This window comes from Rhizobium sp. 57MFTsu3.2 (assembly GCF_012932765.1).
Lineage (GTDB): Bacteria > Pseudomonadota > Alphaproteobacteria > Rhizobiales > Rhizobiaceae > Rhizobium > Rhizobium altiplani.
Map to the genome: position 1 here is coordinate 169,078 of NZ_JDWI01000003.1, position 57,671 is coordinate 226,748.

Here is a 57,671-nt window from a genome sequence, read left to right on the forward strand (position 1 = left end):
GGGAACATCACGACGGATGTATTGCTGGTAGGGAATGCTGCCGTATGGCAGGAAGGCGTTGGAGAAACCTGTCAGCGCCTCGAATTCGACATTGGCGGTCATGCCGCCAAACTCCGGCGAGAAGACATAGCCGGACTGCTCTGCACGGATCGTCGGCATAGGATCTGGCGACAGGCTCAGCGTCTTCAGGCGGGTCGGATCCCAGAATGACTCGCTCATCAGCATGATCACGTCAGGCTTTTCGCGTGGTCCGTTGAGGTAGCCGTAGTTGCGGCCGGGGATGGCGTCGAGCGCCTCTGTACCGAAGCCGACAGGCGCTGCCACGTCTGCCATCGGAATGTTGAAGATGAAGGCGAGGATGAAGCCGTTGCTCCGGTAGTTTTCCTTCTGGTCCCACATCATCGGAACCACCTGCAGGCGGTCACGGATGAAGGAATACTGGGAATAGTCCATCAAGGACCCGAAAGCCGCGATAACGGGCAGGCCGACGCAAAGCCGGCGGACGCGAGAGGCCCTTGGGAGCTTCGGGAAGTTGCGCCAGGCGAAGCGCCAGAAGATGACAATCGCGGTAGCGGAAAGGACAATGCCGACAAGCATTGCAACGGCCGTCCAGGGGCGGTCGCGCACCATCACAGGGAGCAGTTCCATGATCTGCCGCCCGAAAAGGACGTCCGATGGATAAAGCGGGTCCGAAAGGTAGTGCTGCTTCTGGTTGGATACGATGGCGGGGACGATCACAAGCGGAAGAACGATCAGCGCCGAAATGAACCGCCGGCCCAGGACTGCATCGAGCGACAGCATCAGGACAGTCAACATCACAACCGTCGTCATCCCCGGACGCACAGGCGATGTCAGGAATTCGCGGACGTCGGCCAACCCATCGCGGGCAATGATCTCGACAGTGGCGGTGGCAAGGAGCGCAAGCAGGGCACAAAAAGCAACGCTGAGTGCGGTGCGTAGGGCGGGCGACCGAGCGCTTCCCCCGAAATCGGTGGAAAGCGACGCAAAACGCGCTGCCGCTGCAGACCTCATTACCAACGCGATCAACTGGAAAACTCCGACGTCATAAAAGCTTCGTCGAACTGTCACATCTTCGTCATGAACGCTAGATGAACCGCTAGGTTTCCCGCATTTGTGATCGGTGGATAAAACGCCCATCACGCAGGAGCTACCTCCAGAGCAGATTCTCGGTCAGGCGCATTTGCTTGTGCTGAGTGGCGAGCCGTCGTAGGTCTGGCGGATTCGATGCTCAGGAGGATTCAGATTGCGCAGTTCCGTTGAGATCTACAACATCAGGACAGGCGAGGCGCGCGTCGTCTGGCAAACCACGCAACTCGTTGAGGCGCCGAACTTTTCGCCGGATGGGACCTATCTACTGTTGAACGGCGACGGACTCCTCTACCGTCTCGCACTTGATGGTTCGAGCAAGGTCGGCAAGGTCGATACCGGCTTTGCGACGACCTGCAACAACGACCACGGCATTTCGCCCGATGGCCGCCAGATCGTCATCTCCGACAAAACCGAATTCGGGAAGTCGACGATTTATGTGCTGCCGGCCGAAGGTGGTACGCCGCGGCTGGTGACGCAAAATCGGCCATCCTATTGGCACGGCTGGTCGCCCGACGGGAAGCAACTCGCCTATTGTGGCATCCGCAACGATTTGTTCGATATCTACACGATCTCCGTTGACGGCGGCGAAGAAAAGCGGCTGACCCACGGCGAGGGGCGCAATGACGGGCCGGACTATTCCGCCGACGGTCAATGGATCTACTTCAATTCTAGCCGCACCGGCCTCATGCAAATCTGGCGAATCCATCCCGATGGGACCGGTCTCGAGCAGGTCACCAGTGACAACTATGGGAACTGGTTTGCCCATCCGTCGCCCAACAACGACAAGGTTCTGATCCTTTCTTACGATCCTGATGTGTTCGACCATCCACGCGATCTCGATGTTCGCCTGCGGCTGATGGACATGGATGGCGCAAACCTGACGACGCTCTTCGATCTCTTCGGCGGGCAGGGAACGATCAACGTGCCCAACTGGTCGCCGTCAGGTGATGAGTTCGCCTATGTGCGCTACTTTCCCGTCTCGGATTAAGGGATTGCGTCGGCCAGGGTTTATAGGCATAGACGCGTCCGTCGGGTGCCCGTCGCAGGCGGGAGAATCGGGAATTCGGTGAAAGACCGAAACGTGCCCAACGCTGTAAGGCTGACGGCTGCCGCAAAGAGCCACTGGTCCAGTACCGGGAAGGCGCGGCAGTCGGATGACGCCAAGTCAGAAGACCGGCCCGACATCATAGACTGACCCGCGTGGACTGCGGGCGGTTGTGTTGTTGGGGATTGACGATGCGACCAGACCACTCAGGCTCCCTGTCGGGAGCCGCAGCCTTTTCGAACGAGGAACGCGACGCCGTCTACAGGGCGATTTCGACGCGACGCGACGTGCGTTCCGAGTTTCTCCCGGATGCCATACCGGACGACGTCGTCAAAAGGCTTCTGACGGCCGCGCATCACGCGCCGTCCGTTGGGTTCATGCAGCCCTGGAATTTTATCCTGGTGCGCGATGACAAGGTGAAGGAGGCCGCGTGGCAGGCCTTCAATCGCGCCAACCGCGAGGCCGGCGAGATGTTCGAAGGCGGGCGGCAACAGCTCTATCGCTCGCTGAAGCTTGAGGGCATCCGAACCGCACCGCTCAGCATCTGCGTGACCTGCGATCCGGACCGCTGCGGCGATGTCGTTCTTGGCAGGACGCACAATCGGCGGATGGATTCCTACTCCACGGTCTGCGCCGTGCAGAATCTGTGGCTCGCCGCCCGCGCCGAAGGCGTGGGGGTCGGCTGGGTGAGTATCTTTCACGAGTCCGATATCAAGGACATCCTCGGTGTTCCTGATCGGGTCGAGATCGTTGCCTGGCTCTGCGTCGGCTATGTCGACCGGTTCTATGACCAGCCGGAACTCGCCGTCAAAGGATGGCGCCAGCGATTGCTGCTGGAGGAACTGGTGTTTACGGATCGCTGGGACAATCCAGCGGACTGAGGGCGGCTATTGCTGCTGCGGCTGAGGGCCCGGCTTTGCCGGATGCTTGAGGTCGATTGTGCCTTGGTCGCCGGCCAAGAACTGCGGACCGATCTGGCGCACCTTGTTGGTCGCCGGATCATATGGCCTGTCCGGCACCTGAGGCTGCGGTGCAGCCGGGGCGGCGACCTTGCTCGCTGGCTCGGGCTTCTTGGTTTCGATCGTGGTGATCGATCCTTGTTGCGGCGGTTCGCTGATCGATTGGCTTTTTCGCATCCGCTCATAGTAGGCGTTGAGGTCGCAGCTGCAGGATGATTTTTCGCCGGGTTTGCGGTTCTTGTAGGCGAAAGCGTTCGGCATTGCGCTGTAAGGAGCGCCCGTCGCCGCCGATATCATCTGTGAAGTCTCAGTGCTGGAGACGTCATGATAAAAGAGCTCGGTGTCGATGCCGGGACACATCTTCGAGCAGGTGTCGGCATCGCGGGCGAAGTCCTGCGAGGTTGCATTCGAGCTTAACGGAAAAAAGCCACCGTCGCAGGTGCGCACACAGACGGTATTGAGATGAGAGGGCGTCGACATGCCGGGGAGACCGTATCGGCGCTGGCCGGGATCGCCACCCGGCGGTACGAAGGTGTCGTTTCGCAGCGCCTGATCTTCAATGCTTGGAGGCGGTGCATATCCATCGCCGCTGTCGGCGGGCCACTGTTCCTCGTTGCAGCCATTGTCATCGAGCGCCGCAAGAAGCTCGTTTCGCGTGCGGACATCCTCGCTTTGGCCACGCAGCTCGTCGCGCCGCTGCTGCAGATAACGGATGTTGTCGACCATTTTGCTCTCCGCGCGCTCAAGCTCCCCGCAATAGCCGTCATCGTCGCCGATCACGACCATGCTGCCGCTTGTGCAGCCGTTCTGACGGAGATCGCTACGGACTTTGCGAAGCTCAAGGTTCTGTTCGGCGATGGCGCTGGCGAATTTGCGCACCTCGGGTGTGCTGCCGATGATTTGCGGCAGATCCGCAAGGCGGGCACGCAGGTCTCCGCAGATCGCCGGCACCTGGGCATGGGCCGGGCCGATCAACACAAGTGCGGATGCGAATGACAGAATCCAGCGGTTCAAGGCATCGTCCCATCGGTGAGCAGGTCGTAAGGCGCGGCGTCCCGCCGCGCCTCCATTGCTAGCCCGTTTGTCTTAACAGGCTGCAGTCGGAATCTTAGCGCATTTTCTCGATCGGCCGCAAATCACGCCGGCTGTGAAGCCTCGACGACGGCGAGGGCAGCCATGTTGACGACACCGCGGGAGGTCACCGAGGGCGCCAGGATGTGCGCCGGCAGCGCAGCGCCCAGCAGGATCGGCCCTACATGCAAGCCGTCGATCATCGATTTCACGACGCCGAGGGTGATATTCGCCGAATCCAGGTTCGGGAAGACCAGCAGGTTCGCTTCGTCATGCAGGGTCGTGTCGGGCATGACGCGCTTGCGCAGGGCGTCGGAGATCGCGCTCTCGCCATGCATCTCGCCGTCGACTTCAAGCTCCGGGGCTGCTTCGCGAACGAGCTTGAGAGCAGCACGCATCTTCGTCGCGCTCTCGGATTCACGCGAGCCGAAATTCGAGTGGGAAACGAGGGCCACGCGCGGCGTAATGCCGAAGCGCTTGATTTCCTCGGCGGCGAGAACCGCGGACTCGGCGATTTCTTCCGCAGTCGGATTGAAGGTGACGTAGGTGTCCGTGAAGAACGTGGCTCCGCGCTGCGAGATCAGCAGGCTGAGTGCCGAGAAGTCGCAGACGTCATGCCGCTTGCCGATGATCTGGCGAACGTCGCGCAGATGCTTCTCGTAACGGCCTTCCAGGCCGCAGATCAGAGCGTCGGCTTCGCCGCGCTTCAGCGCCAGCGCGCCGATGACGGTCGTGTTGGTACGAACGATCGTGCGGGCGGCCTCCGGAATGACGCCGCGACGCCCGACCAGCGAGAAGTAGAGATCGACATATTCGCGGAAGCGCGGATCGTCTTCCGGGTTGATGACGTCGAAATCCGAAAGCGGGCGGATGCGCAGGCCGTAGCGCTGGAGGCGCGTTTCGATGACCTGCGGGCGGCCGATCAGGATCGGTTCGGCAATGCCTTCTTCCAGCAGCACCTGCGCGGCGCGCAGCACGCGTTCATCCTCACCTTCCGAGAAGATGACCCTCTTGCGCTCGGCATTCTTCGCCGCAGCAAAGATCGGTTTCATGATGAAGCCGGAACGGAAGACGAAACGGTTGAGCTGGTCGAGATAGGCGTCGAAATCTGTGATCGGACGCAAGGCGACACCGCTTTCGGCGGCAGCCCTCGCGACCGCCGGGGCGATCCGCAGGATCAGGCGCGGGTCGAAGGGCGAAGGGATCAGGTAGTTCGGGCCGAAGACCGGCGTTTCACCCGAATAGGCGCGGGCGGCGACGTCGGACGGCTCCTCGCGCGCAAGTGCCGCGATGGCGCGCACGGCAGCCATCTTCATTTCTTCGTTGATGGTGACCGCGCCGCAATCCAAAGCACCCCGGAAGATGTAGGGGAAGCAAAGAACATTGTTCACCTGGTTCGGGAAGTCGGAGCGACCGGTGCAGATCATTGCATCGGGGCGGGCAGCGCGGGCGAGATCGGGCATGATCTCCGGCGTCGGATTGGCGAGCGCCATGATCAGCGGGTTTTCGGCCATCTGCGCCAGCAGTTCCGGCTTCAGCACGCCGGCGGCAGACAAGCCAAGGAATACGTCGGCGCCACCGATGTTTTCCGCAAGCGTGCGCGTGTCGCTCTTTTGGGAGTAGACGCTCTTCCACTCGTCCATCAACTCTGTACGGCCTTCGTAGACCAGGCCTTCGATGTCGTGGACCCAGATATTCTCGCGTTTGGCGCCCAGCGTGACGAGGAGGTTGAGGCAGGCGAGGGCAGCGGCACCCGCGCCCGAAGCGACGATCTTGACCTCGTCGATCTTCTTGTTGGCCAGTTCCAGGCCATTGAGGATCGCCGCAGCGACGATGATGGCCGTGCCATGCTGGTCGTCATGGAAAACCGGGATCTTCATGGTCTCGCGGAGACGGCGCTCGATCTCGAAACATTCCGGCGCCTTGATGTCCTCGAGATTGATGCCGCCGAAGGTCGGCTCGAGCGAAGCGACGGTCGAGACCATCTGATCGACACTCGTTGCATCGACCTCGATATCGAAGACATCGATGTTGGCAAACTTCTTGAAGAGGACGGCCTTACCCTCCATGACCGGCTTTGATGCCAGCGGACCGATATTGCCGAGGCCGAGAACGGCCGTACCGTTGGAAATGACCGCTACGAGATTTGCGCGCGAGGTATAGTCGGCGGCCGTCTCGGGATTGTCGCGGATGGCGAGACAGGGTGCTGCGACGCCGGGGGAATAGGCCAGCGCCAGGTCGCGCTGGTTGCCGAGCGGCTTGATTGCCTGGATTTCAAGCTTGCCCGGACGCGGATAGCGATGGAAGTAGAGCGCTTGCTCGTCGAGGCTTCCACCTGCCAAATTCTTTTCCGTCTTGGACTTTTCGTGATGATCCATCATCGCCTCCGGCTGCCGCATGCTGTCTTTGAACTGCCTTCAATACATTAAACGGGATGGTCGAACAGTCGGAATTTCCGTTCGAAATGCGAAAACAGCGCAAATCTGCCGTGACGGGAGCGCAGGTCTGTAGAGACCGGGAAAATCGGGCGTGACAACCGGATGTCATCTTCCTGAAACACGACTCTGGTTTTGGAAGGTCAGGTGAACCATGGGACACGAGCAGGATGCTTGTGAGGGACAATATGGATACGCGGCACTTCCGTACGCTTTTCATTTCCGATGTGCATCTCGGCTCCAAGGCCGCGAAGGTGGACTTCCTGTTGGATTTTCTCAAGCATCACGAGGCCGATACCATCGTCCTCGTCGGCGATATCATCGATGGCTGGCGACTGAAGCGCAGCTGGTACTGGCCGCAGGATTGCAACGACGTGGTCCAGAAGCTGCTGCGCAAGGCGCGCAAGGGCACGCGGGTGGTTTATATCCCCGGCAATCACGACGAATTCCTTCGTGACTTTCCAGGCACCCATTTCGGTGGCATCGAGGTTGCCGAGCGCATCATGCACGAAGCGGCCGACGGCAAGAAGTACCTCGTGCTGCATGGCGACGAGTTCGACGTCGTGGTGCGCAACGCCCGCCTGCTCGCCTATCTCGGCGACTGGGCATACGACATGGCGATCATAATCAATATTGGCCTAGCAGCAATCCGTCGCCGGATGGGGATGCCGTACTGGTCGTTTTCCGCATGGGCCAAGCTTCAGGTGAAGCATGCAGTCAACTTCATAGGCGAGTTCCAGCGCGTCGTTGCCGACGAAGCCCGTAAGCACGGTGCGGACGGCGTGATTTGTGGCCACATTCATCACGCTGTCATGGAAGACATGGACGGGATCCGTTACATCAACACTGGAGACTGGGTCGAAAGCTGTACGGCGATCGCCGAGCATCAAGACGGCGCCTTTGAATTGATCGAATGGCGTTCCATGAGCGGTACGCAGGCGGTCCCGATGGCGATCGGGCATCGCGAAAAGGACGTCGCCCCGCAAGCCGCTTAGGCGCAATCTCCCAAGCCAGCAATTCAATGCATCAGTTTAGCCCGTTGTGTCTTTGCGACAGGCCCTATTTATTTTTTTAAACGTTTCAATCGGGCAATTTCTTGCCATAGTCGCCCTTAGGTTGACGTGATAGGCAGCGTTCAGTTTCCTGCAGGTCCACCTAATGATTCCCGCTCAAAACCCTCAGACAGGCGAGGGCGCCCCGCCGCGCTTTCGGCTTCTCAGTGCCCTGTCTTACTGCGCGCCCCTGCTCGTCAATGGCGTTGTGTTGCCCTTCTTTCCGATGTGGCTTGCACAGCACGAATTCAACGACCACGAGATCGGCGTCATCCTCGCGGTGCCGATGGTCGTGCGCGTGCTCGTCGCCCCGATCGTGGCGATGTATGCCGACCGGATGAGGGAGCGAGCGGATGTGCTGCTGTTTTCCGGAGTCCTGTCGCTGCTGACAGCCATCGCGCTCTACTGGACGAACACATTCTGGCCGGTGCTGATCGTCTACACGATCCAGGGAGCGACCTTTGCCTGTTATGTCCCGGTTGTCGAATCGATCGTGATCTCCGGAGTGCGGCGCTGGGGTCTGGATTACGGCTCCATGCGGGTATGGGGGTCGGTAGCGTTCATCGTCTCCACTCTGATCGGCGGGCAGCTGATCGGGCATTGGGGTGGCGAGATGGTGTTGCCGGTCATGACCTTTGGCTTTGTTATGACTGTTGTGATGGCTATCTATTGTCCCCGGATCGGCCCGACGCGCAGGCGCGGGATACCTGTCGATATCTCGGCTGCAACGGGGAGTTCTCTGCGCCAGCCCCATTTGTTGGCGTTGCTGATCGGGGTCGCAATCCAGCAGTCGAGCCACGCGGTGCTGCAGGCCTTCGCATCCCTCTACTGGCGAGAACTCGGCTTTTCCGGCACCGAGATCGCCGTTTTGTGGAGTGCTGGCGTTGCGGCCGAAGTGACCGTCTTCTTTCTTTCCCGCCGGCTGAACCGCCGGTTCAGCGCCTGGACGCTAATCCGGTTCGGGGCGGCGGTCAGCGTGTGTCGCTGGATTCTGTTCCCGATGCATTGGGGGTTCTGGGGCTTCTTCCTGCTTCAGTGCATGCATTCCTGCACCTATGCGTTCGTGCATACGGGCGTGCAGACACGTATCGTCGCCTCGGTGCAGGAGACGCAGGAATCGTCGGCGCAGGGCGCGTATTTCTTCTACAACGGCATGTTCATGGGGCTGATGACCATCGCCTCCGGTTACATCTACGCTTGGCTCGGCCTCGCAAGCTACTACGTGATGGCACTCGTCGCCCTGACCGGTCTCGGGCTGGTTATCGCGGCTTACTATCTTCAGCCCCAGAGCGTCGTTTCCGGCGGGAAAACGAGAGAGGCCGTATAACGCAGTCCCGGTTCGCGGTCGCGAGCAAGCAGCAGCGGTCCATCGAGGTCGACGAACTCGGCGTCCTGGGCCAGCAGCACGGCTGGCGCCATTGCCAGCGACGTGCCGACCATGCAGCCGACCATGATCTTGAAATCAAGGCGTTGCGCCTCTTTCTTCATCACAAGCGCCTCCGTGAGGCCACCCGTTTTGTCGAGCTTGATATTGATCGCGTCGTAGCGGTCGCGAAGGCTGGCGAGGTCCCCGGTATGGTGGACGCTTTCATCCGCGCAAACGAGGACGGGACGACGGATCTCCGCCAGAAATTCATCCTTGCCGGCCGGCAGCGGCTGTTCGACCAAGGCGACGCCCATCTCGGCAGCGATGCACAGATGATGCTCAAGCGTTTCGTCAGGCCAGCCCTCATTGGCATCGAGGATGATCGCCGCATTGGGCGCTGCCTCGCGAACCGCGCGGATACGGCTTTCGTCATCGCCGGTGCCGACCTTGACCTTCAGGAGGGCCCGATCGGCGTTTGCGCGCGCCTGTGCAGCCATGACGTCAGGTTCGCCGAGCGAGATCGTGAAGGCGGTCGTCAGCGGCTGCGGCTGCGCCAGGCCAAGCGCCATGATCACGGTTTCGCCCGAACTCTTGGCTTCCAGATCCCAGAGGGCGCAGTCAACGACATTGCGCGCGGCGCCGGGAGGCATAGCTCGCTGAAGTTCCTTTCGCGTCAGGCCGGCTTCAATCAACGGCTTTGCCGCTTCGATCTGTGCTGCCACGCTTTCCATGGTCTCGCCATAACGGCGATAGGGAACGCATTCGCCTCGGCCGGCAAACCCGTTTTCCCGGATTATGCAGAGGATCACGTCTGCCGACGTTTTGGCGCCGCGCGAGATCGAGAATGTGCCCGCTATGGGGAAGGAATCCGTCTGAATTTGAAGTGACCGTGGCATATTTGCAATCCTGCGCGCATGGAAATTTGGTGCGGCTTGGGTATATTGATCCGAAGCGGCGAACCGTTAGTTCGCGAGTCGGCAATGTCGCCGTAAGCCTTGAAAGACACAAGCGTTTTGAAGTCCGAAACCCGTAACGCCGCCTCACTGCATGTGGACGACCAGAGCCATGGCGCGGGTCAGTTCGTTCATATCGAAGGGAACTGGCGAAGCGCCAACCTGCATCTCGTTTTGCGTGACTTCGACAAGCTTACCGCCGGCCGAAGCGGCGAGGTGACACTCGACCTATCAGGCGTGACCGATATCGACACTGCGGGCGTCTGGCTGCTCTGCCGGCTGAAGAAGCAGGTGGAAGGCGCCGGTGGGACCGTGCGCTTCGAAGGCAGTAACACCCATATCGACGAGATGATCGCGGAGTTTTCCGAGGAACCGCCGCAGCCCGAGCAGGAGCCGCAGCCAAGCGCAAGCTGGCCGGAGCGGATCTTCGCACCGATCGGCAAGATCACCTCCGAGCTCTGGAACAACCTCGCGGCCGCGATGTATATCCTCGGCTCCGCTGTCCGCGGCGCGCAAATGAAATTCGGGCGAGGCAGCGGCGTATCGCCGGCGTCGATCGTCAACCAGATCGACCACATGGGCGTGCGCGCGGTGCCGATCATATTGCTGATGTCGTTTCTGATTGGTGCGATCATCGCGCAGCAGGGCGCCTTTCAGCTCCGCTATTTTGGCGCCGAAGTCTTCGTCGTCGATCTCGTCGGTATCCTGCAGCTTCGCGAAATCGGTGTGCTTCTCACCGCCATCATGATTGCCGGCCGCTCGGGCAGCGCCATCACGGCTGAAATCGGCTCGATGAAGATGCGCGAGGAAGTGGACGCATTGAAGGTCATGGGGCTCAATCCCGTGGGCGTGCTGATTTTCCCGCGCCTAGTTGCCCTTACGGTGGCGCTGCCGCTGTTGACGGTCATCGCGAACTTTGCCTCGCTCGCCGGCGCAGCCGTGGTCGCCTGGGCCTATTCCGGCATCACCTTCGCCAACTTCGTCTCCCGCCTGCATGAGGCGATCACGCTGTCGACGGTGCTGTCCGGGATGATCAAGGCGCCGTTCATGGCGCTGGTTATCGGTATCGTTGCGGCGGTCGAGGGCTTAAAGGTAGGCGGCAGCGCCGAGTCGCTTGGCCAGCACGTGACCGCGGCGGTAGTGAAGGCGATCTTTGTCGTTATCCTCATGGACGGGCTTTTTGCCATGTTCTATGCGGCCATCAATTTCTAAGGATTGTACGTGGACGGGCAGCATACAGAGACCGGAAACAACGAGGGGCGAGATGTCGTGCTATCAGCGCGCGGCGTGACCGTCGCTTTCGGGTCGAAGGTTGTTCTCGACCATCTGGATCTGGATATCTATCGCGGCGAAATTCTCGGTTTTGTCGGAGCGTCGGGAACGGGCAAGTCGGTCTTGATGCGGACGGTGCTTCGGTTGCTGCCGCGGCGCTCTGGAACGATCAAGATTCTCGGTCAGGACTTCGATGAGTTGGACGAGCCGCAGCGCAACGCGCTCGACATGCGGCTCGGTGTGCTGTTCCAGCAGGGGGCGCTGTTTTCGTCGCTGACCGTCCGGGAGAACATCCAGGTTCCAATGCGCGAGTATCTGGACCTGCCCCAGTCGCTGATGGACGAACTCGCGCAGCTCAAGATCCGCCTCGTCGGGCTTGCGGCTGATGCCGCCGACAAATACCCGTCGGAGCTTTCGGGCGGCATGATCAAGCGTGCTGCGCTGGCACGCGCGCTTGCGCTCGATCCGGAATTGGTCTTCCTTGACGAGCCAACGTCGGGCCTCGACCCGATCGGTGCCGCGGAGTTCGACGAGCTCATCGCAAGGCTCAGGGACACCCTCGGCCTGACCGTCTACATGGTCACGCACGACCTCGACAGTCTCTTCTCGGTCTGTGACCGGATTGCGGTGCTTGGCAAGAAGCGGGTATTGGTCGAGGGAACGATCGACGACATGCTGGCCTGCGACGATCCTTGGGTTCAGGCTTATTTCAAGGGCAAGCGGGCGCGTTCGGTCGTGCCGCAGCGTGGCCACGCAGGCAAGGACAGCCTGGCGCAAGATAGCCGCGGGAAGTGAGCGGATACGATGGAAACAAAAGCGAACTACACGATTGTCGGCTTTTTCACGGTGCTCGTTATCGCGGCGGCGTTCGGTTTCGTTTACTGGATGGCGGAATATGGGCGCGGTGGGCCGATGGCCGAACTGATCGTCCGGATTCCCGGCTCCGCGAACGGCTTGAGCGTCGGCTCGCCGGTGCGGTTCAACGGCATTCAGGTCGGTTCGGTCAAGTCGCTGTCCATCGATGCCGACGATCCCAGTTTCTCACTGGCGTTCACCGAGGTGCGGGTCGACGCGCCTATCTATCCCTCGACGAAAGCCATCCTTGAAATCCAGGGTCTGACGGGTGCTGCCTATATCGAACTTTCGGGCGGGAGGATCGGCGAAAAGAACATCCTTCAACAGTCCCTCGAGACCGGAAAGCGAGCGGTCATCGTCGCGGATCAGTCGAGTGTCACGAACCTTCTGGCGACGGCAGACAAGATTCTTGACAGAGCGAACGATGCTGTCGGGCAGATTCAGGGCTTTGTGACGGATGCACGCGGGCCGCTGACGAAGACATTGCAGAATGCCGAGACCTTCTCCGATGCACTGGCCAAGAACTCAGGCAACATCGACTCGTTCCTGCAGAGTGTCGGCCAACTCTCCGAGACCGTGCGTAAGGTCTCGGGTCGTGTCGACTCGACGCTGGAAGCGGTCGAGGCCCTCGTGAAGGCCGTCGACGCGAAGAAGATCGACACCATTCTCAGCAATGCCGAGAAAGTCAGCCGCGACGTCGCCGATGCTTCGGGAAACTTCAAGGGAGCGATCCAGAAGTTCCAGGAAACGGCGACTACGTACAACGACCTCGGCAAGAAGGCGCAGGCGACGCTCGATCGAGTAGATACGTTGGTCGCGCAGATCGACCCGGCGAAGGTCAAGGGATCCGTCGACGATATCTCGCAGGCGACAAAGGACGCACGCACCGCAGTCGCTTCGATCAAGGACGTCGCGAACACTGTTTCGGCTCGGCAGAAGGACATCGACCAGACGATCCAGAATGTTTCGCAGATGGCCAACAAGCTGAACGCGGCCTCCACACGTGTCGACGGCATTCTGATCAAGCTGGACGCGCTGCTCGGTACGGACAATACGCAGTCGCTGTTTGCGCAGGCGCGTGACACGCTCACCTCATTCAAGAAGGTCGCCGACAATCTGAATTCGCGCATCGGTCCTATTGCGGACAACTTGCAGAAATTTTCCAGCGGTGGGCTGCGCGATGTGCAGTCGCTCATCAACGACACGCGCTCCACCGTGCAAAACCTCAACGATGCGATCGGCAATTTTGACCGCAATCCGCAGCGGCTGATCTTCGGTGGGGATACCGTAAAGCAATATGACGGCCGGACGCGGCGTTAATAGGGATATTAGGGGAGCGCATATGGCCGTATCGGATCTGTTGCAGCGTCGTTCGTGGCTATCGACGACCGCGATTACGCTGCCGCTATTGGCGGGTCTGGCAGGCTGTGGGACGGCTGCCAGGAACGACACCTACGACCTCTCCGCGTCGGTGACTGGCAGTGGGCCGGCGGCCAGGGGCCGGCAGATCCTGGTGCAGCAGCCAACTGCGTTGCGGGCGATCGACAGCGAACAGATCGTCATTCGGGTGGCGCCGTCGCAGATACAGTACCTTTCCAAGGCGCAATGGGGCGACAAGCTGCCGCGCATGGTCCAGGCAAAGCTCGTCGAAGCCTACGAGAACTCAGGCAAGCTCGGCGGCGTCGGCGTGCCCGGGCAGGGACTGGCGATCGACTATCAGCTCGTGACCGATATCCGCGCTTTCGAGATCGACACGACCGGTGGCAGCCACGCGGTCGTCGAGATTTCGGCCAAGATCGTGAACGACCGGAATGGCACCGTGAGAACCCAGAAAGTGTTCAGACAAGCGGTGCCGGCCAATGGGTCCAACGACGGTCTTGTGAAGGGTCTCGATCGCGCGTTCGCGAGCGTGACGGCTGAGATCGTGAACTGGACCCTCCAGTCGATCTGATAGAGGGCGCCGGCAATGCACCACAAGGTGCCTGCTGGCGCGTGCCGGCCTAGCGCGATGGCGTAACACGATCCACCGTCCACGACCCGACCCGACCTTTCGCAGAGAGCGACGTCAGGACAATCGCCCGAGATGAAAATGGCCGCCTCTTGGGCGGCCATTTCATTTGTTCCTTGAGTGTGGCTTAGCCCAGTCGCCCTGCGGCGTGAGCAAGCATCGTATAGACCTTGCCGGTATCCGAGGTCAGATAGGACTGCGTGATCGTCTTGTCGCGATCGCCGCGGGAAACATCAGAAAGGAGCTTCTCGAAATCGGCGATATAACGATCGACGGCGGTGCGGAACTCCGGCTCGCGATCATACTTGCGCTTGATCTCGTCGAAGGTCTGCTGGCCCTTCAGCGTGTAGAGGCGGCGCGTAAAGACGTCCCGTTCGCCACGCTGGTAACGACGCCACAGATCGACCGAAGCGTCATGATCGATTGCACGCGCGATATCTACCGAAAGCGAGTTCAGCGACTCGACGACGTGGCGCGGATTGCGGCTATCGGCCGTGCGGGCAGGTGCCGCCGCGGCAGCCTCGGCGCGTGGGGCTGGTTGCCGTGCTGGAGCTTCCTCGGCGGTCTCATCGCGCGATGCACCACGCAGGAGGTCGCTGATCCAGCCGCCGCTTGCCGGGGGAGCGGCAACGGGGGCGCGCTGCGGCGTTGCGGCTGCATGCGTCAGGGAGCCACGCAGACCGAGGTTCTCGATCGGCGAGGGTGTTGTTGCCGGAGCCGGGGCGGGGGCTGCGGGAGGGGTGGGCTGGGGCGCCTGCTGGGTAACGGCCGGCTGAGCCGGGCGTGGCGCAGGCTGAGGCTGAGGAATGGCCCGCGGCGCAGGCTCGGAGATCTCCAGTTGCTGCGTCGAGCGGCCAACGATGTGCGAGATGTCCTGCAAAGCCTTGATCTGCTCGGCAACGGCGCGGCGCATGGCAGCAGCGCTTTCCTTGGCCTCTTCCGGAAGATCGAATGCACCGCGTTTCAATTCGCTGCGGGTCATGTCGAGTTCCTTGCGGATATCGCCGGCCGAGCGGCGGATCTCCTCGGTGGCGCCGGAGAAGCGGGATACTGCCTCCTCGACTGCCTCGCGAAGCGACTCGCGCATGGTCTGGGCAGCGCCGTCGGATGCACGACCTGCCTCGCCCAGCATACGCTCGACTTCCGACAGGGAGGCCGTCAGGCCGCCACGCAAGCGGCTGGAAAGCTCGCTGGAGCGACGTTCGGCGTTGCCGAAGGCGCCGTCGATTGTGGCATTTGCGTCTTCGCCGGCCTTGACGATCGCAGCGCGCATCGTTGAGGCGGCTTCCTCAGCCCGCTTTTCGGTTTCGGAAAGAACGCGGCCGATGTCGGAGAACGAGGATTGCACGCTTTCGCGCAGCGTTCCGCTGACCTGGTTGGAGCGCTGTTCGGCGCGGTCGAATGCGGATTCGACCATGCCGCCCAGGGCACGCATCGTCCGTTCGATTTCCTCGGAGCGCTGGACGAGTCCCACGGAAAGGTTCTGGAGGGCGCTTTCGCGATCCTCGAGCGTTGACACGAGGTTGGATTGAGCGGCTGCCAGCAGGCCGGATGCCTGGCTGAGCACCTTGGAGTGTTCGTCGAACCGGCCGATGATACCGCCGACCTGGGCAAGCGTCTGGCCCGAAATGTCCGAGAGGCGGTCGACCTTGCCTTCGAGCAGGCGCGTCGAGGCAGACACCATTTCGGCGGCCTTCTGGGCAGACTCGGTGAAGCGCGACGTCGTATCGCCGAGGCGGCCATCCACTGCCGCGAGATTTTCGGCGGCACGGCTCATCACCTGGCCCATAGCTGAGCTGTTGTCCGACAAGCGTTCGATCAGCTTGTTGACGTTGGCAAGCAGGCTGTTTTCCATCGCGTCGACGGCCGAGGATGCGCTTTCGGTCCGTGCCGTGATTGCGTTGACGAGCGCCTCATTCTCACTGCGCAGGCGCTCGGTGCTGCGTTCCGTCGCTGTCGTAATGCGCGCGGCGGCGTCCTTGCCTGCTTCGGCATAGCGGTCGATCAGCGGCCGCGCCGTCTCCTCGAGAATGCGCGACAGCTCCGTGGAACGACCGGACAGCATCGAATTGAGCTCGCGGGTGCGATCGTCGAGCGTCGAGCGGATGGCGTCGCCACGCGCCTCGAGCGCCTTTTCGACATTGGTCAGCGTCGAGTCGATTTCGCGCGTGCGATCCTCGAGGTTCGAACGGATTGCATTGCCACGTGCTTCCAGAGCACGTTCGACGTCTGCCATGGTTGAGGTAATTTCCTGACTTGCGTCGGAAATCGTCGTGCGGATACCGGCACCATGGTTTTCGAAAGTCGCTTGGGCGTCGCCGAGGGCGCGGGAAATGGCGCCAACCTGGCCACTGACGAGGGTCTCGGCTTCGGCGACCTTCTTGATAATGGCATTGCCGGCTTCCGAGAAAGTCTGGGCAACGGCGGCTGCCTGGCCGGCCAAACGGTTCTGGGCGTCGGAGACGCGGCCGACGATCTGCTCGGAACGCTCTTCGATCGTGCGGGCGAACTCGTTGCTCTTGGCGTCGAGGCCTTCGGCAAACTGCTGGCCGGTGCGGCCTAGGTTTTCGGCGGCGCGGGCTGCTTCGTCGTCGATGCCCTTCGTCGTCTCGGCGACGGCGCTGCGCAGCGAAGCGGCGAGCCCGGCAGCCTTACCTTCGATCGTGCGATTGACGGCGTCGAGGCCGACTGTGAGGGCCCGGTCCATCGTGGACAGGCGCTCCTCGATGCGGACGCTGCCTCGTTCCATCGCCTCGTCGATGCTGACCGTACGGGAGTCGATCTCCGAGGTGAGGTTGGCGGTGCGGCGATCGATCGTTTCGGTAAACTTCGTGGCGCTGTCGTTGATCGCCGCAGCGATACGGTTCGTTGCGTCTTCGCCGAGCGTTCCGAGGCGGGAAATGCCGTCGGACAAAGTGCTGGAGAGGCGACCGCCAGCGGCGTCGACCTGCTCGGCCACGCCGCCGACGCCGTCACGGATGCGGTTTTCGAGGGCGGCAAGGCCGGCCTCGACGCGCGAGCCGGTTTCCGCAAAGCGGCCCGTCATGCCCTCGATCGACTGGTCGAGCTGTGAAGAGAAGGTCTCTGCCGAACGTGAGATCTCGCCAGCAGCCTCCTGGAAACGGCCGGCGATGTGACCGGTGCTGTCGCGCAGGCGGTCTTCCAGGGCCCGGCCACTGTTGTCGATCGCCTGGCGAAGCGAGACTTCATGGTCTTCCAGGGACATTTCCAGCATGCCGACGCTGGTGGCAATCGAGGCGCTGATCGTCGTCGCCTGATCGGAGAGCGTATCGCTGATACGGCTGTGGGCGTCGGTGAGGGCGAGGTTGATAGCCTGCTCGCGATCGGCCAGCGTCGAACGGATGCGTTCATGGGCCGAGTCCAAGCCGCTTTCGATGCGCGTAGCGGCATTGCCGGTCAGGGCTTCGAAACGATCATGCGCAGCCGCAAGACCGCCTTCGATGCGGGCGGCAGCGTCGCCGTGCAGTGTTTCCAATTTCTGATGCGCATTGCTGAGGTTGTATTCGATGCGGGCCGCGGCGCTGCCAGCCAGCTGCTCGATCCGATCGCTGCCGCTCGACAGCGTGCCGGCAAGCGTCGATGCGTGTTCGTTCAGGGAACGCTCGAGGCGCTCCTGGCTTTCCGTGTAGGCGCTGCGGATGGCGTCCGACTTGTCGACGAGGGCGCCGGCAACCCGGGACTCGGCGCCGGCCACGGTGTCGAGCAAGGCGTTGGTGCGGGCTTCCAGTGCATCGTCAAAACGGCTCTGGCTTTCTCCGAAGGAGATCGCGAGCGCCATGGCCTTCTCGTCCAGCGTATCCGAGAGGCGGTCCTGGACCGTAGCAATCGAATTCGCGATGGTATCGACGCGCCGGGCAAGCGCCTCGTCGATGCGGCTATGACCTTCGTTCAACGATACCGTAAGCGCCATGACACGGTCATCAAGCGCCTCGGTGATCCGGTCGTGCCCGCCGGCAAGCGAGTTGCTGATCGTTTCGGCGTGATGGCCGAGCGTGTCTTCAATGCGCGACTGGCCTTCGTTGAGGGAGATGGCGAGGGCCATTGCCTTGTCATCAAGAGTATCGGCGAGCTTCTCATGGCCGCTGGCGATCGAAGCGGCAATCGCTTCCGCACGCTTGGCGATCGCATCCTCGAAGCGGTTCTGGCTCTCATCCAGCGAGATGGCCAGCGTCATGGCCTTGTCGTCGAGTGCGTCCGCAAGGCGCTCATGGCTGCCCGAGACGGCGCTGATGATTGCGTCCGAGCGGCTTGCCAGGGTGCTCTCAAAGCGGTCGTGGCTGTCGGCAAGGGCGGCAGTCAGCGCGCCTCCGCGATCGGTCATCACGCCGTCGATCCGCTCATGCGCGGAATCGAGCGCGTGCGTGATATCGGCAGCGCGCTTGGAGATCATCGTGTTCAGATCGTCGGCGCGGCCGAAGGCCGAAGTAATTTGCTCGGTGCCCGCGGAGACGGCAGAGCTGAGATCGGAGGTCGTGGACAGCAATGTTTCGCGGAACTCTGTCGCGCGTGCGGAGAGATTATTGTGGAGTTCCGAGGTGCCCGACGCAAGCGCCAGGGAGATTTCGGACGTGGCGTGGCTCAACGCCGAGGTCATGCCTGTCGTGTGGGTATGGATAGCCTCGGTGACCTCGGAGACCTTGCCTGCCAGCGAGCTTTCCATAACTTCCTGGCTGGTCGCGAGGGCAGTGGCCAGTGCGAACGATTGATCGGTCAGCGACGCGCCAAGGCGTTCGATGCTCGAGCTCAAAATGCCGTTCAGCGACTCCGAACCGCCGGTCATGGTGTCGTTGATGCGGTTGAGGCTCTCCATGAGCTTCGTGTCGAGCGAGCCGGCACGCTTGTCGAAGGCATTGGCGAATTCCGCGACGCGGTCATCGAACGAGGTCGAGAGCTGCGCGACAGTCGCTTGCAGCCGTTCGTCAAAGAAGCCGGAACGAAGGTCGAGATCCATGATGGTGTCGTCGACGCTCGACTGCAGGCTCTGGCGGAAGGTCGAACCCTTCTCGTCGAGCGCGCTGTTGAGCTTGGAGAGAACGTCATCAAGCGTGGTGCTGATCGTGCGCTCGCCACCAGTCAGGCTCTCGTTGATCTCGCGGGTGCGGGCGATCAGGATTTCGTTCAACTGGCGGGCACGGTCGTTCAGCGCGGCGTTCAGCTTCTCTGCGTTGCTGTCCATCGTGGACGCACGCGTCTCGAACTGCCGAAGGACAAGCTCTCCATGCTCGCTCAGGCTCGACGCCAGGGTATCCAGCCGCGTGTCGAATTCGTTGGTGAGCGCGAATCCGGAGGAGGTGAGCGTCTGCAGCAGTGAATCCGTCTTTGCCGCAAGCAGCGTGCCGAGCGACTGGATGGCCGATTCCGACTTTTCGGTGATCGCCGCGGCGCGCGTGTCGATCATCGAGGCGAATGCTTCGCCCGAGGTCGCAAGGCGTATCGCGATCTCTTCCGTGGCAAGAGAGAGGTCTTCCTTGAGCTGATCATGCACGCCCGAGATCGACGTGCGGATACGCTCAGCGTGGTTGACGATCGCTTCGCGCTCCGACCCGAGTTCATGGACGAGGCCGCGCACGCGCAATTCATTGTCGGCGTAGCTGCGCTCGAGGGCGTTGACCTCGGAGTGGACGAGGGTTTCAAGCTCCGAAGCGCGTGCGATGGTGCGTTCGATGCCTTCGTTCATCGCCGAGACTTCGCGGCGAACGGCCTGGCCGACCGTCATGATGCGTTCGGAAGCGACGGTCTCGGGCTCGGAGAGGCGAAGCGCAACTTCGGCCATGGAGCGTGCTGCGTTGCGCATGTCCTGGGCGCGCGCCATCATGACGGCAAAGGCATAGAACAGCAACACCGGCACGATGATGCCGATGAGGCCGGCAACAATGCCCGGAAGAGCCAAAAGATCGGCGAGCGAGCGGATCTGCCAGATCTGCGGCGAATAGAGCAGGGCCATGAGGCCGAGACCGCCGACGATCCAAAGCAGCGACACAATGGTTGCGTTGCGAACAGCCGATCGGCTGGAGCCGGTCTCCAGGGACTTGAGAAGCGTAGCCGGCGATATGCGGTTGGCGTCGTTGGCGGCGAAGGACGGGGCGCGAGACGGCTGCTCGGGCTGGCGAGGCGTATTGGCGGGGCGCGCGCGCTCCTTGGAGCCTTGTTGATTGCGGGCACTCGGAGTTTCGGACAATTTGGCCTCCGGGGCGTCGGTCTTGCCGTTGCGAGACAGCGTATCGTCTTCTCCGAAGTCGATCTGGAGCGCCTCGTCCAATGCCTTGAACGCCTTGTCCTCGATCGACTCGCTGTACTTGTTGTTCGCCATTTACGTTACGCCTCGTTACATCCCAGCCGGTTCAACAACGCCTCGGGCTTCCCGCCGAGCCCGCACAAAACCTTAGCCTCTGAGCCCGCCCGTCCACATTGCCGAGGACGGATAAGCATATCATTTCAGAGTGGATAGCTGCTTTTTCATACAGACGGTATCAAAACACTACCATTATCCACTTGGCGAGCAAAGGCAGGTACCGGAAAGCTCGCCCAGTAGTATCGTAGTGACACATCCGGGACTGCTAGACAATTAACGCAACCGCTCAAATTCCCGGATAATAAGGTCTTGTTAACATGATTTAATAAAAGCGGGCCTTTGAAACCAAAGCGTTAGAGACGTTTAGCTGGCGTTAACCATACCTCAAGAAATCCGCCCTGAATGTGCCGGAATTTAACGCGATGGCCACTCGGTGCCCGCACTTTTGTGGAAGTCGGCATGGACGACGGAGGATTGGCACATGGCAGCAGTCAGTATTGCGTTTGCGGCGCCCGACATTTGCAAGGGACCTCGGCCTTCGCAGGAGCGTCCGGTAGATCTGGTGCATCTGGCAAACCAGACAATGGGCGACAAGAGCCTGGAAATCGAAGTTCTGCAAATGTTTGCGCGTCAGGCGCGGGCCTGCCTGCAGGAAATATCGTCCGGTGACGCCAAGATCGTTGAAGCCGCGGCCCATCGCCTCAAGGGAGCGGCCGGAGCGGTCGGGGCGTTTCGCGTCCATGCGGCTGCCGAGGCGCTTGAGGGCAATTGCGGCGACGCGGCCAGCATGGCGGCGGTCGGTATTGCCGTGATCGAAGCGGAGAATTTTATCCTCAAGCTTTGCCGCTGAGTTCTATAAATCTGACGGAATAGAGGCCCGCTGATCCATTTCGGTGCAGCGGGTCTTTTTGTGACCGCCGGCATGGCGCATTTTGACAAGCGCGTCGCTTCTCAATCTGTGATGAAGGACACCGAGCGGTCGATGTTGACTGCCTCGGCGATTTGTTGGAAGAAAAAATCCAAACCCTCCCATTGACGACCACCGGAAATCATCATGCCCAAACTGACCATTGTCGCCTTCGACGGCACGCGCTTCGATCTTGATGTCGATCAGGGATCGACCGTTATGGAAAATGCCGTGCGCAATTCGGTACCAGGTATCGAGGCCGAATGCGGCGGCGCATGTGCCTGCGCGACCTGTCACGTCTACGTCGACGACGAATGGACGGAACGCGTCGGCTCGCCTGAGGCGATGGAAGAGGACATGCTCGATTTCGCCTTTGACGTGCGTCCGACGTCGCGCCTCTCCTGTCAGATCAGAATGAAGGCGGCTCTGGACGGGCTCATCGTTCACGTGCCCGAGCGGCAGGCCTGATTCCACCACAGTCCAAAAAAAGCCTCGCTTGCCGTTAGACGAGCGAGGCGAGGTAGGCGCATTACCTGCGGACGAGGGAGGATCATCCGCGGCTTCGCAACGCGCCAGGAGAACCCAGGAGCGAAAGTTCGGGCTTACGGACCTGAACTTTCGAATGTTTGAATATTACCGCGTTATGGTTGATTTAGCTAGACCGAGAAATAACCACTAAATCACTGGGGCGATTGCGGTTTCGCACAAGTTTTGTTACGCGGCTAACCTTTTGTGATCGCGTTAAGCTTGAGAATCAGCTACCTTGCGCCGCCGGATATTTTAATCCGATCGTTCAGAAGTCTCATCATTCGACTTTGAAAATTGACGGCTTCGATTCGGTCGAATCGGGCCTGCAACCTGTCGTGCTCATCGATGCCGCGGGTCGATACGTCGGTGACGAGCTCCTGCATACGCTCGCAGCTGCGCTGCGGTGGAAGCGCGAGGATCTGCTTTTCCATGACACGCGCCTGGTTTCGCGCGATCTCTGCATGGCGCTCCTCGTGCCGCTTGATGTCGCTCGCAAGTGCATCCCAGATGATCGACAACTGCTTGCTGGCACCCTTGCGGTCGGTCCAGCGGGGCAGGATTATCTGCGTATGGACGGTGACCTTGGCGCTGGAGACGCGGCAGCGCCCTCCGGCCTGAACATAGGTCGCATCGCCGCCGAAGCGGATCTTGGTCGCACCCGGGTGGCGGGCGGACGAGCCACTGGCCGTCGGCCCGTTGATGCTCAGTTGCTGGTCGAGTTGGTCCGCGGTTTTGCCCTTGATGGGAAAATAGGAATAGCTTCGCGTCGCGATTACGGTGGCGGCAGCTGGGCTGCACGCCGCTACGGCCATGGAAAAGCCGAGGAGGAGGGGCATATAACGCGGTACGGAATGCATTCTGCAGATACTCATGTTGAAGTTTGCCGGAGCTTGGGGCATAGCCACGGCCAGTGCAAGATCATGGGCGCCTTTTTCGATCGATAGGATGAATGCCGTTGGCACAGCTTGAGAGCAGTTTCTGGCGCGTCGGGCATGGCCGCGAGATCGAACTGGGCGCGCGCGCCGTCCTTATGGCGATCGTCAACGTGACACCGGATTCTTTCTCGGACGGCGGGCGATACGAGACGGTCGATGCGGCCGTGACGTATGCGCTCCAGGCGGTAAGCGATGGCGCTGAGATCATCGACATTGGCGGTGAATCGACGCGCCCCGGCGCAGACGTCGTCACTCCGCTGGAAGAGCAGGCCCGGGTGCTGCCGGTGATCGAGGCGTTGCGCGGCAAGACCGATGCCTTGATCTCGATCGACACCTATCGCGCTGAGACCGCCCGGCTTGCCGTCGCTGCAGGCGCGCATGTAATCAACGACGTATTCGGGTTGCAGAAGGAGCCGGAGGTGGGAAGGATCGCAGCCGATACCAGTGCGGGACTGTGCCTGATGCATACCGGCCGCGATCGGGAGAAGCTTCCGGATGTGATCGGAGACCAGTTCTACTTCCTGGAGCGCTCGCTCGCGCTCGCTTCGGCGGCCGGCGTGCCCAAGGATCGCATCGTACTGGATCCGGGCTTCGGCTTTGCCAAGGATATACAGGAGAATGTGGAACTGATGGCGCGTTTCGGAGAACTGCGCCGCTTGGGGTTGCCGCTGCTTGCCGGCACGTCGCGCAAGCGTTTCGTCGGCGCGATCACAGGTCGGGAAGCCGCCGATCGGGATGTGGGAACGGCTGCGACAAGCGTATTGTTGCGTTTGGCGGGGGCTAGCATTTTTCGTGTACACGATGTCGCAATCAACAAGGACGCTTTGGCCATCGCCGATGCTATGCTCGCGGCGCGCTATAGCTTTGAGCAGGGACAATTGGCATGAGCACCACCTACACCATCACGCTTCAGAACTGTGCCTTCTTTGCCCGCCATGGCGTTCACGACGAAGAGGAGTTCCTCGGCCAGCGCTTCTTTGTGGATGCCGAGCTCGACGTCGTCGCTGGCGACGCCCTGGAGAGCGATTCCATCAATGACACGGTCAATTATGGCATTGCCTTCACCGTGATCGAGGAGATCGTGACGGGCAAGCGTCGCTATCTGATCGAGGCGCTTGCGCTTGATATCGCCAAAGGGCTGTGTTCGAAGTTTCCGCAAATCAAGCGTGCAAAGATTACGGTGCGCAAGCCGAACGCGCCGGTGCCGGGCGTTCTGGATTTCGTTCAGGTGAGCGTCGAACACTTTGCCTGAGTCCACTTTCAAGACGGCAACACTCGGCCTTGGCGGCAATCTCGGCGAGCCTGTGCACGCGATGGCCGTGGCATTGAGGGCGCTTGACCAGCGCTCCGATTGTCGTGTGGTAGCCGTGTCGCGGCTCTATCGGACGCCGCCATGGGGAAAGACCGACCAGTCCTATTTCTTCAACGCTTGTGCTGAAATCCAGACAACGCTTGGCCCCGAGGCGCTTCTCGACGTCTGCCTCGATATCGAACGGGCGATGAAGCGCGAGCGTATCGAGCGGTGGGGGCCGCGAACGCTCGATATTGATGTCCTGACCTACGCTGATGTGGTGCAATCGGCACCGCGGCTTGAGCTACCGCACCCGCGCATGAAGGACCGTGGCTTCGTGCTGATGCCGCTTGCCGATTTTGCGCCTGACATGCTTGTCGAAGGAACAACCGTTCTCGAGTGGCTGGCGAAGGCCGATGTGCAGGGGATCGAAGTGGCCGATCAAAGCAGCGCTTGGTGGCATATCGCCTGAAATGCAAAAGCGGCGGAAAATCCGCAGGAAAATCCGCCGCTTTTGGAATGTCTGGGTTGGAACGCTATTCGACAGAGCCGACCGTGATTTCGTCGACCTGGCGCGTCAGCGTCAGGCCGATGACGGGGATCATCTGGCTTTCGACCTTGACCGAAACGGTGACGTTCATGGTCTTGTCGTCACGGACACGGGCGATCATGGCGCCGTTGAGCTTAGAACGATTGAGGCCGACGACGACGGTATCCTGTGTGACAGCACCTGACACGACGTCGAGCCCCTTGCCTTCGGCGCCGTCAAGAAACTTCCCTTTGTAGGAACTCCCCGACTGGGTGATGAGCGCGGTCATCGGCTGCTTGAAGACGCCGACCCTGCAGCTTCCGTCGAGCTTGATGCCAGCTCCTCCGGCGCTCACTGGTTCGCCCACCAGATTGCAGGTGAATTTCGTGCCTTTGTACTTTCCGGCAACGATCTCGCCGGGACCGCGCCAAGTGCCGGCGACAGACTCGAAAAACGCTTTGTCACGTGTCGCCGCAGTCGCCGACGAAGCCATGTCGGCGGCCGGTGACAACGCCACCGCAGCCAGGCCGAAAAGAAGAAGAAACTTGCGCGAATACATGGATTTTCCCTAGCGACACCATCGCTTAACTAGGTTCAAGTTTTGCCGAAGAATGGTTAATGCTTGGTTTCTTTTAGGCCGAAAAGCAATGAGCAGCAAGTAATTCCGCGGCTCGCAGAGGACGGCGCGGAATGTTAGTGCGTTGAATTCTTGACGAGTATTTTGGTGCAGCGCTTCTGCCACGGCAGGCGCGACGAAAGTTTCAATTCTCAGGAATTCTTGTCGCGCGCTGTCATGGACGGTGTCAGGTCCCCGATGAAATCGCCGATTCCCGGACGTTTCAGCGCGTGAAAAGAAAGGGGACGGCAAAGATCCATCGCCGCGATCCCGATGCGGGCCGTCATCAGGCCGTTGATGACGCCTTCGCCGAGGCGCGCCGACAGCTTCGACGCCAATCCATGGCCAAGTACCTGCTGCACGAGGCTATCGCCGACCGCGATCGAGCCGGTCACGGCGAGGTGCGCTAGAACATCACGCATCAGCCGGATCATGCCCAGCGTTCCCGGCCGGCCGCCATAAAGATCCGCCATGGCTCGGACAAGCCGGGCCGCCTCGTAGAGCACGTACAGGAGATCGACGATCGCGCGCGGGCTGACGGCGGTGACGATGGAGACGCGTTTCGAAGCGTTGACGATCAGGGCCCGTGCCTGCCGGTCGAGCGGTATCAGAAGCTCGCGTTCCGCGAGGGCGATGAGATGCGGTGCGTCGATGATGTCGCCTTCGGCCGCCTTCAACGTGGCCCGGCCCTTCGCCGTCTCCGGCTTTCCGGAGAGCAACGATTCCAGCCGCTTGACCAGCGCACGTGCCTTCGCCGGCTTCGTCTCCACCATGGCGGCCTCAGCTTCCGCCTTGATTTCTTGCACGGCCGCCAACCGCATCATGCCCGCCGTTTCACGAACGACGATGGCAATCACCGCCAGAATGCCGATTGCGAGCGCTCCAAGGGCCGCATAGCCGAGCCAATCCGCGCGGCTGAAAAGATTGCGGATGAGGCTGTCGGTCCAAAGCCCGAAGGCGAGGGAGAAGAGAACGCCGAAAGCGGCGGCAGCGATTTTCGCGAATGAGGTGCCACGCTTGCGCGGCAGCGCGACAGCAATTGGAGGGACATCCTTTTCGGGGTTGAGGAATGGATCGTCCTCGTCGGCGGTCAGCACGACATCGTCCGTGAAGCTACCGGGCTTTCGCGGGCTGTGTTTGGTCGTGACAGGCGTGGAGGGCGTGTCCTCCTCGTAGGAGAAGGCGGCCGGCGCGCGCTGTGCGGGGTGTTCGGAGGGCGGCTTGATCATGCGAGGCGATCTCCGAACAGAAACTGCATGGCACGGTCGAGGCGAATATGCGGGACCGAAAGCTTTATGCCGCCACCGGTCTCTTCGAGGTGCGGCGGCCGAAAACGCACAACGCTGACATCGGGCAGCACGATATTTTCTCCGGATTCGATACGCTCGAACAGGTTCTCCGGGTCTGCCGGCAGGTCGCCCGGAAAGATTGCCGTCTTCTTGTGGCCGTCAAAGCTCTCTCCACCGATAGTCTCGCCTGCCATCGGTGTTCCGACGATGACCGGGAGGTCATGGCCGTCGCGTTTCACCGTCGCTTCGCGCGTGGCGCGGACCGAAGCCAGTGCCATGACGTCGATTCCCGCGCCTGTGACACCAATGCGTTGGACGGCACGGTCGACCAGGCGGCGGGTGAGGGCGTCGAGCCGGTCATGGCTTTCATGGTGCAGGTGGTCAGCTTTGGTTGCGGCGACAAGGACGCGATCGATACGGCGGCCAAGCAGCGACGTCAGCCATGAGTTCGTGCCCGAGCGGAAGCAGGCCAGAACGTCCGTCAGGGCGCGTTCGAGGTCCTGCACGGCCTCCGGACCACGGTTGATGGCTTGCAGCGCATCGACGAGGACAATCTGCCTGTCGAGACGGGCGAAGTGTTCGCGAAAGAAGGGCTTCACGACGACGGATTTGTAGGCCTCATAGCGTCGTTCCATCATCGCCCAAAGCGATCCCTTTTGCGGCTTGGCTTCCGGCGTGAGTGCAAGCGGCGCGAAGGTCAGGGCAGGAGAGCCGTCGAGATCGCCGGGTAGCAGGAAGCGGCCAGGCGGCAGCGTGGAAAGCGAGCGTTCATCGGCTTTGCAGGCTTTCAGATAATCGGCAAAAGCGGTGGCGAGGTCGCGAGCCCGCATTTCGTCTGCCGGGGCGTTGCTATCTGTGGCGCGTGTAAGGGCAAGCCAGGCGCGTGAGAGTTCCGCACGAATGCCCGTTCCGGCCAAGGCGATCGTCTCTTCGCAAAACGTCCGATAGTCCTTTCCAAGCAACGGAAGGTCAAGAAGCCACTCGCCTGGATAATCGACAATGTCGATCGACAGGCGGCCGGGCGAGAAGAGCCGGTTCCAGCCGCTGGCGCTCTGGTATTCGAGCGTAATGCGCAGTTCAGAGATTGCTCGCGTCGAATCGGGCCAAACGCGGTCCTTCACGAGTGAGCGGATGTGATCTTCGTACTGGAAGCGCGGCACGGCATCATCCGGCTGCTGCTCAAGACGCACCGCCGAGACACGACCTGACTGCACTGGCTCGAAGAGAGGCAGCCGCCCGCCGTGCAGCAGATTGTGAAGCAGCGAGGAAATGAAGACCGTCTTGCCGGCACGCGACAAGCCAGTGACGCCAAGGCGCACCGTGGGATTGATGAGGCCCGATGCCCGGTCCGCGAAATTGTCCAGGGCGATGCGCGCGTCATCGGAGAGGGAGGTCAGGCTGGGCGGCAAGGCGGAGTTCCGGTTTCTAATCGTGACAAGCCATATAGGAAGGGCAGATCGACGCGAAAAGACGTTCCGCGAAAAGACCTTAGTCGATCACGAAATCAACGAGCTGCCAGCCTGTCAACTCGCTGTCATAGTCCAAAACCGCAAGTCCGGCAGTCGGAAAGCCTGTCGGCAGTGCCTGATGGAGCGCCTCGTGACCGATCAGCGCTTCAAGCGTCTGCTCCATGGTCGGATTGTGGCCGACAAGCATGACAGAGCCGAGCGCCTCCTGGGCGTCGATGATCTCGAGGTAGATATCAGGCGATGCATTGTAGAGTTCATCGACGAATCGAAGCTCGAGCGTGGAGCCCATGGCCCGATGCACCGCGTCGGCAGTATCGCGGCAACGCGCTGCCGTCGAGCTCAGAAGCAGATCCGGCCGGTACCCCTTGTCCGCCGCTTTGTCGGCGATGAGCTCGGCGTCTGCATAGCCTTTCGCGTTCAGGGGACGGTCGAAATCACGCTGCCCGGGTGTTGCCCAAGCGGCTTCGGCATGCCGCAGCAGATAGATCCGGGAGGGTGGAGGCGTGATTGCAGCCATAGGAAAATCCACGTCGAAGGGACTTTTTCAGTAGCGGGTCGGCGGCACGCACGTCAACCGCAGCGCCAGGTGTTGCGGCCAAATCCGGGTAGGAAAGTGCGGAGTTACCGGGAGGCGAATAGGCGTTCGGGGGAATAGTGATGAGAAAATAGTCTGTTAGCTCAAAAATATGACAGATTTAAAAAACTGTTTACCTAGCGTATTTGGCTTGAATCACCAGTAGTGCTCGCGATATACACCCGCCACATGAGATCTGCTTCAGGAGAATCGCGTTGAGTGAGAAGATCGATCTTAGCAACTACGTACCCTCGGAAGAGGAAGAGTTCATGAACGGCAATCAGCGGGCTTACTTCAGAGCCAAGCTGGTCGCCTGGAAGAATGACATCCTCAGAGAGGCGCGCGAAACCCTCGACCACTTGGCCGAGGAAAGCGCAAACCACCCGGATCTTGCTGACAGGGCATCGTCCGAAACCGACCGGGCCATCGAACTGCGCGCCCGCGATCGCCAGAGAAAGCTGATTTCCAAGATCGACGCAGCACTGCAACGTATCGAAGACGGCACCTACGGCTATTGCGAGGAGACCGGAGAGCCGATCGGGCTCAAGCGGCTTGATGCTCGACCGATTGCGACGCTGTCTATCGAGGCTCAAGAGCGGCACGAGCGGCGGGAAAAAGTCTACCGGGACGAATAAGTCCCTACATACCGACAACAAAAAGGGCACCGCGACGCAAACCGTGGTGCCCTTTTTGTTTTGTTCGGTTGATCCGCTACTTGTCGCGGTTAACGCTCATCTCGCCGAAAATGCGTGCGACTTCGTTTTGAAGAGCGGCATCCGCGCCGGTGAGCGGCGCCATTTCAGGATCGCGGCGAGGCTGGTTGCCTGACGCCGGACCGGGTTTTGCGGCGGGCGCCTGTGGCGTCGGCACAATACGCTCGGCGGCAAGCGTGCTCGTCATTTCCTCTTCGAGAATGCGCTGGAAGTCGCTCGGCTGCGCGGCAGGCGCCAGCGTGCCGACCTCGACGAACGCCGATGACGGCTGTGCGGGCGCGGGAGTGCTCCGGACGGAAGGCTGCGTCACCTGCGGCTCGATGCGCTGCTGCGGCAACACGCGTTGACGGGCGGAATCGAGGATGTCTGCCGCGGCCGAGGCTTCGATCGGGGCTGGTGCCGGTCGCGGTTCAGGACGCGGGTCGAAAGACGGCGCTGGGCGTGGGGCACGCTCACGTTCGGCGATGACGGGCGCAGGCGAGGCGGGAGTCGCGACCATGACCGGTTCTGGCCTGGCTTCGATCGGCGCACGTTCGGGCACGTAGGGTTCGGATGGCGTATGACCGCGGACCGGGGGCACATACTGGGATTCGGTCGGTACGATGTGAACGGGCGCCGGCGGCTCTGGCGCTGCCTCGAGCTGTGGTGGCGCGATAGGGGCGGGAGCCGGCGCCACCAGGGTTGGGGCTGGTTGAGCATTTGCCTCGACCGGTGCGGACTTGTCGGTGGCCTCACCAATCCTGCTCTCGATGACGATATCGGTCGGCCCGCCGATCATGATCAGATGCTCGACGTCATCCCGACGGACGAGGACGAGGCGGCGGCGCGCATCGACGGCGGCTGCATCGAGGACCTGCAGCCGTGGTTGGCGGTTGCGGCCCCCCCGAAGGAAGGGCGAAGGTGCGCGGTTACGCATGAACCAGAGCACGACGATCAGCAGTAATAGAGCTATGCCAACGCCGCCGGCGGCGAGAAGGAAGCGGCTCCCATAGGCTCCCATGAGATCATCGAACATCTTGGCTTACTCCCTTCGCGGTTTTGAACCACATGGCGACTTTTACCACTTCGTAGACAAGTCGTGATGGCCTTGTCCAGTCATGCCAACCCGAAGTGGAATTCGAACATGCTTTCTTAACAACGCATTTTAATGGCGAAATTGGCGCTCTTCGTTGTGAATTCAATCAGTCTTCACAGAGAGCAGTGTTTTTGCGGAGACCGCAAATTGGTAAGAAGGAAAAGGCGCCTGATTCCTGCTTTGTCTCCTTGTTACGAGTGAAGCCCGGCAGGCCATGCGAGGGAATAGATGACGAGACCGCGTCAGGCCGACGATTATAGCGAACCGCTCTTGGACCGCGGGGGCCGCACGGGAACGGCTTTGCGGATCATCCTGCTGGCCCTTGTGCTGATCGGCGCAGCCGCGGCGTTCGTCGTTTTCAAGAGTTCTCTCGACAACGAAATGGTGCTCGGCGTTCTCGGCGTGCTTGCCATGGTCGGGATCTTCTTCCTCGTGTCGTCGGTGATCGGCTTTATCGAAGTCATGCCGCAGCGGCAGTCCGACAGCCTGGCGCGGGCATTTTTGAACAGTCACCCCGACGGCTCTCTCATCACCGACGACAAAGGCCGTATCGTTTATGCGAACGCGGCCTATGGCGAGTTGACGGGCGCTCGCAAGTCGACGGAAGTTCAGACGCTCGAAGCGCTGCTGTCGCGTCATCGGGAATCGAACGAGGCGCTCTATCGCCTTTCCAACGGGCTTCGCGAAGGCCGGGAGGGGAGCGAAGAATTCCGCCTGCTGCGGTCCCTGGGCCCCTCGACAAACGGTTCCGGAGCGCATTGGTACCGCCTGAAAGCACGGACCCTGCAGAGCGAGGAGATCGGACGCAAGCCGCTCCACATTTGGCAGATCAGCGACATTACCTCCGAGCGCGACGATCAGGAGCGGTTCTTCAAGGAACTGCAGAATGCGATCGACTATCTCGACCACGCACCAGCCGGGTTCTTTTCGGCCGGCCGCAAGGGAGAGATCTTCTACCTCAACGCAACGCTGGCGGAATGGCTTGGCATCGATCTTACCAAGTTCGTTCCGGGTTCGGTCACGATCGGCGATTTTGTCGCGGGCGAGGGGCTTGCGCTTATTCAGTCGGTGCAGGCCGATCCGGGCCTGAAAAAGACGGTGACGCTCGATCTCGACTTGAAGAAGATGAACGGCCAGAGCCTGCCGGCGCAGATCGTCCACAGCGTGACGTCGATGCGCGATGGCGCTCCTGGAGAGAGCCGGTCGATCGTACTGACGCGGCAGAAGAGCGGCGAGAACGATCAGTCCGCCTCGGCCGCCGCGATGCGATTCACCCGCTTTTTCAACAACACGCCGATGGCGATTGCCTCGGTGGATGGGGCAGGCAGGATCCTGCGAACCAATGCCCCATTCCTGAAGCTGTTTTCGGGTATCGTTTCCCGAGATGATGTCGAGAACGGCGCGCTGCTCGAAGTCATTGTGCAGGACAGCGACAAATCCAAACTGCAGCAGGCGCTCGCGGCGGCGAAGGACCGCCAGGGCGATATCCCGCCGATCGACTCGCGCACGCCAACCGATGAAGCACGCCATTTCCGCTTCTACGTCAACGCGGTGATCGACCAGAGCGACGAGACGCCGGAAGAGGCGGCGATCGTCTATGCCGTCGAGGTGACTGAGCAGAAGGCGCTCGAAGCGCAGATGGCGCAGACGCAGAAGATGAATGCGGTCGGCACACTCGCGGGCGGGATCGCGCACGACTTCAACAATGTCCTGACCGCGATCCTGTTGTCCTCCGATCATCTGCTGCTGCAGGCCCGGCCGGCGGACCCTGGCTTTGCGGATCTGATGGAAATCAAGCGCAACGCCAATCGCGCGGCCGTGCTCGTGCGGCAGCTGCTGGCGTTCTCGCGCAAGCAGACGATGCGGCCGACGGTGCTCAATCTCACCGATGTGGTTGGCGACCTCAGGATGCTGGTCGATCGCCTGCTGTCCGGTACCAACGTAAAGCTCGACGTCGAGTATGGCCGTGATCTCTGGCCTGTGAAGACCGACCTGTCGCAGTTCGAGCAGGTGCTGATAAACCTCTGCGTCAACGCGCGAGATGCGATGCCGCAGGGCGGGAAGCTGACGCTTCGCACGAAGAACGTGACGGCGGCAGAGGTGGCGGCTTTCAACTATTCCTACATGCCGCATGAGGACATGGTCCTCATCGAGGTCTCGGACAACGGGACCGGCATTGCGCCTGAGATCATGGACAAGATTTTCGAACCCTTCTTCACGACGAAGGAAGTGGGCAAGGGAACGGGCCTTGGCCTCGCGATGGTTTACGGCATCGTCAAGCAATCGGGCGGCTACATTCAGCCGGAGTCGGAAGTTGGCAAAGGCACGACGTTCCGCGTCTTCCTGCCGCGCCACATTGTCGAGCCAGCGGTTGCCGCGGAAGGCGATGCCGCCACGCCTACTATCGGCACACCTGCGGAACAGGCGCCCGCCGCGGTGGAGCAGCCCGAGGATCTGACAGGCTCGGCTGTGATCCTGCTGGTCGAGGATGAGGAAGCGGTGCGTCGCGGCGGCAAGCGCATGCTTGAGACGCGCGGCTATACGGTTTACGAGGCCGGGTCCGGCGTCGAGGCGCTCGATATCATGGACGAGCTCGAGGGTAAGGTCGACATCGTCGTTTCGGATGTCGTGATGCCGGAGATGGATGGTCCATCGCTGCTGCGCGAACTGCGCAAGAACTATCCGAACCTGAAATTCATCTTCGTTTCAGGCTATGCCGAAGACGCGTTTGCCCGAAACCTGCCGCCGGATTCCAAGTTCGGCTTCCTGCCGAAGCCGTTCTCCCTCAAGCAGCTTGCCGTCGTCGTCAAGGAGACGCTGGACAGTTAAGGGGCGCCCAGCGCCCCTTTTTCAAACTCAGCCAGCCAGCGCGACGGCAATTTCTGCCGCGAGTCGAGCATTGTTTTCCACCAACGCAATGTTGGTCTTTAGGCTCTGGCCGTCGGTCAGGTCGAAGATCGTGCTGAGCAGGTAAGGGGTTACTTCCTTGCCGCTGATTTCGTCGCGCTCGGCGCTGTCGAGGGCGCGCTCGATATAGATTTCCATTTCCTCGCGGGGGATCTCGTCTGCCTCCGGCACCGGATTGGCAATGAGCATGCCGCCGTCAATGCCGAGCTGCTCGCGTACAGTCTGGAAGTTGGCGATGGCAGCCGGGCTGTTCAGCGTCAGCGGACTGCGCAATCCGGACGAGCGTGACCAGAAGGCCGGGAATTCCTCGCTCTCGTAGGTGACGACAGGCACGCCCGCGGTCTCCAGGACTTCAAGGGTCTTCGGTATATCGAGGATCGCCTTGGCGCCGGCGCAAACGACGATGACGCTGGTGCGGCCGAGTTCCTCGAGGTCAGCGGAGATATCGAAGCTTTCTTCCGCGCCGCGGTGGACGCCACCGATGCCACCCGTTGCAAAGACCTTGATGCCGGCACGCTCGGCGGCGATCATCGTTGCTGCGACGGTCGTTGCGCCGTGACGGCGCTCGGCGATCGCAAAGGCGAGATCGGCGCGCGAAACCTTGAGGACGTCCTTGGCCTGCGCCAGTTGCTCCAACTGGTCGGATTCGAGGCCGATATGCAGCGTACCGTGAATGACCGCGATGGTGGCTGGGACCGCGCCCTGCTCACGAATGAGCGCCTCGACGCTGCGGGCCATCTCGATGTTGCCAGGGTAGGGCATGCCATGGGTGATGATGGTCGATTCAAGCGCCACAATCGGCGCGCCGCGCTGCTTGGCGCTTGCGACTTCCTTGGAGTAGGCGATCGGCAGGAGGGGGGAGATCGGTTTCGTCATTGTCGCTTCCATTTCATCGGTATTGCCTTCAATGCAAAATTCTCGCCGGCGGAACAAGGGAAAGCGTCTCCCTCACGAGATCTGGGGAGAGGTTTTCATTGACGGCATGCGGCGATTGTACGGTAAGTGCCGCGGCCGCGGCGCCCTCCCTGATGGCATCGGCCAAGGAAATTCCACGCATCAATCCGGAGATAACGCCGGCTGCAAGCGAGTCACCCGCCCCGGTGACATCCGCGACATCTTCGAGGTTTGCCGGCTGCTGGGCAACAACATGGCGATCCGCGAAGGCGATCAGCTCGCGTTGGCCGCGGGTGACGACGCCACCGCGTAAACCGATGTCACCCAGCAGTGACGGCCAGTGCGCGGGATCGTTTGGGCGCTCGCCGGTCAATGCGGCAGCCTCGGCCTCGTTGAGGAAAAGATAGTCGATCCCTTCGATGCATGGTTTGAGCTTGAGGGCCTTCGCGGGCGAGATGGCGATCGCGCCCACCGGCTTGCCGAGAGCTTTTGCGCGCTCGACGATCGATGCCAGCGTCTCTGCCGGCAGGTTGGCATCAATGAGAATGAAATCGGTGGCGGCAAAGGCGTCACGTACGGCACGGATCGAAAGGCGCCGCGGCACGAACATCCGATAGAGATCCATGTCGGCAAGCGCAATCACGAGGTTTCCGTCGTTCTCGATGATTGCGGTGTAACTCGGCGTCTTCCGATCCAGGAAAATGAAGGGGCGATCATGAACCCCAGCGAAGTCGGCCGCCTCGCCGACCATCTCGCCGATCGGATCGCCGCCACGCGGTGAAATCATCGTCACATCGAAGCCCAACCTGGCAAGGTTGCGCGCCGCATTGAAGCCGCCGCCGCCCGGCTCCTCAAACCACGAGCCTGGATTGCTGGCGCCTGGCACGGTGTCGCCTGAGATGCGTCCGCGCCTGTCGATGTGGGCTCCGCCGAGGACAAGAATCTTCCGCTTCATTTCATCGTCCCGCATGGTCGAAAGATACGAATCGTCCTGCCGCCGCTGGTCGGCTGGCGACCAGAGCGCTATATCTAAGCCGTTGCTTTCCATCACGAAAACAAATGTAGAACACTGGCAAGTTTACCTTTTTGTTTCAATTATTTGCACGCAACTTGCGCAATGAGAACAAATGCGGTACAAAATCGCCATCGCTGGCGACATTGCTTGAGCGGCTTCAATAACCTAAAGGTGGATCGAATGTCACAGAATACATTGCGGCTTGTAGAGGACAAATCGGTGGACAAAAGCAAGGCACTTGAAGCGGCACTCTCACAGATCGAGCGGTCGTTCGGCAAGGGCTCAATCATGAAGCTCGGCTCGAACGAGAACGTCGTCGAGATCGAAACGGTTTCGACAGGTTCTCTCGGGTTGGATATCGCGCTCGGCATCGGCGGCCTTCCAAAGGGCCGTATCATTGAGATTTACGGACCAGAAAGCTCGGGTAAGACGACGCTGGCGCTGCAGACGATAGCGGAATCGCAGAAGAAGGGTGGCATCTGTGCCTTCGTCGATGCGGAACACGCGCTTGACCCGGTTTACGCCCGCAAGCTCGGTGTCGATCTGCAGAACCTCCTGATCTCGCAGCCGGATACTGGCGAGCAGGCGCTCGAGATCACCGATACGCTGGTGCGTTCCGGCGCTGTCGACGTTCTTGTCGTCGACTCGGTTGCCGCGCTGACGCCGCGTGCCGAAATCGAAGGCGAAATGGGCGACAATCTGCCGGGCCTTCAGGCGCGCCTGATGAGCCAGGCGCTGCGCAAGCTGACGGCTTCGATTTCGAAGTCCAACACCATGGTCATCTTCATCAACCAGATCCGCATGAAGATTGGTGTCATGTTCGGTTCGCCGGAAACGACGACCGGCGGCAACGCGCTGAAATTCTATGCGTCCGTTCGCCTCGACATCCGTCGTATCGGTGCAGTCAAGGAGCGGGAAGAGGTCATCGGCAACCAGACGCGCGTCAAGGTCGTCAAGAACAAGATGGCGCCTCCCTTCAAGCAGGTCGAATTCGACATCATGTATGGTGAAGGCGTTTCGAAGACCGGCGAACTGGTCGACCTTGGCGTCAAGGCGGGTATCGTCGAGAAATCAGGGGCCTGGTTCTCCTATAATAGCCAGCGTCTTGGCCAGGGCCGCGAAAATGCGAAGCTGTTCCTGCGTGACAATCCGGATCTCCTGCGCGAGATCGAGACGGCGCTTCGTCAGAATGCTGGCCTGATTGCGGACCGCTTCCTGCAGAATGGCGGCCCTGATGCAAATGACGGCGACGAGGCTGCAGACGGCTGATTTGCCTGGCGGTTTCCCAGAGTTCAAAACCGGTCGCATTCCTAATGAGATTGCGGCCGGTTTTGTTTGTCTGCTGGACAGTGGTTAAGGCGAGCGATAAAAGCCACTGGATTTAAGTTTTGACCTGCCTTCCGGCAGCATTGAAGGGCATAGCATGAGCGGTGTGAATGATATCCGGTCGACCTTCCTCGACTACTTCAAGAAGAACGGCCACGAAATCGTTCCGTCGAGCCCGTTGGTGCCGCGCAACGATCCGACGCTGATGTTCACCAATGCCGGCATGGTGCAGTTCAAGAACGTTTTCACCGGTCTGGAGCAGCGTCCATACAAGACGGCCTCGACCGCGCAGAAGTGCGTCCGCGCCGGCGGCAAGCATAACGACCTTGATAACGTTGGCTACACCGCACGCCACCACACCTTCTTCGAGATGCTCGGCAACTTCTCATTCGGCGATTACTTCAAGGAGCGGGCGATCGAACTTGCCTGGAACCTGATCACCAAGGAATTTGCGCTCGACGCCAAGCGGCTGCTGGTCACCGTCTATCACACGGATGATGAGGCCTTTAACCTCTGGAAGAAGATCGCAGGCCTGCCGGACGAGAAGATCATCCGTATTCCCACCAGCGACAATTTCTGGGCGATGGGTGATACCGGCCCGTGCGGCCCATGCTCGGAAATCTTCTACGACCACGGCGCTCACATCTGGGGCGGCCCTCCCGGTTCGCCGGAGGAAGATGGTGACCGCTTCATCGAGATCTGGAACCTCGTCTTCATGCAGTACGAGCAGGTCACGAAGGAAGAGCGCATCGACCTTCCGCGTCCGTCGATCGATACCGGTATGGGACTGGAGCGCGTCGCCGCAGTTCTGCAGGGCAAGCACGATAACTACGACATTGACCTGTTCCGTGCCCTGATCGAGGCTTCCGAGGAGGTCACGGGTGTAAGGGCCGAGGGCGAGCGCCGTGCGAGCCACCGTGTCATCGCCGACCACCTGCGCTCCTCTGCGTTCCTGATTGCCGATGGCGTGTTGCCGTCCAACGAAGGCCGCGGCTACGTGCTTCGCCGCATCATGCGCCGCGCAATGCGCCACGCCGAGCTCCTGGGTGCCAAGGAACCGATGATCTGGAAGCTGTTGCCGACACTCGTTCAGGAGATGGGTCGCGCCTATCCGGAGCTGGTGCGTGCGGAATCGCTGATCTCCGAGACGCTGAAGCTGGAGGAAACTCGCTTCCGCAAGACGCTGGAGCGTGGTCTTTCACTGCTTTCCGATGCAACGACGACGCTCGGCAAGGGCGACATGCTCGACGGCGAAACCGCGTTCAAGCTTTACGACACCTATGGCTTCCCACTCGATCTGACACAGGATGCGCTGCGCGCCCGCGAAATCGGCGTCGACATATCAGGCTTTACGGACGCCATGGAACGCCAGAAGGCCGAGGCGCGTTCGCACTGGGCCGGCTCCGGCGACAAGGCTACCGAGACGATCTGGTTTGAACTCAAGGAAAAGCACGGCGCGTCCGAGTTCCTCGGCTACGACACTGAGACCGCAGAAGGCGTTGTTCAGGCCATCGTGAAGGACGGTGCCGCGGTCGATGCTGCGTCGGCCGGCGACAAGGTTCAGATCGTCGTCAACCAAACGCCGTTCTACGGCGAGTCCGGCGGCCAGATGGGCGATACCGGTGTCATCACCTCCGATACCGCGAAGGTTGAAATCACCGACACCCAGAAGAAGGGCGAGGGCCTCTTCGTCCACATCGGCACTGTTGTCGAGGGCACAGTGAAGGCCGGCGAGCCGGTTGCGTTGACGGTCGACCATGCGCGCCGTTCGCGTCTGCGCGCGAACCACTCCGCCACCCACTTGCTGCACGAGGCGCTGCGCGAAGTGTTGGGCACGCATGTGGCTCAGAAGGGCTCGCTGGTTGCGCCCGAGCGCCTGCGCTTCGACGTTTCTCATCCAAAGCCGATGACGGCCGACGAGCTGAAGGTCGTCGAGGACATGGCGAACGAGATCGTGTTGCAGAATTCGCCCGTCACGACCCGCCTGATGAGCGTCGACGACGCGATCGCGGAAGGCGCAATGGCGCTGTTCGGCGAGAAATACGGTGACGAAGTTCGCGTTGTGGCCATGGGCCAGGGCGTGCGTGGCGCAAAGGCCGGCAAGGCCTATTCGATCGAACTTTGCGGCGGCACGCATATCGGCGCGACGGGGCAGATCGGGCTGATCCGCATTCTTGGCGAAAGCGCGGTAGGCGCCGGCGTGCGTCGTATCGAGGCGGTCACCGGCGAATCTGCGCGCGAATACCTGGCGGAGCAGGACGAGCGCGTCAAATCGCTCGCAACGTCGCTGAAGGTGCAGCCGGCGGATGTTCTTGCTCGCGTTGAGGCGCTGGTGGACGAACGCCGGAAGCTCGAGCGCGAGCTGGCCGATGCCAAACGCAAGCTTGCGATGGGCGGAGGGCAGGGCGGCCCTGCCGATGCGGTTCGTGATGTTGCCGGCGTCAAGTTCCTCGGCAAGGCAATTTCCGGCGTCGATCCCAAGGAGCTCAAGGGCTTGGCCGATGATGGCAAGGCAAGCCTCGGTTCCGGCGTCGTCGCGTTGATCGGCGTCGCCGAAGACGGCAAGGCGAGCGCAGTGGTTGCCGTGACCCCGGACCTGACGAGCCGGTTCAGCGCCGTCGATCTCGTGCGCGTTGCGTCGGCGGCTCTTGGGGGCAAAGGTGGCGGCGGTCGTCCCGATATGGCTCAGGCCGGTGGTCCGGATGGGACGAAGGCTGATGAAGCCATTGAGGCCGTTGCGGTCGCACTGGCAAGCTGAGCGAATTGAAGTTTGTAAAGGTCTTAGAGAGGCGGGGCTGGTCCCCGCCTTTTTCTTTGCGGATTCGCCAAAGTCCGCAGGATTTGTCAAACCGGGCTATGGTTTTCTGCAGCCGATCGATTTGCAGGAGGTTTTGACAATGAACGGCGAAACGGCATGGGCGCTCTACGAGAACCGTCTCAGACGGGTATCAGCCTATATCCATGATCATCTCGACGAAGAACTCGACATGGATAAACTTGCCGGGATCGCCTGCATGTCGAGCTACCACTGGCATCGGATCTATCGCGCGATTTTCGGCGAGACACTCGCGGCGACAGTCAAGCGATTAAGGCTGCATCGTGCAGCCGGGGACATGGTTCGCACGGATCTTTCTGTCGGGGAGATAGCAAAGCGATCAGGCTATCCCAACCTCCAGTCTTTTAACCGTATCTTCAAATCGGTCTATGGCATGCCGCCAGGTCAGTACAGGAAAGAGGGAAGCCATAAAGCCTTTGAACCCTCACCTAACGGAAAGACTGCAGCGATGTTCGACGTTACCCTACGGAAGATTGAGCCAATTCAATTGCTCGGAGTGCCGCACACCGGCTCGTTCATGCAGATCGGCAAGGCGTTCGAGACCTTGTTCGGCACGCTCTATGCGCGCGGGCTTGCCAAGCCGACGATGCGGATGATCGGTGTTTATCTGGATGATCCCGATATCGTGCCGTCCGAGAAGCTGCGCTCGATCGCATGTGTGACTACGGACGGCGAGGTTGTCGCGACGGCGCCGTTCGAAGCGCGGATGCTCGACGGAGGCGAGTATGCCGTACTGCGTCACAAGGGGCCTTATGCAGACATGCACAAGGCTTACCAGTGGCTTTATGCGGAATGGTTGCCCGCCTCGGGTCGGCAGCTTCGCGACAGTGTGATGTTTGAGGAATACCTCAACAACCCACGTGAGGTGCCGCCGACCGAGCTCTTGACCGATATCTACATGCCGCTTGCCTGAGCGACCTGTTTCTACTGGGCAGCCTTCATGGCTTCGTCATCGATCGCGGTGGCACGCTTGTAGGCCGGGCGATCGGAGATGCGGCCGAGATAGTTGAGGAACGCTGGGCGCTTTTCAAGCGTACCTGTGCTCATGCCCCAGCCAATATGGGAGCCGACGTAAACATCGGCTCCCGTGAAACGATTGCCGGCAACGTAAGGTGTGGCACTGACGGCGCCTTCAAGCGCGTTCATCACGTCGGCGAAACTGCCATATCCCGCCATCCGGGCTTTGTCTGGTGGCGTTTCGAAGCCCAATGCCTTGTTGGTCGCCGCTGCCTCCAGCGGTCCGGCGGTAAAGAACATCCAGCGGTAGTAGCTGCCGCGTTCATCTGATGTTGGAGCGAGCCCGGCTTCGGGGAAGGTCTCAGCGAGGTAGGCGCAGATCGCTGCGCACTCAGTCACGATCGTTTTTCCGCGCCTGATGGCCGGGACCTTTCCCATCGGGTTGACGGCGAGATATTCAGGCGCCTTCATCGTTCCGCCGAAGGTCATGATCTCTGTTTTGTACGGTACGCCTGTCTCTTCCAGCATCCAGCGGGCGATGCGGCCGCGCGACATGGGGTTCGTATAAAATACCAGTTCGTCTGCCATGAACTCCTCCTCGTTTGCTGAATGCAGCGTATCAAGTCCGCCATCAGGGACATAGGACAGAGAGGTCCGGCGCAAAGGCCCTAACTATCTACAGCGGCTTGCGATATTGGATGAAACCGGATCGTTCGGCGATCCTGTCGTAGAGTCTTCGGGCGGTGGCGTTTGTTTCATGCGTCATCCAGTAGAGCCGGCCAGCCCCATTCGCGCGGGCAAGATCCGCCACGGCATCGATGAGAGCCGCACCTGTGCCGAGACCGCGCTGCGTGTCGTCGACATAGAGGTCTTGAAGATAGCAGGTCCATTTCGGCAGCCAGGTCGAACGGTGGAAAATCGCATGAACGATACCGACAAGGCGGCCGCTGTCGTCGAAGGCGCCAAGCGCGTGCATGTCTTCGCCTGGATCCTGAAATCGGCTCCAGGTCAGGTTCGTCGTCTCGGGCGGGATAACAACCTCGTAGAAGCGCTGGTAGCCGGCCCACAGAGGCTCCCAGGCGGCCCGGTCGGATGGTTGCAGCGGACGGATTGTTATGGTCATCCTCTTGTTCCCTTTGCTTGTCCTTGAAACGAAAACGGCGGGGAAATCCCCGCCGTCCATTCGGATATTGGTCTTGGCTTACGCCATCGCCTTCTGCAGGTTCTGATCGATCTTGTCGAGGAAGGCAGTCGTGGAGAGCCACGGCTGATCCGGACCGATGAGCAGCGCCAGGTCCTTGGTCATGAAGCCGGCTTCGACGGTGTCGACGCAAACCTTTTCGAGCGTCGCTGCGAACTTTGCGAGTTCCGCATTGTCGTCGAGCTTGGCACGATGGGCGAGGCCGCGGGTCCAGGCGAAGATCGAGGCGATTGAGTTCGTCGAGGTTTCCTGGCCCTTCTGGTGCTGGCGGTAGTGGCGGGTAACCGTTCCGTGTGCGGCTTCGGCTTCGACCGTCTTGCCATCCGGCGTAAGCAGAACGGAGGTCATCAGGCCGAGCGAACCGAAGCCCTGGGCAACCGTGTCCGACTGGACGTCGCCGTCGTAGTTCTTGCATGCCCAGACATAGCCGCCGGACCACTTCAGCGCCGAAGCGACCATGTCGTCGATCAGGCGGTGCTCGTAGGTGATGCCGATTTCCTTGAACTGGTCCTTGAACTCGGTCTCGTAGACTTCCTCGAAGATGTCCTTGAAGCGGCCGTCATAGGCCTTGAGGATGGTGTTCTTGGTCGACAGGTAGACCGGCCACTTGCGCATCAGGCCGTACATCATCGAAGCGCGGGCGAATTCGCGGATCGACTCGTCGAGGTTGTACATGGCCATGGCAACGCCGGCGCCGGGGGCGTCGAAGACTTCCTTTTCGATGACCTGCCCGTCTTCTCCGACGAACTTGATGGTCAGCTTGCCCTTGCCCGGGAATTTGAAGTCGGTCGCGCGGTATTGGTCACCGAAGGCATGACGGCCAACGACGATCGGCTGCGTCCAGCCGGGAACCAGGCGCGGAACGTTCTTGCAGATGATCGGCTCGCGGAAGATGACGCCGCCGAGGATGTTGCGGATCGTGCCGTTCGGGCTCTTCCACATCTGCTTGAGGTTGAATTCCTTGACGCGTGCCTCATCCGGCGTGATTGTCGCGCACTTGATGCCGACGCCGTGCTTCTTGATGGCGTTGGCGGCGTCGATCGTCACCTGGTCATTTGTGGCGTCGCGGTTTTCAACGGAAAGATCGAAGTAATCGATCTCGAGGTCGAGATACGGATGGATCAGCTTATCCTTGATGAGCTGCCAAATGATGCGAGTCATTTCATCGCCGTCGAGATCGGCGACGGGATTGGCGACCTTGATCTTCTTCATGTATCTGCCTCGTTAAGCTTGGAAGGGACCGACGTCCCGGGTGGGTGATATAAAAATCCCGAGCGCTATAGCATTGTGGACCGGGAGTGCAAAGCCGGAAGCAGGATGCGGCGGCGTTTTTGCGGCCATTGCCAAGCGGAGGAAAATGGCTAGTCTCCGGCGCAAAACCATTGCCCGGATATTCGCCATGAAGAAGATTCCCCTCGTCCTCGCGATCCTGCTCGGTTCGACCCCGCCGATGCTTGCCGCCGACGTTACCGCGCCTGTGAAGGAGATCATGGATGCGACGATCAAGAACTGGTCGGGCGCAGATAGCGACTGGATCGACATCTTTGATCCGGGCAAGCTATCGCGGCTTTACAGCAAGGATTTCGTGACGAAATACCAGGCAGCGATCCAGAACCCGGCTGCTGACGAAGATGGTGTCTCGCCCTTCGACTACGATGTGATCGTGAATGGTGAGGATGCGTGTCCACTCGAAGATTTGACCTATGAGCCGAAGCCGACCGCCGGTGGCGCGACGGAGGTCGTCGTCACCTTCAAGAAGGCGACCTGCATGGACGACGGATCGGACAAGCAGGCGGTGACGACCGTTCGATTCGAGATGCTTGAAGAAGCCGGCAAGCCTGTTATCGACGACATCGTCACCGAGGGCGATCCCGGGCAACCGGCGAACTCGCTCAAGAATACGATGGTGCAGATCGCCAAAGGTCAGTGAAGCGCGGACTGCATTTTTCCAACGAAGCCTGTGTGCTACGTTTTCGTTGTTGAAGGGCGGTCGCTTCGGGTGATGGGGCCGTCCTCGGTGTGTCGAGAAATTCCCTCGGCCATTGGCTGTCGGGGGCTGAATGAGAGGCCAGGGCTGCTTGCTTTCCGGTTTTGATTTCCGCGACTGGCTTCTCGCCAACGACCCGGCGCTCTCGCGCTTGCGAATGGCGTCGCGGGTGACGCTGACAATGGCGCTCTCGTTCGGGGTGCTATTGGCAATCGACAGGCTGCTGCTTCCGCTTCCGACCGCTGCATATGGGTTGGGGCTTGTCCTGTCGATCGAGGGTGGCGTCGCGGTAAAGGACAAGGGGAGCGCACCGCAACTCGTGACACGCTTGCTCGGCTGTGCCGCAAGTGTCTGTGTCGTCGGCCTTGCCGCGGCCCTGGAAACAAATCGCATCGTTTCGGATGTGGCCTTTCTCATCATCATCTTTCTTGCTGCTGCCGGGCGAGTGTTCGGGCCACGCGGACACGCAATCGGCATGTTCGCCTTCACCTCCTATTTCATGGGTGCCTATTTCCGCCCCCCGCTTGGTGAGCTTCCGCTGATTGCAATGGGGCCCATCGTCCCGGCATTGATCGGGCATGTCGTGCGCTCTCTTGTCCTCCCCGATGATTGGCGCCCGGATCTCTTGCGCTCACTCGAAAGTGTGCGCGGCCGCATCAACCAGATCCTGTTCAAGATCGCGACGCTCGCCTCCGTTGGGCGAATGACGGCGAGGGATGCGCACAAATTAGAGCAGTTGGAAATCCGCCTGAAGGAAGTCGTTCTGATGGCCGAGGGGTTCATTCCGCGGCCGCCGTCCGGCGTGTTTGATGGTACCGAGCCTGCGGCAATCCTGGCGATCCGACTGTTCGACGTCCACCTTGCCGCGGAGAGTGCGATTGTGCTGAGCTCGCAGAGCTTGCCGCCGTTCGCTCTCGTTCATGCCGTCATCGAGGGCGATCCCGTTCTGGTGGAGGCGAAGAAATCGGATGATCTGCAGGCCAAGACGGCTCGGTCCTTGATCCGGCTGGGAGAGGCGCGAGTGCTCCTCTCGGAAACGATCGAGAAGGGCTATTCGACAGGATTTGCCGAAGTCTGGGCTGTAACCGAAGCGACTGCTGCTCCCGCGAAGATCGACTTCTCGCTGGCCAATCCCCTGATCCGCGCGGCCCTGCAGATTACGCTGGCATCGGCAATCGCAATGACCCTCGGGCTGATGCTGTCACGCGAACGTTGGTTCTGGGCGGTGCTTGCGTCCTTCCTGGTGTTCACCAACACGAATTCGCGTGGTGATACGGCGATGAAGGCCCTGCAACGCTCGCTTGGGACGCTGTTCGGGATTGCGATGGGCTTGTTTCTCGCAACAGCCCTGACGGGGCATATGGCGGTTGCCCTAGTAATCACCACGATTGCCATCTTTCTGGCCTTCTATTTTCTTCAGACATCCTACGCGATAATGACGTTCTTCGTATCGATTGCGCTTTGCCTAGTCTATGGCATGACGGGATCGCTGACAGTCGACCTGCTGTTGCTGCGCGTCGAAGAAACAATGCTTGGGGCTGCGGCGGGCACGTTCATTGCCTTCGTCGTTTTTCCTGCGCGAACGCGCAGCGCGCTCAATACGGCGCTGGCGACGTGGTTTTCGGCATTGGAAGAGCTGCTTTCTGCCGCAGCGGCGGGCGAAGCAACGAACGCGCTGATCGCTCTTTCGCAGAAGCTCGATGCGGCTTACCGGGACATAGCTGCAGCTGCCCGCCCACTCGGTTCGACCTGGTCGGTTGTCACCAGGCCGGGACACATACGGCAGACGCTCGCGATCTTTCTTGCGGCGACCTATTGGGCGCGAATCCTGGCGAAGGATTTCGACAGGAGCGCGTGTGACAACGATGGCATGAAACTGATCGATGCTGAACGTGAGCGTGCGACGCTTCTCGCAAAGCGCCAGTCTGACTGCTTCTTCGTCGACCAAAAGGCCAGCAGTGCACCGGAACGGCATTTGCCGCTGTCGCATGCGGGTGCGCGCCTTGGGGTCGAGATGATCGGCTCGACGCTCGATCGCCTCTACCCGAATGGTTGACCCTTGCCGTTTCGGCCCGGCTTGGCTATTCCGCCCGTAGCAAAAGGATCCAGCGTCATGGCAGGCACGAACAGCGAGCGGCAACTTCTCACGGAAGGTCCGGTAATCATTCTCGTCGAACCCCAAATGGGGGAGAACATTGGGATGGTCGCGCGGGCCATGGCGAATTTCGGCCTCTCGGTACTGAGGCTCGTCAATCCGCGTGACGGTTGGCCGAACGAGAAGGCACAGGCCGCCGCCTCGAAGGCCGACCACGTCATCGAGGGCACCAAGGTCTACGACACACTCGAGCAAGCTATCGCCGACCTGAACTTCGTTTACGCAACGACAGCGCGTGAGCGCGATGGCTTCAAGCCCGTACGGTCGCCCGTCGTGGCGGCGCAAACGCTGCGCGCCAAATTCCAGGCAGGCGAGGGCAGCGGCATCCTGTTCGGCCGCGAGCGCTGGGGACTCACGAACGAGGAGGTTGCGCTGGCCGACGAGATCGTCACCTTCCCGGTCAATCCTGCCTTTGCGTCGCTCAACATCGCCCAGGCGGTATTGCTGATGTCCTACGAGTGGATGAAGTCGGGCATGGAGGATGTCGGATCCGTTCCCTTCCAGGCGATGTCGCAGACGCAATCCACGAAGGAACAATTGTTCGGTCTCTACGACCAGTTGGAAGAAGCGCTGGATGCACGCAATTATTTCCATCCGCCCGCGAAAAAGCCGAAAATGGTAGACAACCTCAGGGCAGTCCTTTCCCGTCGCGCGTTCACGGAGCAGGAAATCAGCGTGTTGCGCGGCGTAATCTCCTCCCTCGACCGCTTCTCGCGGAAATATCCGCGCGGGAGGCGGCCGCCCGTCGACGTCAAGGAACAGTCGGAAGATGACAGCAGCGCTGAATGAGCTGAAACCGGTTCTGGTCTTCGATTCCGGTATCGGAGGGCTGACCGTATTGCGGGAAGCGCGCGTGCTGATGCCGGAGCGCGGCTTCATCTACATTGCTGACGATGCCGGCTTTCCCTATGGCGGCTGGGAAGAGCAAGCACTGAAGGAACGGATCATTGGTCTTTTCGCCAAGCTGCTTGACGAGCATGATCCCGAAGTCTGCATCATCGCCTGCAACACGGCCTTTACGCTTGTTGGCACCGATCTGCGTGCGGCGTTTCCGCAGATGACCTTCGTCGGCACGGTACCGGCGATCAAGCCGGCCGCCGAGCGGACACGCTCGGGGCTTGTCTCCGTGTTGGCAACGCCGGGTACGGTCAAGCGGGCCTATACGCGCGACCTGATCCAGTCCTTCGCGCAGCAGTGCCATGTGCGTCTGGTCGGGTCCGAAAATCTGGCCCGAATGGCCGAGGCCTATATCCGCGGTGATGTGGTGTCGGATGAGGCTGTTCTTTCCGAGATAGATCAATGCTTCGTGGAGAAAGACGGATCGAAGACCGATATCGTCGTGCTCGCCTGCACGCACTATCCCTTCATGGCGAACGTCTTCCGTCGACTTGCGCCCTGGCCGGTAGATTGGCTCGATCCCGCTGAGGCAATTGCCCGGCGTGCCCGCAGCCTCGTGCCGCATGTCGCCGATGCCGTGCATCCCGATAATTTCGACTTTGCGGTCTTCACCTCAGGCAATCCCGATTTTGCGACGAGGCGGCTGATGCAGGGTTTTGGTCTCAAGGCTTGATGGGCTGCTTGCAGGGCTGACCGGCTGGTCAGGCGGCTCCCGCGCAATCGCGTCGAACGTTGATGCGATAGGGGCTTTCGCAAGATCTGATGACTGCGCAAACTGAGGGTTGTGATTCGCATCGATCCCGCCAGGCTCCGCATGTCCTTCCAAAAACTTGTTATGGCTATCTTCTTCCTGCAACCGATTGCATTTGGCAGCTGGTTGCCGCGCATTCCCGAAATCCAGGCTCGTCTGGGGCTCGGTCCTGCTGATCTTGCGCTGGCGCTGCTCGGCATGCCGGTCGGCATCCTCACGACGCTGCCTATCGCCGGACGAGTGGTGTCGCGCATCGGCGGCAAAACCACAGTCATCGCAGGATTTGTAGTTTTCTCGGTGATTGTCTGCCTTCCTGCCTTCTCCCGCACGCCGGTTGAATTGTTCATCGCGCTTGCCCTCCTTGGCGTTGCCATGTCGACGTTGGAGCTTGGGCTTAATGTCGAAGCCGATCGTGCTGAGAAGGATACCGGCTCTGTTATCATGAACCGCTGCCATGGCTTCTGGAGCCTAGGCATCATGGCCGGCAGCCTGCTTGGTTCGGGAATGGTGGCGATTGCCGCGCCGGCCGAAGGGGCGATCATGGCGGCTGCCTTCGTCGTTTTGCCGTTTGCCATTGTAGCAAGCCTCCGCCTGCCCCCCGATCGCGAAGCTGGCGCGGCGCCGCCGCATATGCCGATCAAGCTGCCAAGCAGCGCGCTGCTCGGCATCTGCGCCTTCGTCTTCGGGATTACGATGACCGAAGGAGCGATTGCCGACTGGTCTGCCGTCTATCTCAAGGACGTTTTCCAGACCGACGGCATGATGACCGGTATTGGATATACGATTTTCGCCATGATGGTGGCGGCGGGCCGTTTCAGCGGCGACCATCTGAAACAGCGGCTCGGGGCGATTTCACTGGCCCGGGGCTGCGGCGCGGCTTCGCTGGTGGGCATGCTCATGGTCGTCTTTGCCTGGCATAGCCTGGTGACGCTGGCGGGCTTTGCACTGGTTGGGATCGGTGTGTCGGTCGGCTTTCCGCTGGCTGTTACCGCGGCGGCAAGCCTCAGGGATCGACCGGCGGCCGCCAATGTCGCGATCCTATCCTTCATGGCACTGACCGGCTTTCTGATTGGACCGCCTCTGATCGGTTTTATCGCGGAGGTATCAGGGCTACGGGTCGGATTGGCGGTCTTGCTGGTACCTCTCGCGGTCAGCCTGGCCTTTACGCGAATGTTGAAGGCAAGTTTCTGACGTTTTTCTTCTGTGGGTTTGCGCGGGCGTGTTGCCAAAGACACGGCCAAACCTGCTAGGACGCCGTGTTTGATTGAAAGAGGAATGTAACATTGCAGGTTGGTATCGATATGGGATCGGCGTCGGGAGGCAATCCGGCCACGCTCGATATCGAAGAGCTTCTGGCTACCCGTCTTCTGGTGCAGGGCAATTCCGGCTCCGGCAAGTCGCATCTGCTCCGCCGTCTGCTGGAGCAATCAGCGCAGTGGGTGCAGCAGGTCATCATTGATCCCGAAGGTGATTTCGTCACACTGTCGGACAAGTTCGGCCACGTCGTCGTCGACGGCGAGCGCACCGAGGCCGAATTGGCCGGTATTGCCAATCGTATCCGCCAGCATCGCGTCTCCTGCGTTCTGAGCCTCGAGGGTCTCGATATCGAGCAGCAGATGCGCGCCGCAGCCGCTTTCCTCAACGGCATGTTCGATGCCGACCGCGAATACTGGTATCCGGTTCTCGTCGTGGTCGACGAGGCGCAGATGTTTGCGCCTTCGGTCGGCGGCGACGTCTCGGAAGATGCCCGCAAGATGTCGCTTGGCGCCATGACGAACCTGATGTGCCGCGGCCGCAAGCGCGGTCTTGCCGGCGTGATCGCGACGCAGCGCCTAGCAAAGCTTGCCAAGAACGTGGCCGCGGAAGCCTCGAACTTTCTGATGGGGCGCACCTTCCTCGACATCGACATGGCGCGTGCTGCCGATCTGCTCGGGATGGATCGCAGGCAGGCGGAAATGTTCCGCGACCTGAAGCGTGGCAATTTCGTTGCGCTTGGGCCGGCCTTGTCCCGCCGCCCGCTGCCGATCCAGATCGGTAATGTCGAGACCTCGGCGCGTTCGTCGAGCCCCAAGCTCATGCCGCTGCCGGACGCACCGCAGGACGTCGAAGACCTGATCTTCACCCCGGATCCGGAAGAATTTCAGCGGCCGATCGTTCGGCGCGCCGCGCCCGCACCACGGCCGACCACCGATATTCTCGCGGAGTTGTCGCGATCGGCTCCTGCTGCCTCGGCTCCGGTTTCGGAGACGCGTGCGCCTCAGCCCGAGCTGTCGGTCGAGGAACGGGAGGAGCGGCTGACGGCGGTGCTCAACGAAATACTGGACGATCCGAGCTCCGGATTCCGAACGGATTCCGTGCTTTACCAGGAGTTCCTGGTGCGACTTCGCATGCGCCGGGTTCCAGGCGCTCCGATGTCTTTGTCGGAGTTCCGACGCCGCGTGGCGATTTCGCGTTCCGGCGTAGGTGCGGCGACCGCAGAAACCGAGGCCTGGGGAATGGCGTTGTCGCTCTCTTCTGGCGTCACCGACGATCTTCAGGGTGTTTTCCTGATGTTGGCAAAAGCGGCAATTTGTGGCGAACCATGCCCCTCGGATGCGCGGATTGCGCGCGCTTACGGCACCCACTCGGCCCGGCGTGCGAGACGTCTACTTGGCTATTTCGAGGAGCAGGGGACTGTGGTCGTGCACACGGACTTCGCCGGCAAGCGCATCGTCGCTTTCCCCGACATGAGTTGCCAGACGGCTCCCGGCGATGCCAATGCGCCTGATGTGGATGAGGTGCGCTCCGCAGCGGAATGACGGCCGAATTGACGGCAAATAGCGCGCGGACAATGTGCCCGGTTTATAGTCGATCCCTAATGTCACACGAAGCAGTTGCTTTTGTCACAAGAGCTTCATTCGGGTGGTGGATAAGGCGCGCGACCCGTGCGGTCGATGCGGATTATCAAAAGGAGATCTCGGTCATGAGAAACAACGTTCGTCACCAGCTGCTGCGCCTTGTCGTCGGCGGCCTGCTTGCAACCGTTGCCGTTCAGCCTGGCTATGCAGATGATGCGGCGAACAAGCTTCTGGAACGTGCGGCAAGCGCCGATCTCAGCGCTCCCGGTGGCGCACGCCGCCTTTCCGGCGACATCACCGAGGCTTATCGCGCCGCGCTCATCGATACCCGCCCGAAGAACGTCATCCTCCTGATCGGCGACGGCATGGGCGACTCCGAGATCACCATCGCACGCAACTATGCGGTCGGCGCGGGCCAGTATTTCAAGGGCATCGATGCGCTTCCGGTCACCGGGCAATACACGCATTATTCGCTCGAAAAGAAGACGGGCAAGCCGACCTATGTGACCGACTCTGCTGCCTCGGGCACCGCTTGGGCGACGGGCGTGAAGTCCTATAACGGCGCGATCGGCGTCGACATTCATGAGAAGAGCCACGAAACGCTGATCGAAAAGGCAAAGGCTGCCGGTCTTGGCACAGGCAATGTCTCGACAGCCGAACTGCAGGATGCAACGCCAGCCGTGCAGATCGCGCACGTGACCCAGCGTAAGTGCTACAGCCCGGCATCCACCACAGAGAAGTGCCCGACGAACGCGCTTGAAAACGGCGGCAAAGGTTCGATCAGCGAGCAGTTGCTGGATACGCGCCCCGACGTGACACTCGGCGGGGGCGCAAAGAGCTTCGGCGAGACCGCCAAGGCCGGCGAATGGAAGGACAAGACGCTTCGCCAGCAGGCGGAGGAACGAGGCTACAAGATCGTCTCGAACCTTGACGAGCTCCAGGCCGTTAAGCAGGCGAACGACAGTGCGCCGGTACTCGGCCTGTTTGCCGAGGGCAATATGCCGGTTCGCTGGGAAGGCCCGAAGGCCAGCCATTACGGCAATGTCGAGAAGGAGCCGGTCGTCTGCAAGCCCAACGAGAAGCGCACGTCGGCAACCCCGACGTTGGCACAGATGACGGCCAAGGCGATCGAACTGCTCAGGACGAACGAGAAGGGCTTCTTCCTGCAGATCGAGGGAGCGTCGATCGACAAGCAGGATCATGCCGCCAACCCGTGCGGCCAGATCGGCGAAACGGTTGATCTCGATGAAGCCGTTCAGGAAGCGTTGAAGTTTGCGCAAGAAGCCGGCGACACGCTCGTCATCATCACCGCCGATCATGCGCACGCGAGCCAGATCATCGATGCCGACGCCAAGGCTCCGGGCTTGACGGAAGCGTTGATGACGAAGGACGGCGCCGTGATGGCCGTGAGCTACGGCAACTCCGACGATGCGGATGACCAGGGCCATACCGGCTCGCAGCTTCGCATTGCTGCTTACGGGCCGCGCGCTGCCAATGTCACTGGCCTGACGGACCAGACGGATCTGTTCTATACGATCAGCGACGCGCTCGGCCTGAAGACCGAGACGGCCAGCGCGAAGTAGGCCGCGTCGGCGAATGCCACGGGCGAAAACGTGGAATTGTGATTGACATTCCAGCGACTTCGCCCTAAAGACCGCCCCAGCACCGGGCAGAGATGTCCGGTGTTTCATTTGACATGTCCCGTGGATTTGTCCTGTTCGCGTAATGGGATGATCCTGTCGGATCCTCGAAAGAAGATCAAAGGAGGGCGTGTTTCCTTCACGCGGTTTGGCAACAGACCGTTCTAACTTTCTGAAAGGAAATACGATGAGCAAGCGCGAATCGTCCAAGTACAAGATTGACCGCCGTATGGGCGAAAACATCTGGGGCCGTCCTAAGTCCCCGGTGAACCGCCGCGAATACGGCCCGGGCCAGCACGGTCAGCGCCGCAAGGGCAAGCTCTCTGACTTCGGTGTGCAGCTGCGCGCCAAGCAGAAGCTGAAGGGTTACTACGGTGACCTGCGCGAGAAGCAGTTCCGCGCGATCTTCGCTGAAGCCGACCGCCGCAAGGGCGATACCTCGGAAAACCTGATCGGTCTTCTGGAGTCTCGTCTTGACGCGATCGTTTATCGCGCCAAGTTCGTTCCGACCGTTTTCGCTGCTCGCCAGTTCGTCAACCACGGCCACGTGACCGTGAACGGCGTCCGCGTAAACATCGGTTCTTACCGTTGCAAGGCTGGCGACGTCATCGAAGTTCGTCAGAAGTCGAAGCAGCTCGTTTCCGTTCTGGAATCTGTTGGCTTGGCTGAACGCGACGTTCCGGACTACATCGAAGCTGACCATAACAAGATGGTTGCTACCTTCGCTCGTGTTCCGGCGCTCGGCGACGTACCGTATCCGGTCGTCATGGAGCCGCATCTGGTGGTCGAATTCTATTCGCGTTAATCGCGAGGCGTTTTCGCATACGGAAAAGCCGCCTCCTGGGGCGGCTTTTTTGTTATCTGGGGAGATACGATGACGGACTTGCAGGCAGTTCTCGATAGCATCCACAAGGAGCTGACCCCCCGTATCGGCGAGGGCAAGGTTGCGGACTACATTCCGGAACTCGCCAAGGTCGACCCAAACCAGTTCGGCCTAGCGGTCGTCACCGTGGATGGCAAGGTCTACAGCGTCGGCAATGCCGATGTCCCGTTCTCCATCCAGAGCATCTCGAAGGTTTTCATGCTGACGCTTGCACTCGGCAAGGTCGGCGAGGGACTGTGGAAGCGGGTCGGCCGCGAGCCTTCGGGCTCGGCGTTCAACTCGATCGTCCAGCTCGAGCACGAGCAGGGCATTCCACGCAATCCCTTCATCAACGCGGGGGCAATTGCCGTGACCGATGTTGTCATGGCCGGCCATGCGCCACGCGAGGCTATTGGTGAGTTGCTGCGCTTCGTCCGCTATCTCGCCGATGACGAGTCGGTCACCATCGATGATCGCGTTGCAAGGTCCGAGACACAGACGGGCTACCGCAATTTCGCGCTCGCAAACTTCATGCGGGCCTATCGCAACCTCGATCACCCAGTCGAACACGTGCTTGGCGTCTATTTTCACCAGTGCGCCCTGTCGATGACCTGCGAGCAGCTGGCGAAGGCCGGGCTGTTTCTGGCCGCACGCGGCAGCAATCCGATGACTGGCCACTCCGTTGTGTCGCCGAAGCGGGCGCGACGTATCAACGCGCTGATGCTGACATGCGGCCACTATGACGGTTCCGGCGACTTTGCCTATCACGTCGGTCTCCCCGGCAAGAGTGGTGTCGGCGGTGGTATTTTTGCAGTGGCGCCCGGCATTGCCTCGATTGCGGTGTGGTCGCCGGGGCTCAACGAGGTCGGCAACTCGCAGCTCGGTGCTGTCGCGCTCGAAATGCTGGCGGCCCGCACTGGCTGGTCTGTTTTCGGCGATTGATGCTGGGTTGTCGTGACGCTTTCTGCTAAGGCGGAGGCAGAGTCTGATTGGACGAGAAAATGAACATCGCAGCCAACATTGCCGATGAGCTGGAAACGCCGAACGCGGATGGGGCGATCGCGCACGCGCTCTTTGCCGAAGCTCCTGACTCGGTGTCGTTCAACAAGCTGCGCAAGCGGCTGTTGCGGAACGTCAGACAGGCATTCGACGATTTTGCAATGCTGAAGGGGCAGACGCGTTGGCTGATCGGTCTCTCCGGCGGCAAGGACTCTTATGGATTGCTCGCCCTTCTTCTCGACCTGCAGTGGCGCGGTCTTCTGCCGGTGGAACTGATCGCCTGCAATCTCGACCAGGGCCAGCCGAACTTCCCAAAGCATATCCTGCCTGAATATCTCACCAAGGTCGGCGTCAAGCACCGCATCGAGTATCGCGACACGTACTCCATCGTGAAGGAGAAGGTTCCTGAAGGAGCGACCTATTGCTCGCTCTGTTCGCGCCTACGTCGCGGCAATCTTTATCGGATTGCCAAGGAGGAGGGCTGTGACGCATTGGTGCTCGGCCACCACCGCGAGGATATTCTCGAAACCTTCTTTATGAACTTTTTCCATGGCGGGCGGCTCGCTTCGATGCCGGCCAAATTGCTCAATGACGAGGGCAACCTCGTGGTGCTGCGCCCGCTCGCCTATTGCGCGGAAGACGACATGGCGAAGTTCGCGGCTGCCATGCAGTTCCCGATTATTCCATGCGATCTTTGCGGCTCCCAGGACGGGCTGCAGCGCAATGCGATGAAGGACATGCTCGCCGATATCGAGCGGCGTATGCCGGGCCGCAAGGATACGATGCTGAGAGCGCTTGCGCATGTGAACCCGTCGCATCTGCTCGATCCCAAGCTTTTCGATTTCGCTGGCCTGATGGCCGGAGAGACCGCGCCGAAGAGTGAATAGTCGGCGCCCACGGCAAAGAAGGAAAGTCCATGAGTTCCACGATAGATGTAACGACGCTTGCCGATCTCCTGAGGCGGGCGGCGAAGGCAGAGATATTGCCGCGCTTCCGTCGACTTGGAAGCGATGACGTGCGCGCCAAGAGCGAAGCGACCGATCTGGTGACGGAGGCGGACCTGCAGGCGGAGCGGATGATTAAGGCTGAAGCCGCTGCACTCTGGCCGGATGCCGTGTTCATCGGAGAGGAGTCGGTCGCGGCGGATCCTGATCTGCTCGGCAAGCTCGAGGGAGCGGACCTTGCCATCGTGGTCGATCCCGTCGATGGGACCTTCAATTTCGCATCCGGCATTCCGGCCTTCGGCGTGATGGCGTCCGTCGTGTCCAAGGGCGAAACGGTTGCCGGCATCATCTACGACCCGATGGGCGATGACTGGGTAATGGCGGAGAAGGGCGGTGGCGCGTGGCTTCGGCGTCCTGGCGGGGAGGCGGAGCGGCTCGCCGTTGCAGCGCCCGTCGCGCTGGAGGAGATGGTCGGCATGGCATCGACGGGCTTCCTGCCGAAGCCGAAGCGCAGCGAGATCCTTGCCAATCTGGCCAAGGTTCGGTTCCTTGCCAACTATCGCTGTGCTGCCCATGAGTACCGCGCCTTTGCGGGCGGTCACGTCCACTATCTGATGTATAATAAGCTCATGCCCTGGGACCATCTCGCGGGCACCCTGATCAGCATCGAGGCTGGCGCGCATGCGGCCCGTTTTGACGGTTCGCCTTACCTTCCGCATCACACCAGTGGTGGCTTGCTGATTGCGCCCGACAAGGACAGCTGGGACATTCTGCGGAGCGAAGTTTTCACGATCTGATATCGGAGCCGCGACCTCCTGCGGGTTGCGGTAGCGTTTCCTGGGGGGCCCAGATTTCGCGCTCCCAGGAAAACGCCATGCGCACAGACGTACAATACGAGCAGGCACGCCAGTCGTAAATGTTCTCCCGTTTTCGAAATGACGAGGAGAGTATGATGGATACAGGGCAGACACTGGCGTTTTTGCTGTTTGCGTTTATCGCGGCGGTTACACCGGGACCCAGTAACACTCTGGTCCTGTCCACAGGTGCTGCTGTCGGCACTTTGAGAGGCATCGGCTGTCCGCTCGGTGCATCGCTTGGCATGGGCGCAATGATTGTTCTAAGCGCCTTCGGTGTCGGAGAAATTGTCGCCGCGGCGCCGGCGATCGTAATAGCGATGAAGTTGGCAGGATCTCTGTTTCTGTTGTGGCTTGCCTGGAAGATCGCCAATGCCGGTACTGTTGAAGCGGATGGCCAGAGGCGCGTGGTTGGATTTCGGCAGGCTTTTCTATTCCAGTGGCTAAACCCGAAAGGTTGGCTGGTTGCGCTGAGCGCAGGCAGCACCTTCCTTGTGTCTTCACAGCACGCTGAAGCACGTGGCGCCTTGTGGATGGGGGCGCTGTTCGCAGCCGCCGCGTTTCCCGCCGGGTTCGTATGGCTTGTCCTCGGCGCTCTCGTGGCACAGTTTCTACGCACCCCACGTTCGGCGCGGTTCTTCAATATCGCGATGGCGTTGGCTCTGGCTCTTTCGGTCGCCCTTGTGTGGCGCTAGCTCCCGAAAGAGTTTCGCCCGCAACGGTGTGTTGCGGGCGACAAGGAACGTTATGCGTTGCAAGGCCGTCTACTAGAAATGCCCGGCGCCTTGATCGATGTGCGGGCTGTCACCCGGATGTGTGAACAGCTTGCCGCCTTCGGCCCACAGCGTTGCCGCGATGCTGATCGCCCCGAACACCGCGAAGCCGCCGAAGAGCGGCTGCACAGTCCCGTTGAATAGCTGTCCGACCGTGCCGCCGAGGATCGCGCCGAAGGTCGTCGATACGAAGCCGGTGATGGCTGTCGCGGTGCCGGCGAGGTTGCCCATGGGTTCCAGGCTGATTGCCGTAAAATTGGTGGCAATAACCGCAAACATCATCAGCAGGATCGTGAACAGGGTATAGGCAAAGGCGAAATCGGGCCGGCCACCGAGAGCTTTGACGAAACCGATTGCAGACACGATCGTGAACAGGATCATCGCAACGTGCGAGATGCGGCGCATCCCGAATTTGCGCACAAAAAACCCGTTGGCGAAGTTCGCGACAGCGATGCCGCCGGCCGTTGCCGCAAAGGCGATCGGTAACCAATCGCCAAGGCCGTAGACCTCGCCGAACACCTGCTGGACCGAAATAACGTAGGCGCTGATGACGCCCGTGAACATCGTCAGCCCGATCATGTAGCCACAGGTGATCTTGTTCGTCAGGACGGTCTTGAAACCGTCGACGACGGAGCCGACCGATAACGGGATGCGCTCTTCTTTCGGCAGAGATTCTTTCAGACGCGCGAGTGCCCAGATGAACAAGACCCCTCCGACAAGGCCGAGCAGGATAAAAATCCAGTGCCAGTTGGCGTAGGTGATGATCAACTGACCGACCGAAGGCGCCACGATCGGCACGATCATGAAGACGATCATCACGTAGGACATGACCCGCGCCATCTCACGGCCGCCGAAGCAGTCGCGAACAATCGCCATGGTCGTGATGCGGACGGCTGCGCCGCCGAGGCCCTGGACAAAGCGCATGATCAGCAGCATTTCGAAGCTGGCGGTAGCGGCAGCGGCGAACATAGCGAGGACATAAACGGCGAGGCCGCCAAGCAGGATGTTTCGACGGCCGAAGGTATCAGACAGGCTACCGAAAATGATCTGCGACACGCCGAATCCGAGGAAGAAGACGCCGATCACGAGCTGCGTATCGTTGGCGTTCGTGACACCGAGCGAATGGCCGATCGCGGGCAGGGATGGCAGCATGCTGTCGATCGCCATCGCGACACTGGCGGTCATGATGGCGATGGTAATGACAAATTCGACGAAGCCCATGCCTATGCGGCGGGAGCCCTGATTCTCAACATGGGGTTTATGTGGTGGCGTCATAATCGAAATCCTGAAATAGGGGCGGAGAGAGCCGATCAGACCGCAGGATTGTGCGGCTGGAAGAGACGTCCCTTCTCTGCGATCAAAACGAAGACCAGACCGATGATCGAGACGGTGAAATAGCCTGCGACCATTGGCAATGCTGTGCCGTTGAATGCCTGGCCGATGCCGGCGCCGATCAGCGCGCCGCCGACTG

48 protein-coding genes and 1 riboswitch (2 of these 49 only partly in view) are annotated in these 57,671 nt (G+C 60.8%); of the genes, 30 read left to right on the forward strand and 18 right to left on the reverse strand.

Going from position 1 to position 57,671, the window contains the following annotated elements:
- A protein-coding gene (locus AF71_RS04965) for an LTA synthase family protein (protein ID WP_169680243.1) crosses the window boundary here: on the reverse strand, positions 1-1,047 show its 5' portion. 882 nt of this gene lie to the left of the window's left edge; 1,047 of the gene's 1,929 nt are visible here — the first part of the coding sequence; it begins with the start codon at positions 1,045-1,047; the stop codon falls past the left edge of the window.
- 217 nt (positions 1,048-1,264) lie between these two features.
- Between AF71_RS04965 and AF71_RS04970 the strand changes: the two genes are divergently transcribed.
- Together AF71_RS04970 and bluB are read left to right on the forward strand one after the other, a co-directional pair.
- Positions 1,265-2,098 (forward strand): PD40 domain-containing protein, encoded by an 834-nt coding sequence (locus AF71_RS04970; RefSeq protein WP_169680245.1) that lies wholly within the window; start codon positions 1,265-1,267, stop codon positions 2,096-2,098.
- 26 nt (positions 2,099-2,124) lie between these two features.
- A riboswitch (cobalamin riboswitch) is annotated at positions 2,125-2,307 on the forward strand.
- Positions 2,308-2,346: 39 nt separating this feature from the next.
- Positions 2,347-3,036 (forward strand): 5,6-dimethylbenzimidazole synthase, encoded by a 690-nt coding sequence (gene bluB / locus AF71_RS04975; RefSeq protein ID WP_169680247.1) that lies wholly within the window; start codon positions 2,347-2,349, stop codon positions 3,034-3,036.
- A gap of 6 nt (positions 3,037-3,042) precedes the next feature.
- Here bluB and AF71_RS04980 read toward each other — a convergent pair whose 3' ends face one another.
- Complete coding sequence (locus AF71_RS04980) at positions 3,043-4,128, reverse strand: DUF2865 domain-containing protein (RefSeq protein WP_169680248.1); 1,086 nt, start codon at positions 4,126-4,128, stop codon at positions 3,043-3,045.
- Between the two features lie 122 nt (positions 4,129-4,250).
- Positions 4,251-6,563, reverse strand: coding sequence for an NADP-dependent malic enzyme (locus AF71_RS04985; protein WP_113471035.1), 2,313 nt, complete (start codon positions 6,561-6,563; stop codon positions 4,251-4,253).
- A 227-nt stretch (positions 6,564-6,790) separates the two neighbouring features.
- Here AF71_RS04985 and AF71_RS04990 point away from each other — a divergent pair, with 227 nt between their 5' ends.
- The gene (locus AF71_RS04990; protein WP_169680249.1) at positions 6,791-7,615 is read left to right on the forward strand and encodes a UDP-2,3-diacylglucosamine diphosphatase; all 825 of its coding nucleotides are present in this window, start codon (positions 6,791-6,793) and stop codon (positions 7,613-7,615) included.
- Between the two features lie 163 nt (positions 7,616-7,778).
- Positions 7,779-8,999: an MFS transporter gene (locus AF71_RS04995; protein ID WP_169680251.1), complete on the forward strand. Its 1,221-nt coding sequence runs from the start codon at positions 7,779-7,781 to the stop codon at positions 8,997-8,999.
- Here AF71_RS04995 and dgcA read toward each other — a convergent pair.
- Positions 8,951-9,934 (reverse strand): N-acetyl-D-Glu racemase DgcA, encoded by a 984-nt coding sequence (gene dgcA / locus AF71_RS05000; protein WP_169680253.1) that lies wholly within the window; start codon positions 9,932-9,934, stop codon positions 8,951-8,953. The genes AF71_RS04995 and dgcA overlap by 49 nt on opposite strands.
- A gap of 99 nt (positions 9,935-10,033) precedes the next feature.
- Between dgcA and AF71_RS05005 the strand changes: the two genes are divergently transcribed.
- The 4 genes from AF71_RS05005 to AF71_RS05020 are packed head-to-tail and all read left to right on the forward strand — an operon-like array spanning position 10,034 to position 14,069.
- Positions 10,034-11,203, forward strand: a complete 1,170-nt coding sequence (locus AF71_RS05005; protein WP_026371471.1) for an MlaE family lipid ABC transporter permease subunit — start codon at positions 10,034-10,036, stop codon at positions 11,201-11,203.
- A 9-nt stretch (positions 11,204-11,212) separates the two neighbouring features.
- Positions 11,213-12,058: an ABC transporter ATP-binding protein gene (locus AF71_RS05010; protein WP_037089011.1), complete on the forward strand. Its 846-nt coding sequence runs from the start codon at positions 11,213-11,215 to the stop codon at positions 12,056-12,058.
- Between the two features lie 9 nt (positions 12,059-12,067).
- A complete protein-coding gene (locus tag AF71_RS05015) occupies positions 12,068-13,438 on the forward strand; it encodes an MlaD family protein (protein WP_018854837.1) in 1,371 nt (456 codons plus the stop codon).
- Between the two features lie 22 nt (positions 13,439-13,460).
- Positions 13,461-14,069 carry an ABC-type transport auxiliary lipoprotein family protein gene (locus AF71_RS05020; RefSeq protein WP_018854838.1) on the forward strand — a complete coding sequence of 203 codons (609 nt, stop codon included), beginning with the start codon at positions 13,461-13,463 and terminating at the stop codon, positions 14,067-14,069.
- 184 nt (positions 14,070-14,253) lie between these two features.
- On the opposite strand, the gene AF71_RS05025 is transcribed toward AF71_RS05020, so the two are convergent.
- Positions 14,254-20,457, reverse strand: a complete 6,204-nt coding sequence (locus tag AF71_RS05025) for a hypothetical protein (protein ID WP_169680254.1) — start codon at positions 20,455-20,457, stop codon at positions 14,254-14,256.
- Positions 20,458-20,920: 463 nt separating this feature from the next.
- On the opposite strand from AF71_RS05025, the gene AF71_RS05030 reads away from it, so the two are divergent.
- The gene (locus AF71_RS05030; RefSeq protein ID WP_062370807.1) at positions 20,921-21,289 is read left to right on the forward strand and encodes an Hpt domain-containing protein; all 369 of its coding nucleotides are present in this window, start codon (positions 20,921-20,923) and stop codon (positions 21,287-21,289) included.
- Positions 21,290-21,493: 204 nt separating this feature from the next.
- A complete protein-coding gene (locus tag AF71_RS05035; protein ID WP_169680255.1) occupies positions 21,494-21,814 on the forward strand; it encodes a 2Fe-2S iron-sulfur cluster-binding protein in 321 nt (106 codons plus the stop codon).
- 290 nt (positions 21,815-22,104) lie between these two features.
- On the opposite strand, the gene AF71_RS05040 is transcribed toward AF71_RS05035, so the two are convergent.
- On the reverse strand, positions 22,105-22,731 hold the full coding sequence (locus tag AF71_RS05040) for a DUF922 domain-containing protein (RefSeq protein ID WP_018854843.1): 627 nt from the start codon (positions 22,729-22,731) through the stop codon (positions 22,105-22,107).
- Between the two features lie 98 nt (positions 22,732-22,829).
- On the opposite strand from AF71_RS05040, the gene folP reads away from it, so the two are divergent.
- Genes folP through folK form a run of 3 tightly spaced genes read left to right on the forward strand, consistent with a single transcriptional unit; the run spans position 22,830 to position 24,572 of the window.
- Positions 22,830-23,696 (forward strand): dihydropteroate synthase, encoded by an 867-nt coding sequence (gene folP, locus AF71_RS05045; RefSeq protein WP_025661681.1) that lies wholly within the window; start codon positions 22,830-22,832, stop codon positions 23,694-23,696.
- Positions 23,693-24,061 carry a dihydroneopterin aldolase gene (gene folB, locus AF71_RS05050; protein WP_007792223.1) on the forward strand — a complete coding sequence of 123 codons (369 nt, stop codon included), beginning with the start codon at positions 23,693-23,695 and terminating at the stop codon, positions 24,059-24,061. The genes folP and folB overlap by 4 nt, the downstream gene beginning before the upstream one ends.
- The gene (gene folK / locus AF71_RS05055) at positions 24,054-24,572 is read left to right on the forward strand and encodes a 2-amino-4-hydroxy-6-hydroxymethyldihydropteridine diphosphokinase (protein WP_169680256.1); all 519 of its coding nucleotides are present in this window, start codon (positions 24,054-24,056) and stop codon (positions 24,570-24,572) included. Before folB ends, folK begins: the two co-directional genes overlap by 8 nt.
- A 64-nt stretch (positions 24,573-24,636) precedes the next feature.
- On the opposite strand, the gene AF71_RS05060 is transcribed toward folK, so the two are convergent.
- The 4 genes from AF71_RS05060 to AF71_RS05075 all read right to left on the reverse strand — a co-directional run bounded on the left by AF71_RS05060 (position 24,637) and on the right by AF71_RS05075 (position 28,520).
- Complete coding sequence (locus AF71_RS05060) at positions 24,637-25,188, reverse strand: hypothetical protein (RefSeq protein WP_018854846.1); 552 nt, start codon at positions 25,186-25,188, stop codon at positions 24,637-24,639.
- A gap of 209 nt (positions 25,189-25,397) precedes the next feature.
- Positions 25,398-26,474: a TIGR01620 family protein gene (locus tag AF71_RS05065; RefSeq protein WP_018854847.1), complete on the reverse strand. Its 1,077-nt coding sequence runs from the start codon at positions 26,472-26,474 to the stop codon at positions 25,398-25,400.
- Complete coding sequence (locus tag AF71_RS05070) at positions 26,471-27,943, reverse strand: YcjX family protein (RefSeq protein ID WP_169680257.1); 1,473 nt, start codon at positions 27,941-27,943, stop codon at positions 26,471-26,473. Before AF71_RS05070 ends, AF71_RS05065 begins: the two co-directional genes overlap by 4 nt.
- A gap of 79 nt (positions 27,944-28,022) precedes the next feature.
- Entirely contained in the window at positions 28,023-28,520 is a 498-nt protein-coding gene (locus tag AF71_RS05075; protein ID WP_018854849.1) for a histidine phosphatase family protein, read from the reverse strand.
- A gap of 272 nt (positions 28,521-28,792) precedes the next feature.
- Between AF71_RS05075 and dksA the strand changes: the two genes are divergently transcribed.
- The gene (dksA, locus tag AF71_RS05080; protein WP_007532954.1) at positions 28,793-29,212 is read left to right on the forward strand and encodes an RNA polymerase-binding protein DksA; all 420 of its coding nucleotides are present in this window, start codon (positions 28,793-28,795) and stop codon (positions 29,210-29,212) included.
- Between the two features lie 76 nt (positions 29,213-29,288).
- Here dksA and AF71_RS05085 read toward each other — a convergent pair whose 3' ends face one another.
- Complete coding sequence (locus AF71_RS05085) at positions 29,289-30,305, reverse strand: flagellar biosynthetic protein FliO (RefSeq protein ID WP_169680258.1); 1,017 nt, start codon at positions 30,303-30,305, stop codon at positions 29,289-29,291.
- A 288-nt stretch (positions 30,306-30,593) separates the two neighbouring features.
- On the opposite strand from AF71_RS05085, the gene AF71_RS05090 reads away from it, so the two are divergent.
- Complete coding sequence (locus tag AF71_RS05090) at positions 30,594-33,194, forward strand: PAS domain-containing sensor histidine kinase (RefSeq protein WP_169680259.1); 2,601 nt, start codon at positions 30,594-30,596, stop codon at positions 33,192-33,194.
- 27 nt (positions 33,195-33,221) lie between these two features.
- On the opposite strand, the gene AF71_RS05095 is transcribed toward AF71_RS05090, so the two are convergent.
- Positions 33,222-34,148, reverse strand: a complete 927-nt coding sequence (locus AF71_RS05095) for a pseudouridine-5'-phosphate glycosidase (RefSeq protein ID WP_025661688.1) — start codon at positions 34,146-34,148, stop codon at positions 33,222-33,224.
- Between the two features lie 28 nt (positions 34,149-34,176).
- Positions 34,177-35,121, reverse strand: a complete 945-nt coding sequence (locus tag AF71_RS05100) for a carbohydrate kinase family protein (RefSeq protein ID WP_026371473.1) — start codon at positions 35,119-35,121, stop codon at positions 34,177-34,179.
- Between the two features lie 240 nt (positions 35,122-35,361).
- Between AF71_RS05100 and recA the strand changes: the two genes are divergently transcribed.
- From recA to AF71_RS05115, 3 genes are all read left to right on the forward strand, one after another.
- Positions 35,362-36,450: a recombinase RecA gene (gene recA / locus AF71_RS05105; protein WP_016554154.1), complete on the forward strand. Its 1,089-nt coding sequence runs from the start codon at positions 35,362-35,364 to the stop codon at positions 36,448-36,450.
- 154 nt (positions 36,451-36,604) lie between these two features.
- A complete protein-coding gene (gene alaS, locus AF71_RS05110; protein WP_169680260.1) occupies positions 36,605-39,265 on the forward strand; it encodes an alanine--tRNA ligase in 2,661 nt (886 codons plus the stop codon).
- 139 nt (positions 39,266-39,404) lie between these two features.
- Entirely contained in the window at positions 39,405-40,256 is an 852-nt protein-coding gene (locus AF71_RS05115; RefSeq protein ID WP_169680261.1) for an AraC family transcriptional regulator, read from the forward strand.
- An 11-nt stretch (positions 40,257-40,267) separates the two neighbouring features.
- Here AF71_RS05115 and AF71_RS05120 read toward each other — a convergent pair whose 3' ends face one another.
- From AF71_RS05120 to AF71_RS05130, 3 genes are all read right to left on the reverse strand, one after another.
- Positions 40,268-40,888, reverse strand: coding sequence for a glutathione S-transferase family protein (locus AF71_RS05120; protein ID WP_169680263.1), 621 nt, complete (start codon positions 40,886-40,888; stop codon positions 40,268-40,270).
- Positions 40,889-40,976: 88 nt separating this feature from the next.
- Positions 40,977-41,423 carry a GNAT family N-acetyltransferase gene (locus tag AF71_RS05125; protein WP_169680265.1) on the reverse strand — a complete coding sequence of 149 codons (447 nt, stop codon included), beginning with the start codon at positions 41,421-41,423 and terminating at the stop codon, positions 40,977-40,979.
- A 78-nt stretch (positions 41,424-41,501) separates the two neighbouring features.
- Entirely contained in the window at positions 41,502-42,713 is a 1,212-nt protein-coding gene (locus AF71_RS05130; RefSeq protein ID WP_018854858.1) for an NADP-dependent isocitrate dehydrogenase, read from the reverse strand.
- 187 nt (positions 42,714-42,900) lie between these two features.
- Between AF71_RS05130 and AF71_RS05135 the strand changes: the two genes are divergently transcribed.
- From AF71_RS05135 to AF71_RS05190, 12 genes are all read left to right on the forward strand, one after another.
- Positions 42,901-43,431 carry a hypothetical protein gene (locus tag AF71_RS05135; protein ID WP_169680267.1) on the forward strand — a complete coding sequence of 177 codons (531 nt, stop codon included), beginning with the start codon at positions 42,901-42,903 and terminating at the stop codon, positions 43,429-43,431.
- 130 nt (positions 43,432-43,561) lie between these two features.
- Positions 43,562-45,544 carry an FUSC family protein gene (locus AF71_RS05140; protein ID WP_192240607.1) on the forward strand — a complete coding sequence of 661 codons (1,983 nt, stop codon included), beginning with the start codon at positions 43,562-43,564 and terminating at the stop codon, positions 45,542-45,544.
- Positions 45,545-45,601: 57 nt separating this feature from the next.
- Positions 45,602-46,432, forward strand: coding sequence for an RNA methyltransferase (locus tag AF71_RS05145; protein ID WP_018854861.1), 831 nt, complete (start codon positions 45,602-45,604; stop codon positions 46,430-46,432).
- A complete protein-coding gene (gene murI / locus AF71_RS05150) occupies positions 46,413-47,213 on the forward strand; it encodes a glutamate racemase (RefSeq protein ID WP_018854862.1) in 801 nt (266 codons plus the stop codon). The genes AF71_RS05145 and murI overlap by 20 nt, the downstream gene beginning before the upstream one ends.
- Before the next feature lie 141 nt (positions 47,214-47,354).
- On the forward strand, positions 47,355-48,482 hold the full coding sequence (locus AF71_RS05155; protein WP_169680268.1) for an MFS transporter: 1,128 nt from the start codon (positions 47,355-47,357) through the stop codon (positions 48,480-48,482).
- 92 nt (positions 48,483-48,574) lie between these two features.
- Positions 48,575-50,089 carry an ATP-binding protein gene (locus AF71_RS05160; protein ID WP_018854864.1) on the forward strand — a complete coding sequence of 505 codons (1,515 nt, stop codon included), beginning with the start codon at positions 48,575-48,577 and terminating at the stop codon, positions 50,087-50,089.
- Positions 50,090-50,253: 164 nt separating this feature from the next.
- The gene (phoA, locus tag AF71_RS05165) at positions 50,254-51,711 is read left to right on the forward strand and encodes an alkaline phosphatase (protein ID WP_018854865.1); all 1,458 of its coding nucleotides are present in this window, start codon (positions 50,254-50,256) and stop codon (positions 51,709-51,711) included.
- Between the two features lie 244 nt (positions 51,712-51,955).
- Complete coding sequence (rpsD, locus tag AF71_RS05170) at positions 51,956-52,573, forward strand: 30S ribosomal protein S4 (protein ID WP_025661699.1); 618 nt, start codon at positions 51,956-51,958, stop codon at positions 52,571-52,573.
- Between the two features lie 69 nt (positions 52,574-52,642).
- A complete protein-coding gene (locus AF71_RS05175; protein ID WP_018854867.1) occupies positions 52,643-53,572 on the forward strand; it encodes a glutaminase in 930 nt (309 codons plus the stop codon).
- A 59-nt stretch (positions 53,573-53,631) separates the two neighbouring features.
- Positions 53,632-54,516, forward strand: coding sequence for a tRNA 2-thiocytidine(32) synthetase TtcA (ttcA, locus tag AF71_RS05180; RefSeq protein WP_169680270.1), 885 nt, complete (start codon positions 53,632-53,634; stop codon positions 54,514-54,516).
- Between the two features lie 29 nt (positions 54,517-54,545).
- Positions 54,546-55,370 carry an inositol monophosphatase family protein gene (locus AF71_RS05185; RefSeq protein ID WP_018854869.1) on the forward strand — a complete coding sequence of 275 codons (825 nt, stop codon included), beginning with the start codon at positions 54,546-54,548 and terminating at the stop codon, positions 55,368-55,370.
- 155 nt (positions 55,371-55,525) lie between these two features.
- Positions 55,526-56,122 (forward strand): LysE family translocator, encoded by a 597-nt coding sequence (locus AF71_RS05190; protein ID WP_018854870.1) that lies wholly within the window; start codon positions 55,526-55,528, stop codon positions 56,120-56,122.
- Between the two features lie 72 nt (positions 56,123-56,194).
- Here AF71_RS05190 and AF71_RS05195 read toward each other — a convergent pair whose 3' ends face one another.
- Positions 56,195-57,475, reverse strand: a complete 1,281-nt coding sequence (locus AF71_RS05195; RefSeq protein ID WP_026371477.1) for a multidrug effflux MFS transporter — start codon at positions 57,473-57,475, stop codon at positions 56,195-56,197.
- A 35-nt stretch (positions 57,476-57,510) separates the two neighbouring features.
- On the reverse strand, positions 57,511-57,671 hold the end of the coding sequence (locus tag AF71_RS05200) for a multidrug effflux MFS transporter (RefSeq protein WP_018854872.1). 1,045 nt of this gene lie beyond the right edge of the window; only the last 161 of its 1,206 coding nucleotides appear in the window; the start codon falls outside the window, past its right edge; the stop codon is at positions 57,511-57,513.

Bases quoted from the DNA above. Each gene is read 5' to 3' on its own strand.
- AF71_RS05060 (WP_018854846.1), bottom strand. From the start codon at position 25,188: ATGTATTCGCGCAAGTTTCTTCTTCTTTTCGGCCTGGCTGCGGTGGCG.
- AF71_RS05085 (WP_169680258.1), bottom strand. From the start codon at position 30,305: ATGTTCGATGATCTCATGGGAGCCTATGGGAGCCGCTTCCTTCTCGCC.
- AF71_RS05145 (WP_018854861.1), top strand. From the start codon at position 45,602: ATGGCAGGCACGAACAGCGAGCGGCAACTTCTCACGGAAGGTCCGGTA.
- AF71_RS05015 (WP_018854837.1), top strand. From the start codon at position 12,068: ATGGAAACAAAAGCGAACTACACGATTGTCGGCTTTTTCACGGTGCTC.
- AF71_RS05135 (WP_169680267.1), top strand. From the start codon at position 42,901: ATGAAGAAGATTCCCCTCGTCCTCGCGATCCTGCTCGGTTCGACCCCG.
- AF71_RS05125 (WP_169680265.1), bottom strand. From the start codon at position 41,423: ATGACCATAACAATCCGTCCGCTGCAACCATCCGACCGGGCCGCCTGG.
- dgcA (WP_169680253.1), bottom strand. From the start codon at position 9,934: ATGCCACGGTCACTTCAAATTCAGACGGATTCCTTCCCCATAGCGGGC.
- AF71_RS05090 (WP_169680259.1), top strand. From the start codon at position 30,594: ATGACGAGACCGCGTCAGGCCGACGATTATAGCGAACCGCTCTTGGAC.
- AF71_RS04995 (WP_169680251.1), top strand. From the start codon at position 7,779: ATGATTCCCGCTCAAAACCCTCAGACAGGCGAGGGCGCCCCGCCGCGC.
- AF71_RS05025 (WP_169680254.1), bottom strand. From the start codon at position 20,457: ATGGCGAACAACAAGTACAGCGAGTCGATCGAGGACAAGGCGTTCAAG.
- phoA (WP_018854865.1), top strand. From the start codon at position 50,254: ATGAGAAACAACGTTCGTCACCAGCTGCTGCGCCTTGTCGTCGGCGGC.
- AF71_RS05095 (WP_025661688.1), bottom strand. From the start codon at position 34,148: ATGACGAAACCGATCTCCCCCCTCCTGCCGATCGCCTACTCCAAGGAA.
- alaS (WP_169680260.1), top strand. From the start codon at position 36,605: ATGAGCGGTGTGAATGATATCCGGTCGACCTTCCTCGACTACTTCAAG.
- AF71_RS05155 (WP_169680268.1), top strand. From the start codon at position 47,355: ATGTCCTTCCAAAAACTTGTTATGGCTATCTTCTTCCTGCAACCGATT.
- AF71_RS05040 (WP_018854843.1), bottom strand. From the start codon at position 22,731: ATGCATTCCGTACCGCGTTATATGCCCCTCCTCCTCGGCTTTTCCATG.
- AF71_RS05175 (WP_018854867.1), top strand. From the start codon at position 52,643: ATGACGGACTTGCAGGCAGTTCTCGATAGCATCCACAAGGAGCTGACC.
- AF71_RS05130 (WP_018854858.1), bottom strand. From the start codon at position 42,713: ATGAAGAAGATCAAGGTCGCCAATCCCGTCGCCGATCTCGACGGCGAT.
- AF71_RS05140 (WP_192240607.1), top strand. From the start codon at position 43,562: ATGAGAGGCCAGGGCTGCTTGCTTTCCGGTTTTGATTTCCGCGACTGG.
- AF71_RS05190 (WP_018854870.1), top strand. From the start codon at position 55,526: ATGGATACAGGGCAGACACTGGCGTTTTTGCTGTTTGCGTTTATCGCG.
- AF71_RS05065 (WP_018854847.1), bottom strand. From the start codon at position 26,474: ATGATCAAGCCGCCCTCCGAACACCCCGCACAGCGCGCGCCGGCCGCC.
- rpsD (WP_025661699.1), top strand. From the start codon at position 51,956: ATGAGCAAGCGCGAATCGTCCAAGTACAAGATTGACCGCCGTATGGGC.
- bluB (WP_169680247.1), top strand. From the start codon at position 2,347: ATGCGACCAGACCACTCAGGCTCCCTGTCGGGAGCCGCAGCCTTTTCG.
- AF71_RS04990 (WP_169680249.1), top strand. From the start codon at position 6,791: ATGCTTGTGAGGGACAATATGGATACGCGGCACTTCCGTACGCTTTTC.
- AF71_RS04985 (WP_113471035.1), bottom strand. From the start codon at position 6,563: ATGGATCATCACGAAAAGTCCAAGACGGAAAAGAATTTGGCAGGTGGA.
- AF71_RS05195 (WP_026371477.1), bottom strand. From the start codon at position 57,475: ATGACGCCACCACATAAACCCCATGTTGAGAATCAGGGCTCCCGCCGC.
- AF71_RS05115 (WP_169680261.1), top strand. From the start codon at position 39,405: ATGAACGGCGAAACGGCATGGGCGCTCTACGAGAACCGTCTCAGACGG.
- AF71_RS05185 (WP_018854869.1), top strand. From the start codon at position 54,546: ATGAGTTCCACGATAGATGTAACGACGCTTGCCGATCTCCTGAGGCGG.
- murI (WP_018854862.1), top strand. From the start codon at position 46,413: ATGACAGCAGCGCTGAATGAGCTGAAACCGGTTCTGGTCTTCGATTCC.
- AF71_RS05120 (WP_169680263.1), bottom strand. From the start codon at position 40,888: ATGGCAGACGAACTGGTATTTTATACGAACCCCATGTCGCGCGGCCGC.
- recA (WP_016554154.1), top strand. From the start codon at position 35,362: ATGTCACAGAATACATTGCGGCTTGTAGAGGACAAATCGGTGGACAAA.
- ttcA (WP_169680270.1), top strand. From the start codon at position 53,632: ATGAACATCGCAGCCAACATTGCCGATGAGCTGGAAACGCCGAACGCG.
- AF71_RS05075 (WP_018854849.1), bottom strand. From the start codon at position 28,520: ATGGCTGCAATCACGCCTCCACCCTCCCGGATCTATCTGCTGCGGCAT.
- AF71_RS05035 (WP_169680255.1), top strand. From the start codon at position 21,494: ATGCCCAAACTGACCATTGTCGCCTTCGACGGCACGCGCTTCGATCTT.
- AF71_RS05030 (WP_062370807.1), top strand. From the start codon at position 20,921: ATGGCAGCAGTCAGTATTGCGTTTGCGGCGCCCGACATTTGCAAGGGA.
- AF71_RS05020 (WP_018854838.1), top strand. From the start codon at position 13,461: ATGGCCGTATCGGATCTGTTGCAGCGTCGTTCGTGGCTATCGACGACC.
- folB (WP_007792223.1), top strand. From the start codon at position 23,693: ATGAGCACCACCTACACCATCACGCTTCAGAACTGTGCCTTCTTTGCC.
- AF71_RS05100 (WP_026371473.1), bottom strand. From the start codon at position 35,121: ATGAAGCGGAAGATTCTTGTCCTCGGCGGAGCCCACATCGACAGGCGC.